The 57,671-nt window shown below is 39.8% G+C and carries 49 protein-coding genes (2 of these 49 running past the window's edge); 3 read left to right on the forward strand and 46 right to left on the reverse strand.

What is annotated here, in order from left to right:
* The 4 genes from BHF69_RS08725 to BHF69_RS08740 form a co-directional block, all read right to left on the reverse strand.
* Window positions 1-582 carry the start of a nucleotide sugar dehydrogenase gene (locus tag BHF69_RS08725; RefSeq protein ID WP_075670697.1) on the reverse strand. Its footprint begins 666 nt before the window's first position, so 582 of the gene's 1,248 nt are visible here — the first part of the coding sequence; the start codon lies at window positions 580-582; the stop codon falls past the left edge of the window.
* Window positions 579-1,652 (reverse strand): NAD-dependent epimerase/dehydratase family protein, encoded by a 1,074-nt coding sequence (locus BHF69_RS08730; protein WP_075670699.1) that lies wholly within the window; start codon window positions 1,650-1,652, stop codon window positions 579-581. The genes BHF69_RS08725 and BHF69_RS08730 overlap by 4 nt, the downstream gene beginning before the upstream one ends.
* Window positions 1,653-1,686: 34 nt before the next feature.
* On the reverse strand, window positions 1,687-2,379 hold the full coding sequence (locus BHF69_RS08735) for a LytR/AlgR family response regulator transcription factor (protein ID WP_075670701.1): 693 nt from the start codon (window positions 2,377-2,379) through the stop codon (window positions 1,687-1,689).
* Between the two features lie 202 nt (window positions 2,380-2,581).
* Window positions 2,582-2,965 carry a fibronectin type III domain-containing protein gene (locus tag BHF69_RS08740; protein ID WP_075670702.1) on the reverse strand — a complete coding sequence of 128 codons (384 nt, stop codon included), beginning with the start codon at window positions 2,963-2,965 and terminating at the stop codon, window positions 2,582-2,584.
* Between the two features lie 470 nt (window positions 2,966-3,435).
* Between BHF69_RS08740 and BHF69_RS08745 the strand changes: the two genes are divergently transcribed.
* Window positions 3,436-6,303 (forward strand): leucine-rich repeat domain-containing protein, encoded by a 2,868-nt coding sequence (locus BHF69_RS08745; protein ID WP_075670704.1) that lies wholly within the window; start codon window positions 3,436-3,438, stop codon window positions 6,301-6,303.
* A gap of 40 nt (window positions 6,304-6,343) precedes the next feature.
* Here BHF69_RS08745 and BHF69_RS08750 read toward each other — a convergent pair whose 3' ends face one another.
* The 13 genes from BHF69_RS08750 to BHF69_RS08810 all read right to left on the reverse strand — a co-directional run bounded on the left by BHF69_RS08750 (window position 6,344) and on the right by BHF69_RS08810 (window position 22,391).
* Entirely contained in the window at window positions 6,344-6,814 is a 471-nt protein-coding gene (locus tag BHF69_RS08750; protein ID WP_075670706.1) for an FHA domain-containing protein, read from the reverse strand.
* Between the two features lie 78 nt (window positions 6,815-6,892).
* Window positions 6,893-7,153 carry a hypothetical protein gene (locus BHF69_RS08755; protein ID WP_075670708.1) on the reverse strand — a complete coding sequence of 87 codons (261 nt, stop codon included), beginning with the start codon at window positions 7,151-7,153 and terminating at the stop codon, window positions 6,893-6,895.
* Between the two features lie 15 nt (window positions 7,154-7,168).
* Window positions 7,169-7,429, reverse strand: coding sequence for a hypothetical protein (locus tag BHF69_RS08760; protein WP_158022569.1), 261 nt, complete (start codon window positions 7,427-7,429; stop codon window positions 7,169-7,171).
* Between the two features lie 17 nt (window positions 7,430-7,446).
* Complete coding sequence (locus BHF69_RS08765; RefSeq protein ID WP_158022570.1) at window positions 7,447-7,725, reverse strand: hypothetical protein; 279 nt, start codon at window positions 7,723-7,725, stop codon at window positions 7,447-7,449.
* Window positions 7,726-7,744: 19 nt separating this feature from the next.
* The gene (locus tag BHF69_RS08770; protein WP_075670714.1) at window positions 7,745-8,113 is read right to left on the reverse strand and encodes a hypothetical protein; all 369 of its coding nucleotides are present in this window, start codon (window positions 8,111-8,113) and stop codon (window positions 7,745-7,747) included.
* A 55-nt stretch (window positions 8,114-8,168) separates the two neighbouring features.
* Window positions 8,169-8,417 (reverse strand): EsaB/YukD family protein, encoded by a 249-nt coding sequence (locus BHF69_RS08775; protein ID WP_075670716.1) that lies wholly within the window; start codon window positions 8,415-8,417, stop codon window positions 8,169-8,171.
* A gap of 2 nt (window positions 8,418-8,419) precedes the next feature.
* Window positions 8,420-9,079, reverse strand: a complete 660-nt coding sequence (locus tag BHF69_RS08780) for a hypothetical protein (RefSeq protein WP_075670718.1) — start codon at window positions 9,077-9,079, stop codon at window positions 8,420-8,422.
* Complete coding sequence (locus tag BHF69_RS08785; protein WP_075670720.1) at window positions 9,076-9,825, reverse strand: LytR/AlgR family response regulator transcription factor; 750 nt, start codon at window positions 9,823-9,825, stop codon at window positions 9,076-9,078. The genes BHF69_RS08780 and BHF69_RS08785 overlap by 4 nt, the downstream gene beginning before the upstream one ends.
* The gene (essC, locus tag BHF69_RS08790; protein ID WP_242946151.1) at window positions 9,803-14,458 is read right to left on the reverse strand and encodes a type VII secretion protein EssC; all 4,656 of its coding nucleotides are present in this window, start codon (window positions 14,456-14,458) and stop codon (window positions 9,803-9,805) included. Before essC (BHF69_RS08790) ends, BHF69_RS08785 begins: the two co-directional genes overlap by 23 nt.
* Window positions 14,459-14,481: 23 nt before the next feature.
* Window positions 14,482-15,816, reverse strand: coding sequence for a serine/threonine-protein kinase (locus BHF69_RS08795; protein ID WP_075670724.1), 1,335 nt, complete (start codon window positions 15,814-15,816; stop codon window positions 14,482-14,484).
* Window positions 15,817-15,841: 25 nt separating this feature from the next.
* Window positions 15,842-17,419 carry a leucine-rich repeat protein gene (locus BHF69_RS08800; protein WP_075670726.1) on the reverse strand — a complete coding sequence of 526 codons (1,578 nt, stop codon included), beginning with the start codon at window positions 17,417-17,419 and terminating at the stop codon, window positions 15,842-15,844.
* A 13-nt stretch (window positions 17,420-17,432) separates the two neighbouring features.
* On the reverse strand, window positions 17,433-20,393 hold the full coding sequence (locus BHF69_RS08805; protein ID WP_075670728.1) for a leucine-rich repeat protein: 2,961 nt from the start codon (window positions 20,391-20,393) through the stop codon (window positions 17,433-17,435).
* Between the two features lie 42 nt (window positions 20,394-20,435).
* On the reverse strand, window positions 20,436-22,391 hold the full coding sequence (locus BHF69_RS08810; protein WP_075670730.1) for a protein kinase domain-containing protein: 1,956 nt from the start codon (window positions 22,389-22,391) through the stop codon (window positions 20,436-20,438).
* Window positions 22,392-22,789: 398 nt separating this feature from the next.
* On the opposite strand from BHF69_RS08810, the gene BHF69_RS08815 reads away from it, so the two are divergent.
* A complete protein-coding gene (locus BHF69_RS08815; RefSeq protein WP_075670732.1) occupies window positions 22,790-24,058 on the forward strand; it encodes a pre-peptidase C-terminal domain-containing protein in 1,269 nt (422 codons plus the stop codon).
* An 80-nt stretch (window positions 24,059-24,138) separates the two neighbouring features.
* Here the strand turns inward: BHF69_RS08815 and BHF69_RS08820 are convergent, their stop codons facing one another.
* The 23 genes from BHF69_RS08820 to BHF69_RS08935 all read right to left on the reverse strand — a co-directional run bounded on the left by BHF69_RS08820 (window position 24,139) and on the right by BHF69_RS08935 (window position 47,710).
* Complete coding sequence (locus BHF69_RS08820) at window positions 24,139-26,259, reverse strand: PASTA domain-containing protein (protein ID WP_075670734.1); 2,121 nt, start codon at window positions 26,257-26,259, stop codon at window positions 24,139-24,141.
* Between the two features lie 100 nt (window positions 26,260-26,359).
* Window positions 26,360-27,133: a PP2C family protein-serine/threonine phosphatase gene (locus BHF69_RS08825; RefSeq protein WP_075670736.1), complete on the reverse strand. Its 774-nt coding sequence runs from the start codon at window positions 27,131-27,133 to the stop codon at window positions 26,360-26,362.
* A gap of 20 nt (window positions 27,134-27,153) precedes the next feature.
* Window positions 27,154-28,212, reverse strand: a complete 1,059-nt coding sequence (locus BHF69_RS08830; RefSeq protein WP_075670738.1) for an FHA domain-containing protein — start codon at window positions 28,210-28,212, stop codon at window positions 27,154-27,156.
* Between the two features lie 2 nt (window positions 28,213-28,214).
* Window positions 28,215-29,822 (reverse strand): FHA domain-containing protein, encoded by a 1,608-nt coding sequence (locus BHF69_RS08835; protein ID WP_075670740.1) that lies wholly within the window; start codon window positions 29,820-29,822, stop codon window positions 28,215-28,217.
* A 90-nt stretch (window positions 29,823-29,912) separates the two neighbouring features.
* Window positions 29,913-30,230: a WXG100 family type VII secretion target gene (locus BHF69_RS08840; protein ID WP_075670742.1), complete on the reverse strand. Its 318-nt coding sequence runs from the start codon at window positions 30,228-30,230 to the stop codon at window positions 29,913-29,915.
* A gap of 60 nt (window positions 30,231-30,290) precedes the next feature.
* Window positions 30,291-30,587 carry a WXG100 family type VII secretion target gene (locus BHF69_RS08845; RefSeq protein ID WP_075670744.1) on the reverse strand — a complete coding sequence of 99 codons (297 nt, stop codon included), beginning with the start codon at window positions 30,585-30,587 and terminating at the stop codon, window positions 30,291-30,293.
* Between the two features lie 135 nt (window positions 30,588-30,722).
* Entirely contained in the window at window positions 30,723-31,340 is a 618-nt protein-coding gene (locus BHF69_RS08850) for a hypothetical protein (protein ID WP_075670746.1), read from the reverse strand.
* The gene (locus BHF69_RS08855; protein WP_075670748.1) at window positions 31,337-31,627 is read right to left on the reverse strand and encodes a DUF4176 domain-containing protein; all 291 of its coding nucleotides are present in this window, start codon (window positions 31,625-31,627) and stop codon (window positions 31,337-31,339) included. Before BHF69_RS08855 ends, BHF69_RS08850 begins: the two co-directional genes overlap by 4 nt.
* 25 nt (window positions 31,628-31,652) lie before the next feature.
* On the reverse strand, window positions 31,653-32,684 hold the full coding sequence (locus BHF69_RS08860) for a hypothetical protein (RefSeq protein WP_075670750.1): 1,032 nt from the start codon (window positions 32,682-32,684) through the stop codon (window positions 31,653-31,655).
* 53 nt (window positions 32,685-32,737) lie between these two features.
* The gene (locus tag BHF69_RS08865) at window positions 32,738-33,058 is read right to left on the reverse strand and encodes a WXG100 family type VII secretion target (RefSeq protein WP_075670752.1); all 321 of its coding nucleotides are present in this window, start codon (window positions 33,056-33,058) and stop codon (window positions 32,738-32,740) included.
* 14 nt (window positions 33,059-33,072) lie between these two features.
* A complete protein-coding gene (locus BHF69_RS08870; RefSeq protein ID WP_075670754.1) occupies window positions 33,073-33,390 on the reverse strand; it encodes a WXG100 family type VII secretion target in 318 nt (105 codons plus the stop codon).
* A 14-nt stretch (window positions 33,391-33,404) separates the two neighbouring features.
* Window positions 33,405-33,710, reverse strand: coding sequence for a WXG100 family type VII secretion target (locus tag BHF69_RS08875; protein WP_075670756.1), 306 nt, complete (start codon window positions 33,708-33,710; stop codon window positions 33,405-33,407).
* Between the two features lie 26 nt (window positions 33,711-33,736).
* Window positions 33,737-34,105: a hypothetical protein gene (locus BHF69_RS08880; protein WP_075670758.1), complete on the reverse strand. Its 369-nt coding sequence runs from the start codon at window positions 34,103-34,105 to the stop codon at window positions 33,737-33,739.
* Between the two features lie 95 nt (window positions 34,106-34,200).
* Window positions 34,201-34,449, reverse strand: coding sequence for an EsaB/YukD family protein (locus tag BHF69_RS08885; protein WP_075670760.1), 249 nt, complete (start codon window positions 34,447-34,449; stop codon window positions 34,201-34,203).
* Window positions 34,450-34,480: 31 nt separating this feature from the next.
* Window positions 34,481-35,137: a hypothetical protein gene (locus tag BHF69_RS08890; protein ID WP_075670762.1), complete on the reverse strand. Its 657-nt coding sequence runs from the start codon at window positions 35,135-35,137 to the stop codon at window positions 34,481-34,483.
* 5 nt (window positions 35,138-35,142) lie between these two features.
* Window positions 35,143-35,868, reverse strand: coding sequence for a LytR/AlgR family response regulator transcription factor (locus BHF69_RS08895; protein ID WP_075670764.1), 726 nt, complete (start codon window positions 35,866-35,868; stop codon window positions 35,143-35,145).
* Window positions 35,855-40,870, reverse strand: coding sequence for a type VII secretion protein EssC (essC, locus tag BHF69_RS08900; protein ID WP_075670766.1), 5,016 nt, complete (start codon window positions 40,868-40,870; stop codon window positions 35,855-35,857). Before essC (BHF69_RS08900) ends, BHF69_RS08895 begins: the two co-directional genes overlap by 14 nt.
* Window positions 40,867-41,052, reverse strand: coding sequence for a hypothetical protein (locus tag BHF69_RS08905; RefSeq protein ID WP_075670768.1), 186 nt, complete (start codon window positions 41,050-41,052; stop codon window positions 40,867-40,869). The genes essC (BHF69_RS08900) and BHF69_RS08905 overlap by 4 nt, the downstream gene beginning before the upstream one ends.
* Window positions 41,053-41,074: 22 nt before the next feature.
* Entirely contained in the window at window positions 41,075-43,144 is a 2,070-nt protein-coding gene (locus BHF69_RS08910) for a PASTA domain-containing protein (protein WP_158022572.1), read from the reverse strand.
* A 196-nt stretch (window positions 43,145-43,340) separates the two neighbouring features.
* Window positions 43,341-44,477, reverse strand: coding sequence for an RICIN domain-containing protein (locus BHF69_RS08915; RefSeq protein WP_075670772.1), 1,137 nt, complete (start codon window positions 44,475-44,477; stop codon window positions 43,341-43,343).
* A gap of 532 nt (window positions 44,478-45,009) precedes the next feature.
* Complete coding sequence (locus BHF69_RS08925) at window positions 45,010-45,552, reverse strand: NADH peroxidase (RefSeq protein WP_075670776.1); 543 nt, start codon at window positions 45,550-45,552, stop codon at window positions 45,010-45,012.
* A gap of 83 nt (window positions 45,553-45,635) precedes the next feature.
* Window positions 45,636-46,040, reverse strand: coding sequence for a Fur family transcriptional regulator (locus BHF69_RS08930; protein WP_075670778.1), 405 nt, complete (start codon window positions 46,038-46,040; stop codon window positions 45,636-45,638).
* A gap of 77 nt (window positions 46,041-46,117) precedes the next feature.
* The gene (locus BHF69_RS08935) at window positions 46,118-47,710 is read right to left on the reverse strand and encodes a DEAD/DEAH box helicase (RefSeq protein ID WP_075670780.1); all 1,593 of its coding nucleotides are present in this window, start codon (window positions 47,708-47,710) and stop codon (window positions 46,118-46,120) included.
* A gap of 125 nt (window positions 47,711-47,835) precedes the next feature.
* Here BHF69_RS08935 and trhA point away from each other — a divergent pair, with 125 nt between their 5' ends.
* Complete coding sequence (trhA, locus tag BHF69_RS08940; protein WP_075670782.1) at window positions 47,836-48,483, forward strand: PAQR family membrane homeostasis protein TrhA; 648 nt, start codon at window positions 47,836-47,838, stop codon at window positions 48,481-48,483.
* On the opposite strand, the gene BHF69_RS08945 is transcribed toward trhA, so the two are convergent.
* From BHF69_RS08945 to BHF69_RS08970, 6 genes are all read right to left on the reverse strand, one after another.
* Window positions 48,427-48,723 (reverse strand): GIY-YIG nuclease family protein, encoded by a 297-nt coding sequence (locus tag BHF69_RS08945; RefSeq protein WP_075670784.1) that lies wholly within the window; start codon window positions 48,721-48,723, stop codon window positions 48,427-48,429. The two genes, trhA and BHF69_RS08945, sit on opposite strands and share 57 nt — an antisense overlap.
* Window positions 48,724-48,854: 131 nt before the next feature.
* Window positions 48,855-49,565, reverse strand: coding sequence for a M23 family metallopeptidase (locus BHF69_RS08950; protein WP_083651187.1), 711 nt, complete (start codon window positions 49,563-49,565; stop codon window positions 48,855-48,857).
* 41 nt (window positions 49,566-49,606) lie between these two features.
* On the reverse strand, window positions 49,607-50,539 hold the full coding sequence (locus BHF69_RS08955; RefSeq protein ID WP_075670788.1) for a SpoIID/LytB domain-containing protein: 933 nt from the start codon (window positions 50,537-50,539) through the stop codon (window positions 49,607-49,609).
* Window positions 50,540-50,638: 99 nt separating this feature from the next.
* Window positions 50,639-53,071, reverse strand: a complete 2,433-nt coding sequence (locus tag BHF69_RS08960; RefSeq protein ID WP_075670790.1) for a glycogen/starch/alpha-glucan phosphorylase — start codon at window positions 53,069-53,071, stop codon at window positions 50,639-50,641.
* A gap of 84 nt (window positions 53,072-53,155) precedes the next feature.
* Window positions 53,156-56,266, reverse strand: coding sequence for an isoleucine--tRNA ligase (ileS, locus tag BHF69_RS08965; protein WP_075671794.1), 3,111 nt, complete (start codon window positions 56,264-56,266; stop codon window positions 53,156-53,158).
* Between the two features lie 537 nt (window positions 56,267-56,803).
* Window positions 56,804-57,671, reverse strand: partial view of a transglutaminase domain-containing protein gene (locus BHF69_RS08970; RefSeq protein WP_075670792.1) — the 3' portion only. Its footprint extends 353 nt past the window's final position; only the last 868 of its 1,221 coding nucleotides appear in the window; its start codon lies beyond the right edge, outside the window; it ends in the stop codon at window positions 56,804-56,806.

Below are 57,671 nucleotides of genomic sequence, written 5' to 3' on the forward strand. Positions count from 1 at the left end.
GATATTTTCTTTTATTGCGCATTCCTGCAACAATCCGGCAAATTCTTCTGCTGCCTTTCGCAAGACAACATCTTCGAAATCTGTTCCAACAATGATACGGGATGGATATAAATTGTCATAAAGTGCAGAACCCTCTCGTAAAAACTCAGGACTAAAGAGGATTCTTTTATTCCCTGTTCGTCTTCTAATCTCTTTGGTAAAACCTACAGGTATGGTAGACTTAATAATAAGAAAGGCATCTGGATTGCATTTAGATGCTGTTTCAATAATTTCTTCTACAATCGATGTATCAAAATAATTCTTTCGACTGTCATAATTCGTTGGTGCTGCAATGACAATATACTCTGCTTTTTCATAGGCCTTCTGGGCATCTATCGTAGCTGTCAGATACAACTTTTTTTCTGCCAGATATGCTTCTAGTTCTTTATCTACAATTGGAGATTTTCTCTGATTGATCATCTCCACCTTTTCTGGAATAATATCCACTGCATAAACCTCATGCTTCTGTGACAATAAAACAGCTATGGAAAGTCCCACATATCCTGTTCCAACTACTGTAATCTTTCTTTTCTCTATACTCATAGACGTTTCTCCTCAACTTGATAAAATGACCGATACCATTCGGCAAATGCACGAAGTCCCTTTCGAATAGATGTGTTCGGCTTAAAGTCAAAATCTTCTATTAATTCACTGACATCCGCATAGGTTGTTTCCACATCTCCCGGCTGCATAGGCACCAGTTCTTTATGTGCCTCAAAATCATAATTTTCTGGAAGCACACCACTAAAAACCAGCTCCTGCTGTAAAATCTCTACAAATTCCAACAGATTCACTGGCTCATGATTCCCGATATTATAAACCTTATGTCTAATTTCTTTTTTATCCCGTTCAGGCGCCTTTCTCATTACACGAATGACCCCATTGACAATATCATCAATGTAAGTAAAATCCCTCTTACAATTTCCGTAATTAAAGATTTGTATCGTCTCTCCCTTTAAAAGCTTATTGGTAAATCCAAAATATGCCATATCCGGTCTTCCCGCCGGTCCATATACGGTAAAAAATCTTAATCCAGTAGCCGGAATTCCATATAGTTTTGAATATGCATATGCCATCAGCTCATTTGATTTTTTTGTTGCAGCATATAGAGATACAGGAGAATCTGTTTTATCCTCTACGGAATAAGGAATTTTATCATTTGCTCCGTATATGCTGGAGCTTGATGCATACACAAGATGCTCCACTCCTGCTCCTTCTGTATCATATGAATGTCTGCATGCTTCCAAAATATTAAAAAATCCTATGATATTGGATTCTATATATGCATCCGGATTCTGAATAGAGTAGCGGACCCCTGCCTGTGCAGCAAGATTTACAACAATTCTTGGTCTATATTTCTGAAAAACAGAATGAACCATCTCCTTATCCGCAATATTGCCTTTGATAAAGACAAAAGAAGAGTATTTCTTTAAGCCTTCCAGTCTGCTCTCTTTCAGGGTTATATCATAATAATCATTCATATTATCAATTCCAATTATCTGGATATCTTCCACCATTTCATATAAAATCCTTACCAGATTGGAACCAATAAATCCTGCTGCTCCTGTCACTAAAATAGTCTTTCCTTTTAATTCTATATTTTGCTTTTTCATTAAGATTTCCCCTCACGTTTTATTTTAAGTACATTTAAAACATCTCTTTGATCTCTTTATAATACTTCCTACTGATCGGTACGCTTTTCCCTCCCTTTAGCTCAAAACGATCCCGATAAAACTTCTCTACGCAGTTTCGATTTACAATATAGCTATTATGGCATCTTATAAAAATACGATGATTCAAGCGTTCATCCAATTCTCCAATTTTTAATACAGTAGTAGCTACATCGGCAGTTTCTCTCATCCATATATAGGTCTTTCTTTTATTTCGTTCCATATATTGGATATTTTCCTGATCCAGGACAATCCGTTTGCCCTTCGTAAAAATAACCAATTTCTTTTCCTTCCACTTTTCAATCAGGCAGGAAAACATATGCTTCATATTGTATTCTAATCTGCTCTGTTCCACCAGATAGCTATGCTCCACCTCATAGCATTTAGAAGAATCTTCCATATGGTCTGTCCAGAAAACAATCTGGAATCCATTATTTATGTTCTTTAACCTTTTGGCTAAAGGAATGGTGGACTCATGATTGAACGTCGTATTTAGAAAGAGAAAATCCAGATTCTTGGATCTATCCTGATAAAAATCAATCAACCCCTGCACTTTGTCAAACTCAAGAATATCTACATCCATCCTCTCTTCCAGAGCAAAGGATCTGATTGCATCGCTTGCCCATTTTCGATATTCTAAACTTTCTTCTAGCATTCCTATCATATACATTTTTCATTTATCCCCTGTCGTTTATACTTGTTTTTCATTATAGTTTTTTGTGATTTTCTCATCTACAAAGATTACATAATTAACCAGTTAACTGTAATATTTGACACCTTCTGACAATTAGTATTTCTAAATCTTTTTTATTATGAAAGAAAACTGGCATCCTATATATTTATTTTGAAACATACCGGATGCCAGCTTTACCCTATTTTATTTTACATTTTTTTACAGCTGAATATTTGCCATATGTCTTTTTTCCACTAGACGATGTTCGAACGCCTCGAACTTTTGCATAGTAAGTTTTATTGCTCTGCAATCCAGTCACCGTTGCCTTTGTTACACTCTTACCGAAGGTTCTGGTACGTGTATTTTTTTTAAAATTTTTATCACTGCTCATCAACAATTGATACCCTGTACAGCTATCGTCTTTTTTCCAAATCAATGTTACCTGCCCTTTCTTTTTACTACTCATTGAAATCGTCTGCTTGACTGGTATAGAAGCTGCTTCTGTTTGACAAGAAGTAGCCATTACGAAAAATAATCCACACAATAAAATCCCATAATAAAATCTTTTCTTAATAATAGACATAAATAAGACCTCCTATTCTCGCAATGCTTTGCGATGCATATGACTGCCCATCGACAGTGTTTCTTATTTACGTCCGGACGTATGATTAAAGGAATGTCTTCCTTATACGAATATTGTACAACTGATAGTTAGGAGGCTCTAGATATGAAAGCCTTTCATCCTGGGTGAAGAAAATAAAAATCTGGGTACCAAAAACAGTGTTTTGGGTAATTTTCTCTTCTTGTTGTTTATCGTTCCAAATGGTACAATATTGTTATGAAAAGGTTAAGAGGGGGAATGTGCAGATGGTACTAAAACATCTAAAGAGATTATTTTATTCACAATTAGATGGACCTGATGAGACAAAGATCGGTCCGCTTTTTAAGGAGAAGCATTCGAATCCAATATCATCCCATTCAGATTCGAGTCAAAGATTTAAACCAACTCGTCCTTATTTCTTAGCTAGGCATTTCGGGGAGAAATTGATACAAATGCCAAGCCGACAAGCAACCGCTTTGAACATCTACATTACCGATGGTATTCTCACCGATCTATTTGGTCGTTATAATAAAGAAAGCGGAGAATATAAAAATCAAGTTAGTAATACCAGGGATATCCTAGAATCATTTACCAATGATATTGTTCAAAATCCAGCTATCATTGACACCATTATTTTTAAAAATAAGAATTTTCTAAAAGACTGTCATATTGCAGACGAAATAGATGCTGCCTGTCAGACACTTCTTTCCTTTATACAGTTTTACTTTGAAGAAGAGTGGGCATGCGATATGAAAAAGACCTTTCAGGAGCAGATTGCCCTATGCTTGGATAGCGAAGATCATAACACCATATATGAGCAACTTGCCACTATCCTCACATGGATGCTTTTGATTGCCTTACTTCGAAATCTTTTTTCAAAAATAAAGAATCTATGTCCTTTTACAAAACAGCCAAATAGACATATCGACTCCTTTATCAGTCATGATAAGATTCGTCCTGTTACGCTTGGCCTCTCAAAGAATAAAAGCACTTATGTACCACGTACCTTTTATCTGAACCAAATAAAAGAACAATTCCAAGCAGAACATACAGAAAAGTCTCTTGTTGTTCTAAGTGGTATCGGTGGTAGTGGGAAAAGTGAACTGGCACGTAGCTATGCATGGAAAGAACGGTTTTCCTATCGTGATATCCTTTGGCTCACCTGTGAGGATAAGTCTGGCTCCCTGGAACTTAGAAGCCTTTTACAAAAAAACTATCCAAATTTGGATTCAAAAGAATTTTTAAAAAAACTTGGTCAATGGACTGCACAATACCTGATCATCATTGATAATTGCAATATAGACTGTTCTGACCTTTTTGAAGAATTGTGGTACCAAACCGGAATGGCCCATATCCTCATTACCTCCAGACTTTCCGTCTTTGAAGATCTATCGCCAGAATCCATTATCCTATTAGATAATCTGGAAAATACGGCAACTGACAGCACCTTTCTCTATGCTGTCTTTGAAAGAAACTATACACTGGAAAACAGAGCACATATAAGAAAGAACATTTCAGAACCGGAAAGAAATGATGTTATGCGCATCTGCCAGCTTATTGGTTACAATGTAATGCTTACGGTAATGCTGGCAGCCCAGCTTCGTGAATATGATACAGAAGGAATTTCTGAATTCTGCAGCCGTTTGGAACAGGGCTTGAATAAAGCTCTTCCTGATGGTGCTTCCATCAATTATAAAAGAGACCGTACACGTTTTAGAGATAATATTCCATCTATTTTAAATATTATTTTTCAGGATTTATTAACTCATACATTTACGAACTTTGAAAAGCAGGTATTATCATTCTTGATCCTTGCTCCCGCATACCAATTCCGCCCAGAATTCCTCTATCAGCTGTTAGGAGATAATTCTGCCCAAAAATATATCCAGATGACTTGTAACGATCTACAGGATCTGGGATGGATCCAGCATGGTGATGGATGGGTTGCCATCCATCCGCTGATCGCTGAGATGTTAGAAATGAATGAAGAAGAAATATTGATCAAAGAAGAAGAAAAGATTGCATTTTATGAACATTTGATAAAGAACAGGCTGGTCATGGAGCATGACTGGTCATCCTCATATGATGATTTTATTATTGCGGATATTTCTACATATATAACTCAAGAACTACAGCTGACTTTACTATCACGGTATCGGCACCAGGACAAAATAGAAATAGAGCAACTCTTCTCACAGTTATATCCATGGATTTTTTCGGCATTGATTGTAGAAGTGGATGATGACTATGGCCGCTTATTTATTATTTATGATCTGGATACTCGCAAGGAGATCATGTTGCTTGATCTGAAAGACCGAAAAAGAAATGGTCGCTATTTTCAGATGAAGTCTCAACACAATCCTACTTTTCATACTCCAAAAACACACCGTACCCTAAATCTACGATATGCCATATTACCTGATGACTACGAATTAGTTCTCCCAGATAGCATCTGTGGATGTAGCACTACAGAAATACCTGATCGTTTTCTACCTTACAGGAACTTGAAAATAACATTTGAAACCTTCCCAAAACATTTAAAACGAATTGGAAAATCTGCTTTTTTTTGTGGAAAAATCATCGGTCCTTTAAATCTTCCAGACTCTCTTACCTATATTGGTGATAATGCTTTTTCAAGCTGTAGTAGTCTTATCGGAGATTTATATCTACCTAATTCTGTTACTCATATTGGCTGCTATGCTTTTTATCACTGTAATGGGTTCACCGGTAATCTACACCTGCCTGATTCCATTACTCATATCGATAGCTGTGCTTTTTATGGTTGTAGTGGGTTCACCGGTAATCTACACCTGCCTGATTCCATTACTCATATCGATAGCTGTGCTTTTTATGGCTGTAGTGGGTTCACCGGTAATCTACACCTGCCTGATTCCATTACTCATATCGACAGCTGTGCTTTTTCTGGCTGTAGTGGTCTCATCGACAATCTACACCTGCCTGATTCCATTACTCATATTGGCAGCTGTGCTTTTTTTGGCTGCAGTGGTCTCACCGGTAATCTACACCTGCCTGATTCCATTACTCATATCGGCAGCTGTACTTTTTCTGGCTGTCGTGGGCTCACCGGTAATCTACACCTGCCTGACTCCATTACTCATATCGATGGCTATGCTTTTTCTGGCTGTAGTGGTTTCACTGGTAATCTACACCTACCTGATTCCATTACTCATATCGGCAGCTTTGCTTTTTCTGGCTGTAGCGGTCTCACGGGAAGTATTACTCTTCCAGAAAATGTCTATATTGGAATAGGCGCCTTCGATGGTACCAACATTACCATAAATAGAACGAAAACCTCATAACCAACAACAGAGCAGTCACCCTAAAGGTTCTGCTCTGTTGTTATCCTTCTTCATATTCTTGAAATTCGAATACCTCATCTGCCAACACGATCTTATCTCGGTCAGAGATCCGGAACTTCTCTCCCTCTCTGACTTCGTTGCCATTGACAAAGGTGCCATTTAACGAGTTCATATCGGAGAGATAATAGTCTCCATCCTTCCATATAATACAGCCATGTCGTCTGCTAACGGCAGGATTCTCCCTGATTACATAATCGTTTCCCATATCTTTGCCGATATACCACATTGTTTTCTCTATTTTTTCTGTCTTTCCTGTCTTTAATGAGATCAGCCTTGCTCCCTTTCGAGTCGCCGACGATTTCTGTCTCTGACTCAACTTCAAGTTCTTCGCATTCATTCCATTTTTTTCTTTCTTTTCGGACTCCTGTCCGAAGAACAAATATCCACATAAGATGACCAGAAGCATTAAAATCATAAACAACAATAACTCAATTGTCTGAATCCCTTCCACATTCTCTTTCCCTTCTACCTGTAATCTTTCTTCTTTTTAAGAGTAACACGTTTCGAAGGTATCCTAAGGCCATTCTATCTAAATGACCGATATAACGTCATTTTTGACACTATCCTTTCCCTCTTCCATAAGCTTTCCTAAGGCCTTAGAGGCTTCCAATAATTCTTCTGCGATTTCTCTTCCCTTATTGTGATAGGCTATTGCGGCTTCTCCCTTCCAAATCTGTCCAATCTGATCCATGCCTTCTAACACATCTCCATTGACAATCTTTTCTATCTCTCCTGCTGCCTCTGCCATCTGCTGCAGCTGTTTTTTCATATATATATGTTCCTGTTCCATGATTTCCTGCCACTCCTATACGAGCAAATTGTTGGGAAGCACTTTTTCCCCTTCTTGTGGCTGATGTTCTTGCCCTTCCTGAATACCAGTCTTTTCTAACAGCTTCCGACTGACCATTTGGTAATATGCAAAAATCTCTTCCATCTCCTGCTCAATCTCTTTTTCCCTGATCCGATAAAGCTCTCCGGCTTCTCCCTCCCAAGAAGCACCAGCTTCTTTGAGCCATCTTTGCAATTTTTCCAAATCCCGTCTGAGCTTCTTGATTTGATCCTGCATCTCGAAAGCCTGCTTTTTCAAATATCCGCGATCATATCCAGTATTCTCTCTTCGCATTTCTCATATTCCCTCTTTGCGTATCTTTCATATTGCCACAGATCGGCGATCTGATCCAGCATCTCCATGGTGCGTCTATCATATTCCTCTAACATCGAAGATTCCTCTTCCTGACAGACAGCCAATTCCTTAAGCTGTTGGTTAAGGAGTTTCCATCCATCCTTTACATTTTGTAACAATCGTTCTTTTTCCTCTGTATTTCTGCCCAATCGCTGGCTTTGTATCTCTAGCTGTTCCATGATTCCTTCTGCCTTTCTTTTATTGAAATGGAATCTCATATTCCAAAAGCTTTTCCCCCAGTTCCCTAAGATCACATCTGTCATAGCTCATCTGATAGGTCTCTTTCTGATCCTCGTAGCTTAGAATCGTTTCCTCACATCGTCCATAAGCATCCAGTATGCACTCCAACGCCATTCGGTATCTTGTAAACCGCTGCACAGCACAAGAAAGTCGTTCCATCTGTCTGTCAAATCCACTTCGAAATTCCCACATGTCCTCTTTGACAAGGTGCTTTAGATAGGACTGTCCCTCCAGAAGCTTTTCGTATTCTATTTGTATCTTTTCCTCACATCGCTCAAGCTCTTCTAACATATGCTTGATGGTCTCTGGCTCTATTCTGGTATACATTCCATCCATCCTCTCTTATCTGATTGCCTGTTTCCATAGAAACGGGAACTTCCTCCTATACGAGTAACAATCTACTTCCATCCTGAATTCTACAGTCTGCCAGTGTCCGTTTCTTTGGTAGAATTTCTTTGCCATCCATGGAACAAAGAAGCAGCGTATCCTTTTCCTCTCCGATCGAAGTATTTAACTTCTGTCCCAGAAGCTGACAGATTTCTTCCATTGCCTGTCCCACCAGAAGCTCCTCATCCAGCAGGATATCCACATATTCATTCATCGAAATCACATACACCTCTACTAAAATCATTTCTACCTCCTGTTACACCATTGATTCAGTCTTTTTTCACACCAGTCCTTTTGATAAGGAAGGATTTCCTCTGAGAAATCATGTTCCCAGGTCACCAAAACCTCCATTCCCATCTCCTTTATGATCAGTCGTTCCATCTGTCTTCCATCTTCCACTTGCAAAAATCGGAGGATCGCACGGTCATACACCTTTTTTACCCTGCTGCCTTCCTGCCCATCAGAAGCAGTTACTCCCTCTCGTTTTGGAAGATAGCCTTCCTCCCACAGATTGTTTAAGAATTCCTCTTTGGTAAGGAGCGTAAGTCTCAGTCTTCCTCTCTGCCGCTTACTTTCCTCCACTAATACTATTTCCCCATACGAAAGATAATAAGACTGTCGCTCTCCTTCCTGCTCCGCCATGACACAATATGCTGAGTCCTTTAAAGCCTGTAGGATGACATCCATCGGCTCTGCAATGGCCACCTGCTCTTCACACCAGTCCACATATCCTTTTTGATACAGTCCTGCCAGCACTCCATAGACTGCTTCCCTGGAAGTATCTCGAAGAAAAGATTCTCTTCGGTCAGACGATAACCCATACCATCGTCTCACTCCTTTGCCGGCTAACAGCAGGTAGAATTCCTCTTCCTTCATATAAAAGCTTTTCCATCCATATGAATTCATTGATCTCTTTCCTCCTCCGAAATGTTGCTGCAATTCATATACGCTTTCATGTCCGCCTTATATTTTCTGGATAGTGGGACTGTAATCTCATCCTCTAAGTAAATCAGATTTTCAGATAATCGTACCTTGGTCACATAATTTTTATTAATGACAAAGCTTCTATGGCATCGTAGAAACTGCTTCGGCAGCTTTTTTATCATCTGCTCCATAGTCTCATATTTGCTATATTCCTCATCCTTTAACCGAATATAGATCTTCCTTCCCTTTACCTCAATATAATAAATCTTATCATATGGGATCCGAATCTTGCCCTGGCGATTTTCAATGATCATCACCTTTTCCATCTCTTCCTTTGTCCGTTCCCGATAAAGTGACTGAAAGAACTGGTTGACTACCTGCCTGCTCTGGGCTTCACTAAAAGGGCGAAGCAGCAGAGAAGCTGCCCGGATTTCAGGAGTCAGATATGCCATAGGAGAGATGGAGGCATCCGCGATCAACAAAAGCTCTGAATATTGATATCGGATTCTCAGATTCTTCGTCATGGTAATTCCCTGTGGCATGGTAACCTCCTGAAATGCCACATCCAACAGTTCCTGCTTCTCTATATACTGTTTTGCTTCGTCTACACTGGCGGTCATCCTGATCTCCAGCTCATCGTTGGAGCAAAATGCTACCGAATCCTTGGAATGCTTTTTTAGCAGATCTCGCTCCTCCTGATTCTGATCACAGATTAGCATGGATAGCATCCTTTTCACCTCCTGTCACCAATGGTACTATGATTTTTTTCGTATTCTGCCATGTCTCCTGGTCAGAAATCTGTCCAATTCCCTTTGCTTCTCGTCTGGTCTGCTCCCGGAAGGAAAGATAATCAAAGGTAAGCACTGGGTTATCTGCCAGATTTCCGCCAAACTGAATTCCATTTTTATAAGAAGCAAAAAGCTCATACAGCGGATATCCCTGCACCTGGCTCTGCTGCTCTAAGGATAATTCACCGATAAAATAAATATGGTGCAGGCTTCCCTTTTCGATTACATTTTCTAAAAATCCTGTCATATCCCATTTTGCTTCGTATACATGGGAAATAAACCAGCTCATATCTGGAAGAAAGATAACATATGGTTCTTCTTTGCTCATATGGTTAAAAATTTCTTCTCTTCCATAGCCTTCCTGTATCAGCTGCTGCTTTTTCTGATTTCTCTTTACGATTTCTGGTATCAGTTCCTTGAAATAATCAAAGATCTCCTCTTCCTCCGTCAGATAAGTAAGCTCCGCATGACCCTTATATTCCTTCCATTCCTTCTTAGGACCATCGATGATGCAGATATGTCCATTCTTCTTCTGTGCTGCACGCAGACATGCCCGCATGTAATTGGTCTTTCCAGAGCCCCTGGTTCCCCAGATCATATAGCAGTAGGTATGAAGAAGGTCTATACTGTAGATGGAAGCATCGGAAGTATCATATCCTACTGGAAGAAATCTCTGACTCCTTGCCAGCTGTTTCCATTCCTCTGCCTGTCCTAGCTGTTCCCAGGTAGGGTTTTGGGGAATTTCCGGAATTTGGGGAGCTTTCTTTCCCTTCCAGCAGACTGCCATATGATGACAATATGCCTGAATCTTTTCCAGACGTTCGTAATCATGTTTGGCATCTACGCATAAGGCCGTCTGGAATTCCAGCACCTGCTGCCCAACCAGTGCCAGTCCCCTTCCCTTGATGCCACGCTCTGGCATTAAGTCAAATGGCTGATGGAGCAGGTTGGCATAGGCATACTTATCCGGAAGATTCAGACAGAGTACCTGTCCCATAGTTTCCTCCAGACGAAGTGGAAGATCATTCATATGGAACCCATAGCCAGATACTACCAGATAAATGCCATAATGCATTCCCTCCTTTGCCAGACGAAGCAATGTTTCTTCATAGATGCCTCCCGTCTTTTCCTTCCATGCTGCATATTCATCGATCAATAGGATAATGGCCGGCATAGCGGTTTTATGTACGCTCACATACTGTTCATAATTGCCGCCACCCATCTGTTTCTTTCTTTCTTCCAGCTTTCGCTTCAGCATGGAGAAGAGCCTGGACATCTTCTTCCTATCTTCTTCCGAAAGAATCCCTCCCACCTGTGGTGCTTCACCAAAGACATTCATCATCCTGCTGTTGACATCAATCCCATAGAGATGGATTTCTTCCGGCGTATAGTCAGATATCAATGCGTACAGGATTGTCTGGATCATGGTACTTTTTCCTGATACCCCACTTCCACAAATGGCCAGATTGCCCTTCGTGAGGAAATCCAGATAGAGAGGTAGCTGTCTCTGATGCTTCGGATCATCCGCTTTTCCGATTGGGATTTTTCCCAATCCAGCGGTATCCTTTGACTGCCATGTTCCATTTAAGAATCTGACAGACCGATTTTCCCAAAGAGACTCCAACAAAATGTGGTCAGAAAGCACCGGCATCCACAACGGTGGTTGCTTTTCATAGCCGCCATCTTTCGCTGCCTTTATGATCCATTCCTTTACAACCTCTAACTGCGTCATTTCTGCTTCTCTTTGATCTTCGGTTAAAATCAGTGATTTTCTCCTGCCGTTCTTCTGCTCCACCTTGCCGTCTAACCGTAACAGCTTTGACACCCCGGTCGTCTCCTGCTCATGATCGGCTGTATAAATGGTCCCTGTAAACGCAGACTGAAACTGTTCATAAACCTCATCATTTCCCACCTGCAGATAGCCACAGCCCGGCTGGGTAATGGATACCGCGTCCGTCCTGTGAAGGACATCCATGCTGTCCCTGCGGTCCTGTACCCTTAAGCAGATACGGAATCTGGAATTGCTCCAGATATGATCATCCACCAATCCTCCTGGCCTTTGGGTAGAAAGGATCAGATGCATCCCAAGGCTTCTTCCAACCTGAGCCACACTGATCAGCTCTTTTAAAAATTCCGGTGCTTCCTTTTTCAACTCTGCAAACTCATCGATGATGACCAGCAGATGGGGCATCGGTGTGGAAACCTGTCCTCTTTTATAAGATTTTCGATATTCATCAATATGACTGACCCCGGCCTGGTAAAATAAGTGCTGTCTTCTCCGGTTCTCACTTTTTAAAGCAATCATGGCCCTCTGAATCTGATTGCCCGATAAGTTGGAGATCTGTCCCATCATATGTGGCAGGTTGCAAAAGTCGCTGCTCATTCCTCCGCCCTTAAAATCAATCAGGAAAAAACCAATCTCTTCTGGGCTATATTGCAGTGCTAACGATAGGATCAGCGTTTTTAAAAGCTCTGTCTTACCAGAACCGGTGGTTCCTGCAATCAAGCCGTGGGGACCATGGTACTTTTCATGCAGATCCAGATAACAGATCCGCCCTCCGGCCTTTTGTCCTAACATTCCCCGAATGCTTTCATGGGCCCGGTTTTTGGCCCATAGATCTTGAATCTTTGCATTTTTCATGGAAGAAGATTCCACCATCTCTAAAAGGCTTACACTAGCTGGAAGCGTTCCGCCCATTTCTGTCTCAGGCACCCGAATCCGTAAGATGCTCTGCACAAACTTAAGCAATGCTCCTTCTTCCACCTGGTCAAAGGCAATTGGAATTCCTTCCTCCTTACGCTCTGCTACATCATACATACCGCAAAAGATCTCGTCATTCTCGATGACCAATTCACAGCGGTTTGGCAATTCTTCATAACGCTCTGCCAGAAAGATGGTCGTCAGACCAACTGCTTCCGGCTCATCGAACACATATTTTGCCAAAAGCTCTTCTTCTAGCATAGAGCTGTCAGTTACAAAAAGTACATAATAGGGCTTTTTCTTTTCTGCTTTTTGCTCAGCTTCTAAACTTCGCGTGCGAAAGATCTGGGTCAATTCATAAAAAACATCTTTCGCCTCTTCCTGTCCGGAAGCAAGGAACCGAATCTTCTTATCCTCAGACCATACATGGGGCAACCATTTGGCAAAATGTAATGCTTCCCATTCTTGCACTAATTCCCCATGGTAAAAAAATCCCATCTTCACATCTGTATAACAATGGTTGACTGCAATCTGTGCTGCGATGGTCCTTGCCACCGCAAGTGCTCCCATCCTTCCTTCTCCACCGATCATTCCGATCCGATGATATCTGCCAAGATCTAGGGTAATGGGCACCTGTTTCAGAGTCTGATACTGTTTCCTGATGCGTGCCGGTCCGCTTAAAGGGGAATCTTTTTGATCAGGAAAACCGTCCTCTTCCATCTCTATCGCTACCTGAAATGGCAGATCTCCCACTCCCAATCTATGAACCAGAAAGTCCTTCTGCATAGGATTTCGATTCCACAAGGTTCCTTCCTGCTCACCGCTACAAATACCATACATGGCAGAAGGATACCGTTCTTCTAAGATTTCCTGATTCTTTTTGTATTGTTCTCTGATTTCCGTTTCTTTGTCCATGAAATACTGTCGGTACATCCGTTTTCGCTTCTCATAACCATATAGGTACCACAGACTCATACAAAGCATGACACTCCCCATTAATCCCATTCCCACAGACCAGAATATAGATGAGAATTGCCCCGTCATAAAAATCATGCCAAATATCAAAGTCATCAGCATAAACATCATAGGAATCTCTGCCCCTTGCTCCTTCTGATCAGAAAAGCCATGGATGATGATTGGCTCCTCATACAATCTTCGATATCGTCTGGGTGCCCTGTGATAGATTCTCTTGCTCTGATTCTGCCTTTTCCGCTCTGTCAGGTAGGTCGTCATATCCTCATTCTCCGTATACTCACCAAGCTTATCCCGATGAAGTCCAAGAAGATTCTCATTTTTATCAATGGCTAAAATTCCATCCAGAAATACCATATGTAGGCCCATGATATTGATATAGTCTCCAAATGCTAATCTGGTCTGTGTGTCAATCCTTTTCGAATTCACATAAGTACCATTGGGACTGTCATTGATGATCCAAAAACATCCATCCCTCTGCTCCAATATGGCATGCTGATCGGATACCATATGCTTATAGTCATAGCAAATATCCGCCTTCTGCCCTTTTCCCACCACAAGCTTTTTCGCTTTTCGAATGTCATACTTCTCATAAGAACGAAATTCTTTTGATATCTCTTTTATGATCAGCGAAATTCTCTCATGATTTCCACATTCTAAGAAGAATACGTCCTGATCCTTCAACACCTCTCCCACATAATGACTACCATCCTCATTCGTGATCCAGTAATGAAGATCTGATCGGATCCTCCACTGTCCCTGTAATACCTCCAATCGTAAAACCAGATCCTCCAGTAGCCCAAACTCACTTTTTCCCAATAAGATGGTCTCATCTGCATTTTCCACCGAAGGCAACCGATATTCCTTAAACACTTTTTTACTATAAACCGCTATGATCATACCCACCTGATACTCCTTCATCCTTAATTTACGATTTCCCAGGATTCCCAGCTGTCAATTTCCTCTTCCATCGTATTTTCCTGATATTTTTCTTTCACTGTCTGGTAAAAAATCGCTCCACCGATGACTACTGTCAAAAGCAACACAATCCATACCATTTTCTTCTTGCGAAAAAACCGATTTCGGATTGTACCTTTTGGTTGGAAATCTCCTTCTGCTTCGGCCCTCTGCCTGTTTCCCAGCTGCTTTTGTGTCGGTTCCTGTCCATAAGATTCCTCTTCGTCTCTTGGAAAGAGATACACTGTCTCATTCTGTTTTTCCTCTTGCTCAAGCTCTCCAAGCGGCCGCTCCAGGCTTTGGTCTGCACTGTTTTCATCCACATCTGCCGGCAGCAATTCTTCCTCCAGTGCGACTGCCAGTTCTTCCTTTCTTCCATATAATAAGTATTCCAGGTCCTCTCTCATCCTGGCTGCACTTTGATATCGTTCCTCCGGATTGTATGCACAGGCTTTTTCTACGATTTCCTTTAGCTCCTTTGGACCATTGCATGGAGCAGGAATCCTTTGTCCTCCCATTCGAAGATCGATAGCCTGATTTCTGTCTGAATAATGAATATTCTCTGGATATGGCGGAAGAAATGGAGTCCGGTTATGATTTAAGAACCGATATAAAACGATTCCCAGAGAATAGATATCCCCTCGAAAGTCACAATTTCTTCCCAGATAGACCTCCGGTGCCATATAAGTATAGGTTCCTTTCTTACTAAGCAGGGAGACGGTCTTTTCCATCCGCCTTGCAATCCCAAAGTCCCCTAGCTTAAAGTGCCCCATATGGGAGACGAAGATATTCTCCGGTTTGATATCCCGGTGGATGATCTGGTGCTGCTGACACGTTTCCAATGCCCGGCACAGATCGATTCCCAGCTGAATCACACGTTCAACAGTCATAGGATGCTTCTTTCGGTCATCAAACAGCGGCACCAGTAATTCCATACGGATATAGATGTCCCATTCTATGGTTCCTTCGCGGGCTACTATGGCATGATCTTCGTAGCTTACAATGTGGGAATTTCCTTTTAATCTGGACATGAAAGAAACCTCTTCGGCGATATCCCTGGCAATGGCATGAAAATATTCTCTGACACTTTCCCGACTCATGCCATCATTTTCAACAGACTGGATTTCCTCCCGACTTTGTGGAATGGTAATCACCTTTAAGGCTGCCTCGTAACAACGGTCAAAGGCATCCCTTTTTGTAATCTTATATACCTTTCCATAAGACCCCTTTCCAATCAATCCCTGAATCTTCCATCCGTTCCATATGCGATTTAAATCTCTTTGTATCTGTTCTCCATTCATTCCAAACTCTCTTCTGCATGTATGATTATTTTACTTTTGTTGATCTGATGCTGCTAAACGCTCCATAATATCTGGTCTTTCCTACCGTTTTGTAAGAACGAATCTTTACATAATAGGTCTTCTTACTTGTACAGCCAGACACAGTCTGAGAAGTTACATTTCTTCCGTAAAAACGACTTTTGGTATACTTGCTGAAATCTTTTTTCGTAGATACATAAACCTGATATCCAGTTACTGTCGAATCTTTTTTCCACGTAAACTTTATCTTCTTTTTTGACGGCGATGCCAATGACTTTAAAATCATCTTCTTTGGTATCACTTTTATCGTAACTTTCTTCGATGCCTCCAGATACTCATCGGTTTCCCCTGCTTTGATCGTAATTGTTGCTGTTCCATACCCTTTTATGGTGACTTTCCCATTCGAAGAAACAGTCGCAATCTTTTTGTTACTACTTGTATAAGTTAATTTCCCGTTCCCAGTGGTTTTGGCTCCAAGGGAAAATGCCTTACTTCCATAAGTCTTCGTATACTTAGAAGTGGCATTGATGGTTTGCTTACTTCTGGCTTCATACGGTTTCCATACTAGTTCACCGCCATAATCCTTTCTTCTTGTGGCTGTGTCCTGATTATCCCTCTTGGAATAATACACTGTCCCATGAACACCCGAAAAAGCATCTGATTCTATTTTCGGAATCTTCCCTTTAAAATAAATCTTTTCCAGATTGGAACATTCATAAAAAGCATTTGCTCCAATGGATGTTACCTCTTTCGGAAATATAATAGAAGAAAGCTCACTCTCATAGGCTGCTTCTGATTCAACATCTGTAGTTCCCTTCCGCACAACCACCTCTCCTGTCTTTATTCTGGATATTCCAACCAAACTTGAGGATTGCTTTCGATAGACAACTCCATCTTCCATCGTAAAATACGGATGATCCTCACTCAAGGTAAAGGAACATACAATTTTAGCAAAATGGTCTACGTACGCCTTTCCCAGATCCACATTTTTAAGATACGGATGATATTGAAATCGAATCCCATCTATATAAATCACCTCATCTGATGGATAATAGACCGTTGCTTTCTTTGATATCGGATACAAATATAACTCATATCCATCTTTCCCTTCCCCTGTAATCGAATCTTCCATATGTATCTTTTTTAATAATGTACCTTTTTCCCCACGAAAAATCGGATTTTCCTCTTCTACTGTAACAGATTTCAGCATAAACAAGGAGTTGTCTTCAAAAGTGGTGCAGGTAGACGGCAGATGAAGCTCCTCAATTCCTGTATCTGTCAATGCATCCTGATAAATTGCTTTCAGTCCTTCTGGAAGTTTGATACTCGTAAGAGAATCGCAACGATAAAAAGCAGATTCTCCTATGGCCACCACCTTTCTTCCATTTACCTCCTGCGGAATCACAACCTCCGTTGGTTCTCCCTGATATCCACTGACAACAGCTTCTCCATCCTCTATATGATATACAATATTATCTTCTACATATTGCTGCTCTGTTTTGTTCTCTGCTCCCAATATGGAAGTACCATTCAAAACGATCCACAGCAATATAATCACGATCAGTGCTGCTCGATACTTTTTCATGCTCTCTTTTTCCTTATTTCACTTTTACTGACTTTATGCTGCTCCATGCCCCATAGTATTTGGTCTTTCCTACTGTTTTATAGGATCGTATTTTAATATAATAGGTTGTTTTACTTTTCCATCCGGATAACGTCTTTGTTCCTGTGCTCTTTCCATAAGACCGGCTTACCACATTCTTCTTAAAGTCCTTCCTCGTGGAAAGATAGATCTGATATCCGGTAACTGTACTATTTTTACTCCATGTAATCTTTATTTTCTTTTTTCCTGGAGAAGTGACTGATTTTATGGATGCCTTTTTCGGAATCACCTTAATCGTAATCTTCTTGGATGCCGCTAGATAATGTTCTGTCTGAGCTGCCTTTATGGTAATCGTCACGCTTCCATATCCCTTTATGGTAACATTTCCTTTGGACGATACGGTTGCAATCTTTTTATTCCCACTTGTATAGGTTAATTTCCCATCTCCGCTGGTCTTCGCCCCCAGAGAAAATGCTTTGCTTCCATAGGTTTTTGTATAAGAAGAAGCCTTGATGGTCTGTTTCTTTCTTATGGTATATGGTTTCCATGTCAGATTTCCTCCATAATTTTGTCGCAAAGCTTCTGTCGCTGTATTATCCTCTTTCGAATAATACACCGTAGCTGTCACCTCGCCAAATGCATCCTCCTCAATCTCTTCTGATATCTTTCCAGGAAAATAAACGGAAGTCAAATGTGCATCTCCACAAAATGCACGTTCTCCAATATATTCCACTGATTTAGGAATGGTAATACTTTCAAGCTTCAACGCTGCAAATGCCTGATAATCAATTCGTTTCAAACCATTGGGAAGAACCACCTCTGTTAAATTCACACACCCATCCAATGCATAATCTGGGATCTCCTCAATTCCCTCTTTTACTACAACCTTTTTAATCGCATCATAATAATGCCTCCAAGAATGATCCCCTGGCGTTCTTGCTTTCCAATATCCATTTCCACTAATTGTCAATACTCCCGTTTCCTTATCAAGAGACCAGTACACATCTTCTCCACATTCTCCCTGCAGTGGAAATTCTTCCTCCTCTACTTCCCAAATCTTAGTCGGATATCCCAGCCATGTCGGACTCGTCCACCCTTTCTTTTCCTTGCGATAATAGATGGCAAAGTCATCTGCACAATTATAAAATGCATAATCCATGACTTCTTCCGGCGCATCCCCCTCAAAATATGCTTTCGATAAATGATTACAATCATAAAATGCATGCACGCCAATGTGATTCATTCCTTCTGGAAAAATAATGGATTGAAGACTGTCACAATATGAAAATACAAAATCTTCTATAGTAGTGACTCCCTTTTCCAATGTTACGTCTATTAAACTTTCACATTGTGAAAATGTCCCATATCCAATTTCCTTAACGCTTCCCGGTATCCGTATTTCCGGCAGATTGGTACAAAGACAAAATGCTTCCTCTCCAATCGTTTTTACACTGCTCGGTATGTTGATGGTTACTAGTTTTCTACATACTTTAAATGCCCCATCTCCGATTGTAGTCAATTCTTCTGGTAAGATCACTTCTGTTATATTCTGGCAAGAAGCAAATGCCTGATCTTCAATCTTCTTTGCATTCTCATGGACGGTCACCGTTCCATTATATCCATCTGGACAAAATAATAATTCTGTCCGATCCTTATTATACAAAACCCCCTTATAAGATGCATAATTTATGTTTCCCTCTGAAACAGAGATTTTCAGCATACTGCTATTCTCATCAAAAGCATTCTGCCCGATCTCCTCTACCTGATCGGGGATATCAATCTCGATTAGGGCATCACATTCGTAAAAAGCCATCGTTCCAATCGTCTTCACCTTTTGGGGAATCATAACATTTACTAGATTACCACAGGTATAAAAAGCTCCTGCTCCAATATCAGTAACACTGCTCAAGATTTCATAAGAAGTGTCCATCTTCCCGGGTGGATATACAACGATGGACGAACCTGCCTTATTATATAGAACCCCATTCAGCGTCTGAAAATTGGAATTCTCATCGGAAAGAACGACTTCTGTCATATTCACACAGTATGCAAAAATCCCCATTCCAATCGTCTTTACATTGGCAGGTAGTACAAAGTCCTTCAATTCCTCACAACGCTGAAAAGCAAAATCACCTATTTTCTCCACTCCATCTGGCAATACGACTTTTGACAGTTTATGACATGCTGAAAATGTATGTTGAGGAATCACCGTAACTTTCTCTGGTATTTCCATTTCTGTCAGACTACCGCAGCTGGAAAATGTCCCTCCTTCTTCCCCACCGATTTCCGTCACCGTATCCGGAATTTTGATTTCTTGCAAAGAAGAACATCCGGCAAAGGAATATGCTCCAATCTTTGTTACGTGCTTGGGAATATCAATCTTCTTCAGATTATCACAACTTTTTAGAAATTCTGATGGAATTTCTGTGATCTGAGATGGGAAAGTAATATCTTCCAGATTATCACAACTATAAAAAACCTCTTTACCGAGTTCCGTAGCATGCTCAGGAAGTGTTACCCTCGTTAATGTACTGCAATTTACAAATGCACTGTCTCCAATACTTTGTAATTGATCCGGCAGATCAATGGTTTTTAAGCTTTGGCAATTCCAAAATGCTCTTTTCCCGATTTCTGTAACACTATCTGGTATATCCACTTTCTCCACGTTGAACATTTCTGTAAATATACTATCTCCAATGTTTGTGATTCCCTCTTGAATCTGAATCTCCTTTACCTCTTCCTTATACTGCTCCCATGGAACAGATATATCAAGGTAATCGTTCATTTGTCCTGTACCGGTAATCTGTAAAACCTTCGTCTCTGTATCATAGGAACAGTAAATCTCCTCACCTAGTTCTCCCTTGATGGTTTCCGCTTTTGTATCCGTTGCCCATAATAAAATGCCAGTGAGCAAAAATACCATACTGATGATTCCCCTTCTTACTTTTCTCTTCATTTTTTCTTCTCTCCCTTAATCTTTTTACGACTCGCTCTGATTCTAATTCACCCAGTTCCACTCTTCCATATTATCATCGGAATTGCTTTTGGAACTTCCCTGTTGTTCTGTACTTCTGGAATTTTTGCTACTGCCACTGTCTCCCGTATTATTATTAGAACTGCTTGGACTGGACACTGGCCTTTTACCCAAGCTGATGACCAAGCGAATCACACTGTTTTTATCAATTTTACTTCCGCCTTCTGCACTTTGACGGATCACAGTTCCTACCTCTGCTTCATTACTATAATCATGAGAAGTTTCATAGCGAAGCTTTGCATTTTTTATCTTTACGATGGCAGTATCTTTTGCATTCCCAATGACATTGGGAACTGTTACCGGTTCGATTCCCTTGCTGACAACCACCATAATCTTTGTGTCCTCTTCTACTGTTTTCCCTTTTTTCACACTTTGGGAAAGAATTTTTCCCTTTTTTACTGTGTCAGAATAGCTCTGGGAAGACACCTGCATCGTCAGTCCTTTTTCTTTTAACAATATCCGGGCATCTTCCTGCTTTTTTCCAATAATGGATGGAACGATAATCTTTTTCCCTTTGCTGATTACCAGGTGAATCACGGTTCCACGTTTGACTCTGTTACCGGCTAAGATATCCTGCGAGATCACCTTCCCTCGTTTCACACTATTGGAGAATTTTCTCTCCTCTTTCAATACAAGAGAATCATTCTCCGCCTTCTCCTTTGCCTGATCAGAAGTCAGGTTCACAAAAGACGGAACCTTTGTTTTAAATCCTGCCTGGTATATGGCAACACCGCCCACCACCATAACAAGAAAAAACACAAGCATCCACAATCTCTTTTTATTCTTAACAAAATGGAGGGGCTCCTCTGAAATCTTCTTTCTTTCCCTGTCATTCTGTACATTGGTACTGGTCTTCTCTGTTTTTTCCTGAAACAAATATACTGTATTCTCTTCCTTTTTCTCCGTTTTTTCTTGGGATTCTTTTTGCTGCCGAGCATCCATCTCCTTTTTCATCTCATCATATGGACGTACATCTGTGTTAAGAAAATCCTGTGATTCTTCTCCCAATATCTGCTCCAGAGCTTCTCTCATTTCTCTGGCACTTTGATATCGATCAGCCGGATCATAGGCACACGCCTTTAATATAATGTTTCCCAACCGCCCTGCTGCATGGTACGGAACTGGAATGTTTTCTCCTTTTATACGCACTGCAAGCGCTTGTTCTTTTTCATAATAATGGATTTTCTCTGGATAAGGAGGTAGAAATGGGGTACGATTCCAATTTAAGAATCGATATAATACAATCCCAAGAGAATAGATATCAGAAGTAAAACTATAGCTTTGTCCTTTGTATACCTCTGGTGCCATATAAGTATAGGTTCCTTTTTTCGAAAGCATGGACATGGTCTTTTCCATCTGCCTTGCTACCCCAAAGTCGCCTAATTTAAATTGTCCCAGATTGGAAACGAATATATTCTCTGGTTTAATGTCCCGATGAATAATGTTATATTGCTGGCATATCTCCAATGCTTTACATAGATCAATTCCTAATTGAAGCACCTTCGTAATCGTAAACTTCTCTTCTTCGATATACTCAAATAATGGAGTTAAAAGCTCCATGCGTATATAAATCTTCCATGCCATCTTTTTTTCCTGAGGAACAATCGCATGATCTTCATAGCTTACAATATTAGAATTCCCTTTTAGCTTAGACATTAATGCAAATTCTTCTGCAATATCCTTTGCGATTGCATAAAAGTATTCTCCTATGCTTTTCTCCTCTATACCATCATATCGAATGGATCTTAATTCTGCCTGACTCTGCGGTATGTCGATCACCTTCAATGCAGCTTCATAGGAATGTCCAAATCTATCCTTTCGTATCATCTTATAGACCTTTCCAAACGAGCCTTCTCCTATGAAATGGGTAATCTTCCATCCGGCCCATATTCGATTCAAATCTTTTTGTATTTGGTGCATATTATTACATTTCTCCCCTGGTTATCCTGTCTTTTCTAACTTACTAAAATTTTATCATTACCACTTGCTATCCGTCAATTCCTATCATTAAGTCAACTCTGACTTACTACCTTACTTTTCTTTTTCGTAAATAAACAAAATTCGCTCCAATATGTGCCATAAACTCCCTTATTGACACATATGAAAGCGAATCTTTATTCTTTATTATACTCCCTGTATAAACATATCATCTTTATCCCTTATAAAAATCCAAACTGTCATAATTGACCATTTAACTGTCATAATTAGCTTACTGATACTGACAATGACCTCTTAATTCAAACCATCTACCCATGGACTTTCATTTTGTTATTATGTTATAATATATCCATCAAAAAAGAAAGCGAGGGGTTCTCAATATGAAAAACATAAAAACAATCTTACGCAGATGCTTGAGCATCTTCTGTATTGCTATGTTATTATCCGGTTGTATTGTAACACAGGCAAAGCAGCCAGAAGATAATTCCCAGAAAACTGCTCCCATCTCATCCAACCAGAAAACAACCTTAAATAACTACATGGATCAATTAAAATCCAAGAAACAGCATTCCACAAAACGCGAATGGATCATTTCTGAGGGGGCAAGTTTTGATACTGTAAAAACATACAAGCAGCTTCAAAGCAGCTTAAATGCTGATAAAAATATTATTGGATTTACCGTATCCTCCAAGGGACAGGTCCATTCGATCGATTTTACAAGTGTCGTCACTGGAACTTTATATTTGCTCGTGGCATCTTCAGAAAATAATGTGGGCACCTGTCGAATGACCATCATCGACAATACGCTCTCCGAAACATCAAATTTGGAAGACCTTTATCCGGATTATGGTTCTACGTGGTCTTTGGCCATGGAAAAGAATCATTCTTATACGTTAAAATTTACGGATATCTCCAACTCTACGCCGGATGATGTTTATGCTTTTGTAGGCTGTATGATTCCATATCAGACAAATCGTGACCTTCTTTCCAGCTATTCCGATGGCAACTATTCCATCGCATGCGGAAAAAACGTTACCACTGTAAAGCCAACCTACTGGAAGAAAAAGATCAGCAGTAAAGGACGACTGACCATCTGGGCGAAGGACTGCTTTTTCAGCAATCCGCAAAATGTAAAGGTAACTTTGCTAAACAGCTCCAAAAAAGCCGTTTCCCCTACAATCACCTTAAATGATCAGAAGGCTTATTTTGGGGTTTTAGGTGACAGAACCTATTACGTAAAGGTAGAATCTCCTACGCCGTTCTATGGTATTTATTGCAAGACTTCTTCCTACAGCTACAGTCCTGGAACCAAAAAATCCTCTGCCAAGACCATTAGCAAAGGATCCACGAAAAAAAGTACTCTAGGTGCCTCCACTTCAACGAGCAGTCACTGGTATAAGTTCACATTGAAGAAGAAAAGCAAGCTTACGATCAACTATACTGGCTACAGTGCTTATGGAAGCTCCATTAATATTACCATCTACAGCAAATCCGGAAAGAAGCAGATTTCTGCTAAGGTAAGCGGCAAACGGAACGTAGCTGCTACCAAGACGATTTCCGCTTCTAATGTACCAAAAGGCACTTATTATATCAAGGTTAGTAAAAACAGTACAAAATCCAGTTCTGCTTACAGTTTGACATATAAATAATATCGGAATGCAACAGAGACCGGCACTCTAACTAAATCTTAGTTAGAGTGCCGGTCTCATTCATGAAAACTTTGGTTGTTTTAATCACTCCACCAGCTTCCGCCTCCATCGCTGGAGGAACCTCCACCTGAGCTTCCACCACCTCCAGAGCTACCTCCGGAAGAACTTCTCCCAGAAGAACTACTACCACCTGAGCTGCTTCCAGAAGAGCTGCTATTATTATAACTTGGCGTTGGTTCCGGCTCTGGTTCTTTACCAAGACTAACTACCAGACGAATAATCTTATTCTTATCCGTCTTTTTCCCTGCAGCCACGCTTTGGCTGATCACTCGTCCTTCTGAAACAGAGCTACTATAATCATAATGAATTTCATACCGAAGTTTTGCTTTTTTGATCTTCTTGATAGCTGTGCTCTTTTTATTACCTTCTACATCAGGCACCGTCACCTGTTCAATTCCTTTACTTACTACAACCTCAATGGTACTTCCCTCTCCAGCCTTATTGGAAGCATCTGGCTTCTGGGAAATGATCCATCCCTTTTTCACGGTATCAGAGTATTGTCTGTCACTGATCTTTAGTACAAAACCTTCTTTTTCCAATAACTCCTTTGCTTTTTCCAGAGATTTCTTTTCAATGGAAGGAATTTCCTTTAATTCACCGGCGCTTACTACAACCTGAATGGCATCTCCTTTTGTCACTGTACTTCCTGGAATAGGATTCTGAGAAATGATATATCCTCGTTTTACCTGATCAGAGTATTCTTCCCTCATCTCTTTCAAAACCAGCCCATATTCCTTACCAGCTAATACCTGTCTTGCTTCTTCTACCGACAGGTTTTTAAGATTTGGTGTCTCCCTCTTTCTACTCTGGAAAAACATCACACATCCAGCCACAAGTGCCAGTATGATCAATACAAGTATCAGAATTTTCTTCTTTTTTCCAGAATCTTTTTCATCTTCCCTATACTCTTCCTGCTCACTCTCGGTTTCTTCCATTTCTTCTGTCTGAGTTAAGATCTCTGTCGCTTCCTCTGGTTCCGGTTGTTCCTCTGGTTCTGATTTGGCAACGGAGGTCTCCTCGACCATTTTGGTTTCTTCTGGTTCCGGTTGTTCCTCCACTTCCGGCTGAGAAGGAATATCCGTCTTCAGATTGCCAAATAGCGGATCGGTAAGCTCATAATCCAACTCTTCCTGTTTTGTCTCTTCCTGTTTGGATTCTCCTTTGGAGGATACTGCATAGGATAAGGCTTCTATCGCTGGTCCTTCCTCCTTTGTATACAAGTATCGACATTCTTCTGCCAGACATTCTTCCAGCTCCTGCCTCATATCTGCCGGATCCTGATAACGATCCTTAGGATCATAGGCGCAGGCTTTTAAAATAATTTCTGATAATCGCTCTGAAGCATTGCATGGCTTTGGAAATGGCATTCCATTCATTCGCTTAACATTGGCCATTCGCTTATCCGATGGCCTTATTTTCTGTGGATACAGTGGAAGAAATGGGGCACGGTTGCCATTTAAGAATCGATACAGTACAATTCCCAGTGAATAGATATCCACTGTGGCATCATAATCCTTCCCCAGATAAACCTCTGGAGCCATATATGTATAAGTTCCTTTTTTGGATAATCCTGCAGTCGTCTTTTCAATCTGACGAGCAATTCCAAAGTCTCCCAGCTTATACCTTCCAAAATCAGAAATAAACATATTTTCTGGTTTAATGTCCCGATGAATAATATGATATTTCTGGCATGTTTCCAATGCTGCACAAATATCCATTCCCAGTCGGATGATATCGTGGTTGGTCATTTCATGTTCCTTTGCATAGGCATACAATGGTGTCAAAAGCTCCATTCGAATATAAATATTCCATCCGATCTTATCCTCATGTGGCACTACTGCATGATCCTCATAGCTGACAATGTTGGAATGCCCTTTTAATTTGGACATCAATGTAAATTCCTCCACAATGTCTCCGACCACTCCATAAAAATATTCTGCGGCTTCATGATCGTCCATTCCGTCATTTCTCACTTCTTCAATCTCTGCCAGATTCTGTGGAATAGACATGACCTTCATAGCAGCCTGGTAGGTATGTCCAAATTCTTCTTTGACAATCTTATAAACTTTCCCAAAGGCGCCTTCCCCCATGAGATGGTCGATCTTCCATCCTTTCCATACCTGATCTAATTCCTGTTGCATCTTCTCTCTCCCTATATTCCTTTACTATACATTTCATTATAAATAGCAATAATCCCTGACGCAAGCCATATATTGCAGAATTTTCTCCTATTACGTAATATTATTCCTCAACAAGGAACAGCTGTAATGTCACATTATCCTTTCCCCCATGATCCAGAGCAAGATTTAATAGACGATCCACTTTCTGCTTTTCCTCTATATTCAAACTAAGAACTTTTTCTATCTCCGCTAACTCTGCCATCTCCGTCAGACCGTCGGTGCAAAGGAGATATTGATCTCCTGCTTTGGCAGATACGATTTCTGATTGATATGGTTCTGGAAGTACTTCCTCCCCCTCTTCTTCCTGCATTCCCAGGAACTGATAGACCGCATGTCTGTCTGGATGGCGTGCCGCCTGCTCTTTGCTTAATACTCCACATTCCAGCAGCTCCTGCACCATATTATGGTCTTTGGTCATTTGCTTCAACCGTCCATTTCGATAGAGATACCCTCTGCTGTCTCCCACATTTTGAAAAAAAACCTGATCATTCTCCACAACCAATGCAGCATACGTAGTTCCCACATTTCGTTTTCCGGCAAACTGAAGAATTTTTCCATTGGCAGATGTCAGAAATGCTTCCATAATTGTTCCAGAATCCCTCTCCTGTAGCATTTGGGCCATCGTCTCTGCCGCCAGCCTGGAAGCAACTTCACCGTGCTCTTCTCCTCCCATGCCATCAAAAACTGCTGCAATCAGATTATTCGTTAATTCTGCATCATACTCCCAGAAGAATACCCTGTCATCTTTTCGATAATGTCCATTTAAATATGCATTATCCTCATTGTTACGTCGTATGTGTCCTCCATGACTGATTAGATATCCATGATATTTCATATCCACACCTCATCTGCTCTCTAATTATGAAACAATGCTTTTCTTTTATTAAAATATACATAATTGGCTGCAATCAATGCAATTATAGTAGCAATGCCGATTCCACAGCGAACATAATCCATTTCTGCATACATGGCTGTGCTCACATTGGTAAGGACATAGCTTACCAAATTTCCAATCAAAATACCCATATACCATTTTGGGGCGTCCTTTTTAAATTTCATCAGTTTCTGCCTTGTGATCAGATACACTGGAATGAAAGCAAGATTTACCACACCAATGATGATATCCATATATCGCAATCCAGGCACTTTTGCATAGACCCATGCTTTAAATAGCGCATCATGATACATTTCAAGATATTGTCCACTGATATAAAGTGCTCCCGTTGCTACCAAAGCGACTACTCCAAGAATCAGCTGCACATAGATAATAAAATAATACCATTTCATTGGATATTCCGTTTTTTTCCTCTGTCCGCTGACATCTACTGCTTTCTTTGGCTTTCTCTCCACAGTCTTACTCGTTGTTCCAATTGGTTTTCCACATTCTGGACAGAATTTATCCCCGACACCTACATGGATCTCTTTGCCACAGTACTGGCAATAATGAGCCTTGATTTCTTTTTTTTCCGGTTCTTTTTCTGGTATTTCTTTTTTCACTTTGAGCAAAAACTGAAATCTTTCATTGGCAAATACAATCCTGTCCCCATTGTGAAGCTCCACCTTTTGATCTATTTCAATTTCTACATCATTAATATATGTTCCATTAACAGAGCCCAGATCCATAACATAATACTGTTCTCTCTCCCAATAGATACATGCATGTTCACGGCTGACCGCACGATTTTCTTTGATGACATAGTCATTGATTTCTTCTTTTTTCCCTATACGCCATTCTGGTCGGTCAATGCATACTTCTTCTCCCGTTTCCTTCCTTCGCAGATATCCAATCTTCTTTCTGTTTTTGAACTGCTCCATATGAAGCTCCTTCTTCCTCATTTCCAGATAATCCTGATCCGTTTTTCTTATCATAACGGTTCCTTCTGGAATCTGCTCTCCATTGATGGTTCTACTCATTTTTATGCTTCCTCCCTGAATTCAAAAACTTCATTTGCCAGAACAATTTTATCTCCATGATGAAGCTGAATCTGGTTCTCTCCTTCCACTTCCACACCATTTACAAATGTTCCATTGACGGATCCCAGATCCATAATATAATACGTTTCCTTCTTCCATAAAATTTTTGCATGTTTACGGCTAACTGCACGGTTCTCGGATATCACACAATGATTCTTATCTTCTTTTCCCATCGTCCATTCCGGCTGATCGATGGACTGCCTTGTTCCATTTTTCACATTGACCAGAGCAGCCTTTGTATTTCTTCTTTTAAACTGTGTCATCAATTCTCGTTTTAGCCGCATTTTATATTCCTCTGGAGAACTTCCAAGAACTACCGTCCCCTCTGATACGATCATTGTCTTTTCAATTCCCATATCCTCTTTTAGTTCCTTCCACATCTCTTTTCTGTCTTCTTCATTCTCTGTGACTACCTGCTCTTGCGAAACCTCTGCGCTAAAATACTCTATATTTTTTCGTTTCCAGAACAAAAGATATACCAGCCATCCTGCCAAAGCTGCCAGAGTCACTGCAAGCACCCATACGATTTTTCTGCTCAAGGTCATCTTTTTCTCCAGCTTTGCTTTCGCCTCGTTTAATTGAACTGCAGATGTCTCCATGGCTCCCATATCCACATCTCTGGAATTATCAATGGTATATGCCCGCTGCAGCACTTCTGATAATTGCTGTCTGGATTTTGTCTTATACTCTCTGCTGTTGACCGCTGCTTCACATTCCTTTAAAAGCTTTCGATAGCTATTGATGGTCAGAATCCGGTCCTTACTTTCATAATTGATTTCATAATTGTCCAGAACCTCTCTGACCTCATCAATTGGAAGCGCATAGTACATTTCCCGATCTTCATTGGCAAGTGTACTATCGTTAATACCGACCACATATCCATTTTCATTTAAGATTGGACCTCCAGTATTTCCAGAGGTGACTCTTGCGGAATGCTGGATGTAGAAAAGTCCATCCTTATGGGCTCCTGTATCCTGTACACTTCCTTCATAGATCTTTACATCCGAAGCAGAAAATTCCGTCGCATCATCCTCCTCATCTGCATCGATTTTAAATCCCAGTGAATATACTTTATCTCCGGTTACAACACTTTCCTTGGCTCCCAGCGTCAATGGGTCTTTTTCGCTCAATCCTCCATCCACCTGAAGAATGCAATAATTTTGCTGCTTACTTTCTGCCTTTACGACCGCCTCTGCTTTTACATCTCTTTTAATAACAATCTGAATGGATTTTGTTGTGCTTCCATTGTTGTAGGAAATATTATGATCCTTGCAATAGTTCTGAATATCCGAATCACTGATCTGCATCGGTGTATAGTTCGTCACTACGTATGCCTGTCCATCCTGATTGCTGAGCACAAAGCCACAGGAATGTTGAATCTTATAAAATTTTCCACTATCCTTTGTAAATCCAGCATAGATTTCCACAATTCCATTCTTGGCCCTGTCGATTTTATCTTCTTTGGCTTCCACAGAAAAAAGTCCAAACATACCAATGCAAAATACCATAACCACTGCGGTAACGATACCTTTTATTCCTCGTCTTTTCATTCCAACTCTCCAGTCTTTTTCTAATGCACAAGAAGAGTACAGGAATATTCCCGTACTCTTTGATCTGTGTTCTTTCTCAATTACTTTTTATTAAACGATAACATCTCCGGATAATGAATTGCTGGCATTAATATTTTGGTTTTCTGCCGCTTCATATTCTCTTGCCATTTCATTCAAATCTGTTGCATGTTCATTGATCATCTTTACTAATTTTGCAATATCGTCATCCAACTGTTTGAATTTTCTCTTATATGCATTTGCTGCATCTCCACTCCAGACAGCTCCACTTAACCCTTCTACCGTAGAGGTCATATTGGATGTTAAGGTTTTGATCTGATTTGCAGTATTGCTAAATGATGTTGCAGTGCTTCTTAATTTACTTGTACTTACTTTAATGGTTCCTGTCATGTTCTTATCCTCCGATTCTGATCTGTCTTATTGATATCTGCATCATTTCTTTTGTGATTCTTAGTGTTTTGCTAAATGGTTAATGCTATTTTTCTCAGCTTTTTCATAAGATGCTGCAATTTCATTTAATTTTGCAACATACTGTTCAATGGCATTATAGAAGTTGTGCATCTGAGTGATATCTTTCATAAATTCTCTATGGAAAGCATCATTGGCTTCCCCATCCCACATTCCATTTAATGCATTTTCCTGTGTTTTTAAGTTCTCAATCTGTGTCTTAAATTTTGCATTCAAGCTCTTTAATTCGCTCGCTTTGTTTTTTAATGTTCCTGTTGTCACCTGAATTGTTCTTGCCATGTTCTTTTCCTCCTGCTATGTTCATTTATTTACATTTTGTTTTGTTCCTTTTGATGTATTTATCTTACCATCTTTTTCTCATTCGTGCTGTTTTTCTCCCTTAATAACCTCATTTTCACCTTAAACTGCACATTTTTATGATTTCAGAAAGGATGGATCATACTTTTCCTTTAGTTCCTTATGATGTGTCACCTCATAGGTAATTTCTTTGCTTTTTACTGCCCCCTTTGCCGTATCCCGGCTTGTCCATACATCAATATAGAGACAAAGCAGATGCAGTAGATCCATATCCTCTTCCCGCTTTCCGTAACAATCATAAGTGTCTTTGAAATCCGTTACCGTAAGCGTTTTTTCAATCAGAGCAACCTGCTCTTCTTCTTGATCAGATCTTTCATAAATACAATAATAATTGCCTTCCTTTCCAAATCCCACATGATAAATATTATATTCTCGACCCCGTAAGCTGCCTCTGATATAAACATATCCCGGTTTGAAAAGCTTTCCTTTCTTCTGTGTCAGAAAAAAACGTCCGCATGGTTCATCCCAGTCATCCAGAATCCAGTAATGTCTGCCACCCTGCTCTTTATCATATCTTAATCTATAGAAACACTCCCTGCCTTTATAATAATCAATGGATGCTCCCATTCTGTTTTCTGAAATCTTCGCGGTAGCAAGCTCCTTCGAACCCTCTGTGATCTGATAGGAAGCCTGAAACATCGTATGAAGTGTCTGACTCACTTGCGTTTTGATCACTGCTGCATCTGCTCCTTCATCTTTTCTTCCACTTTTCGTGTTACATATTCATCAAATTCCAACCCTTCCTGATCCTGGAAGCCAATAAAATAGACTCTTTCAATGCTGTCGTGCTGAAATAAGATCAGCTCATCGTGCTTTAGAATTCCTTCTGGATATAGACATCCACAGTAATCATAAATTCGATTTGTATCTGCAGATACCTGAAGTCTTCCACAAATCATAATCTTTTTCTTTCCTTCTTTTAATAGGACTACGGATCCTATTGGTAAAAATTTTTTAAACATAGTTTCTCCCTTCTATTCCTTTCGATCAATCAAACAGATCGCTCCAATCCAACGTCACATAAACACCGGCGCCTGCTCCCAGAGCACCGCTTCCGCCAATTTCCAATCCATCTTTGTAAATCCCACTTTTATATTTTACTCCAACTGATTCATAAGTGCCTTCCAGCTTAACATCGACTTTTACCCCAAAGATGTTATATCCACTGTGAATCTCTCCTTTGGCAACATAAGCCTCTGCTCCAAGCTCCACACCGCCGCCAAACGTTTTTCTTTTGTTCCCATTTTCATCCTGGACCTCTACAAATCCAAGTCCAACCTTCCCTTTGGCTTCTCCACCAATCAGATCTCCCTTGGCTTTTACGGTATGATTCAACTCATCTGTTCCTATCTGTTGTTCCATTTCCAACGATAAAAGGCTTCCCGAAACCGTCCCAACGATAAAAGCACCTGGATTTATTTTTCCATCTTTTACAATGCCCATTCCACCTTCCAGATCGCCGTCCAGATTTCCTATTCCGAGTTTTGATTTCTGACCTCCCAGCTTCCAATCTCCAATTCGGTATTCGTTCTCATCAAATAATTCGATCAAGGAAAAGCTTCCTGATTTTTTGCCAAACAGCCCTTTGGTATCTTCACTCCAATCCCATTTCAGGCCACCATCAGAATCTGTCTCCCAACTCATGATCCGGATTCCGCTCTTTTTTTCAATAAAATCCAACAGCTGTTTCCCATATACAATTTCATAGATGCAGCCTTTTGATTTTGCCTTTTTGGACATGTTTTCTTTACAGATTTCTTTTTCTGTACTTTCATAAAGATAGATCACTTTGGTCAATATGACAGACATTTGATTGATCGTCGATAATTCTTCCTGTAATTCGTTTTCCAAATACTTCAAATGTTTTTTCATCTCCTGATTGGATGATAATACATTCAAATCCAGTTTTCTTCTTACATCGCTAATATCGTATCCAACTTGTCGCAATGCCCCTGTGATTTTTTTCTCATCATTCACACTTGTCTTCAGTTTTCCACCATATATTTCAACCTCTCCCATATTTCCTCACCTTCTTTGTCTTCTATCACTTTGATACTTAGAGACTACACGTTTCAGCCGTTATATTCCCGCTTCTGTGCCAATGCCAGTGCCCGCATCTCAGCATCATAGGTTCTTTGGGCAATCTCTCGAATAGTCGTAGCTGTCTTTCTCAGATTTTTTGCGATGGCCAACAGATTTTCTGCTGATTTCTGTCCTTTGCTGCGATAAGCATCGGAGGATTCCCCTTTCCACTCCTTAGAAATCCGATTCATGCATCCCATTAAGTCTGTTTTTGAGATTTTTTCAATGTCCTTTGCAGATTCTTCCAGACTCTCCGCCTGCTTCAAAGCATTTTTGTAGTCCAGCTTTATCGTATAAGCACTCTTTGCCATAATTTCCCTCCTATTTATATGATCACATCTCCCGGCAACTCATTGGCAAGTGCTGTCAATTCACGCTCCGTCTTCCGGAAGATTCCTGCAATTTTTAATAAATCTTTTGGATGTTCCTTTAAGCTTTTTACCACCTCACTCACATCATCCTGTACTTCCTTTTCGTATTTCTGATGCATATCACTGGCTTCTCCCTGCCAGTATGATTTGGAATTTTTTATGATCTCCTGGATTTTTTTCCAGTCATTTTGAAAATTTTGAATCTGTCCTTCCAGCTCCTGCGCTTTTGACTGAAGCACATCTGGAGAAACCTTCAACTTAAAATCAGACATTGTTTTTCTCCCTTCTAAACCCGGATACTAGCCACCAGATCAGCGACCTTTCGTTCACAGGCTTCGTATTCCTTTTTTGCATTGGCTTCATATTTTTGTATTACCTGCAAGGTTGCGATGATCTCCTGTGCGATCTGCATATCATTTTCAAAAGCTTTCACAAAAGCTTTTTTACTCGATCCTTCCCACATGCTGTTCATGGCATTGACACTATTTTGCATGTTGGTCAGTTCCTTTTTCATCTTTTGAATGTATCCTTCCACCTTTTGGGTATCCTGATGCAATCGATTCGTATTGATTTTAATATGTTCTACTGCCATGTTCCTACTCCTCCTATCCATCCCTTCTATTTAAAGAAAATCTGATTTTGCTTTAACAGAATACCGATATTCGATACATCAATGGACCTAAACCAAATATTCTGCTTTTTATAGTCAAATTCTTCATTCATAATCTGATCTTCACATTGTCTATACAGACGGACAATCTGCTCTAGGGTCATTCGAAGTCCCTTTAGTCTGTTTCTTTCCTTATCCAAAGATTCATTCTGTCTGCGAAGCTTCCGAACCAGTTCCTTGATTCCAGGTGTTTCCATTCGATTTAATTGATAAATAGTCTGTTGAATGGATATGTATTCTCTCTTAAGATCAGCCTCTGCTTCTTTCAAATATTCTATTTCATACCGTAATTTCTGTAATGCGATCTCTGTATTCATAGGCTTTCTTCCTTTCTATTCACAGTATATACCTTCCTTGTGAGAAAGGACCTTTTTCTCCCTAAAATGCATTTTTTTCTCCCTGTTTGACACATCTATACCAATAATAACTTATGTCCATCCTTGATTTTACAGCCAGCCAGTGTCTTTTCTTCCGGCAGAATCTCCTTTTGATCCATAGAACACAGCATAAATGGCGTTCCCTTATCTGGAATTGGATTCTTTACCTTCTTAGAAAGCATCTCGCTAAGCTCTCCAATAATCTGTCCGATTCCTGCGTGTTCATCCAACATAAAATCATATGTTTCATCCATTGCTGCCACATATACTTCTACTAATATCATCCTTATCCTCCATCAATCCAACCAAAATTTTCTATTTCGTCCAGTCCATCCATCTGCTCAACTGCTTCTGAAGCCACTCTGTTTCATATGGAATCACACGGGTGGTTGTCCCACTTTCCTGACTGATAAAAGTCGTAATTCCAGCTTCCATAATCTTCATGGCATCCAATTGCTTTTCCCCATCCATCTTTATCAGCTGCAAAAACGCTTTCTCTGTCATCTCTTCCTTTTGCTTTACGATCTCCTGCTCTGATTCTGGCTCAAAAGAATCTTCGGGAAGGAATTCTGCTTCCCGAAGGCTTATGAAAAATTCTGCTTTTTCAAGCAAGGTAAGACGAAGCATTCCATTTTCTCTCTGGCTTTTTTCCATCATTACGATCCCGGAAGAATCAAAATAATAAATTCTCTTATCCTTTTCATTTTCTGCCCGCACACAGCACTCTGCCTCTATAAGGACCTGCATCATTGGGTCAATGGACTCGTTGATTTTTACCATATTCTGATCCCATTCTACGTATTCCTTTTGATATAGGTCTCCCAGAATCCGATATAAATCCTCCTTTTTAAACGGATTTCTCTGCTCTTCCTCTTCACGGGAATCGATTCCATACCAGTACCTCTTTCCTTTTCCAGCAAGAAGCACCAGCAATTCCTCCTCCGTCATATATATGCTTTCTACACCTGCCATAGTTTTTACTCCTTTGTTTGAAGACTTTTCATATATTCTTTCAATTCTGCCTTATAGCTTCTAGATAATGGTACCATAATGTTATGCTCCAGATAAATGGCATTTTCCGATAGCTTTACCCGGTCAATATAATGCTTATTGACTGCAAAGCTTCTATGACAGCGGATAAAATCGTCGGATAGCTCTTTTAACACATTTTCCAGTGTTCCATACTTACTGTATTCTTTATCCTTAAGGCGTACGAAAATTTTCTTTTCCCGCACCTCCAGGTAATAAATTTTTGAATATGGAATGGATATCTTCCCTTGTCTGTTTTCAATTACCATCTTCCGTTCTTCTTTTTGTCCTGCCTGATTCCGATAGTAGGCATGAAAAAACTGGTTTACCACCTGCCTGCTCTGCTCTGTCCCAAAAGGACGGAGCAGAAGAGAGGCCGCACGAATATCCGGTGTCATGTATTCCATGGGAGAAATACTGGCATCCGCGATCACCAAAAGCTCAGAAAGCTCATAGGCATTTCTGATATTCTTTGACAGATCAATTCCGTCTGTATCTGTAATATCCAAAAAAGCCGCATCCATCAATTCATGTTTTTTTAAAAAGCCTTCCACACCCTTTTTATCGGTTACCGTCTCAATATTCAACTGGTCATCGGAGCAAAAAGCTACCGCATCCTTGGAATGAGCGATCAGCATCTTCTGTTCTTTTATATCCTGATCAAAAATCAGCATTGATATCACGTTTTTTTCCTCCCTTTGCCAATGGAATCACCACTTTTCTTGTTTCCTCTTCTTCCACTGGATCTGGAATCTGACCGATTCCAGGCTTCTCGATTTTCGCCTGATCCATAAACTGCAGGTAATCAAAAGTGAGCACTGGGTTGTCTACGACCTTACCTCCAAAATGAATTCCTGTCTTATGTCCGGCAAAATGCTCATAAATACCATATCCGGCAGCTTCCTCTCTCTTTTCCATCGCTATTTCACTGAAGAAATAAATGTTATGAAGCACTCCTTTGGCAATGATATTTTCTAAGAAGCTTTTCATATCTTTTTGTGCATTATAAATAAATGGCACAAACCAGCTAAGATCATCAATAAAGATAAAATATGGCTTCTCCTCACTCATACGATCGAAGATCTCTTCTTCCTCATAGTCCGCTTTCAGCATCTGCTGCTTCATCTTGTTCCTTCGGATAAATTCCGGCATCAGTTCCTTAAAGAATGCAAATACTTCATCCTCCGTAGATGCATATACGACAGATGCTTCATCCTTATATGCCTGCAGACTCTTCTGCGGACTATCAATAATACAAATATTCGCATCTTTTTTCAGTGCAGACTGTACACATACCTTCAGGTAATTGGTTCTGCCAGAACGTGCCCTTCCCCATGCCAGATGACAATAGGTCTTTCTCAATGGAATACCATAAATGGCAGCACTGTCTGCATCATATCCTACAGGAAGATAATCCCTGCTTTCTACCATGCGATCAAATTCCTCTCTCTGGATAAGATCCTTCCACATTGGTTTTTTCGGAATTTCCGGAACCCTTCTTGCTGGTTTTTCTGTCCATGCATCCGCCATTTTCATGCATTGTCTTCGAATACTTTCCATTCGCTCATAATCATTCTCCGCTTCTAGGGCGAGAGCCGTCTGATATTCTAAAATCCTTCCTCCCACAGATGCCAGACCACGACCTTTGATGCCATTTTCCGGAAGTACATCAAATTGATTGCTGTGCAATAGATCGCTATATGCATATTTATCCTGCAGGCTTAGGCACAATACAGTATTCATATTCTCTCCAACCATCGTAGTAATATCGTTCATGCCAAAACCAGCACCGGATACTATCAGATAGATTCCATGATTGACACCTTCTTTGGACAGCTGAATCAGCTGTTGCTCATAAATCTCTGCAGTCTTACTCTTAAGTGCTGCATAGTTATCAATAAAAATCAGAATCGCTGGCACGGTAACACCATGAACCTTTACATACTGGCTGTAATTTCCGCCACGGAACATGGTCTTTCTCTCTTTTAAAATGCCATCCATCATATGGAAAAACTTTCCAATCTTATCCAAATCGTTTTCATACATGATGCCGCCCACCTGTGGTGCATTCTCAAAGGCAGACATCATCTTACTACTGAAATCCAGTCCGTAAATATGAATTTCTTTTGGCGTATACTTTTGGATAAGTGCATAGATCATCGTCTGCATCATCGTACTTTTACCGCTGACAATATTTCCGCACACTGCCATATGCCCACTGGCTGCAAAATCTACGATCAAAGGCATCTGATTCTGATTTTCCGGATCATCTACCTTACCCAGTACAAAATCCAAAGACCACTCTCTTTGAGACTTTTTCCATTCTCCATCTACAAAACAGCTTTCTCTAAATTCTTCAAACTCTTCCAGATAAATCTTATCCGGCAGCACTGGCATCCATAACTGACTCTGTTTTTGATAGCCATTTTCCAGAGCAATTTTTCCCAGATATTCCTTTACTGCCTCCAACTGAGTCTGTTCTTTTCCTTCTGGTAGCTTTAACTGTTCCTGTTTGGCCAGGTTAAGCATTGCCTCTGGTACATCCTCCTCTTCGGATACCCGTGCATATAAACTGATAAAATCCATTAATCTCTCTGTATTATAAGCACTTTTTGCATATTCCAGATGCTGTTCCTCTAATCGTTCATACATCCCTTCAATAACAGAATGCATTCTGCTTCGCTCTCTACTCTCTACCTCCAGATTCCAGCCAAGTTCCTCCAAAGTCTCCTTTAGCACATTGACGAGAGTCTCCAGCCATGCATACTGAGCTTTTTTCTTTCTGGATGCCTTAGCCATATTTCCAGTCATCTCTACCTTTCCATTTAGACCGATCATCTTGGCAATATCATTTTTCTCATCACCTGCATTCTTATCATAAATGGCTCCACTATATCCGGACTGGAATAGCTCATAAATTTCATCATTTCCTACCTGGAGATAACACCGCCCAGCCTGTGTGATATAGGCTGCATCCGGTCTATGAAGCATATCATTACTGTCCTGCTTATCCTGTACGCGCAGACAGAGACGGAACTTGGAGTTACTCCAGATATTATCATCCACCGTTCCACTTGGCTTTTGTGTTGCCAGGATCAGATGAACGCCCAGACTTCGTCCAACCTGAGCTACACTGATCAGTTCCTTCATAAAGTCTGGTTCTTCTCTTTTTAATTCAGCAAACTCATCAATGATAATAAAAAGATGTGGAATTGGAATCAATGCCTCTCCATTTTTATAGAGCTTGGTATATGCATTGATGTTATTCACTCCATTTTCATTAAACATTCTCTGTCTTCGTCTATTCTCACTTTTAATAGAAATCATAGCACGTTTTACCTGATTTCCAGACAGATTGGAAATCTGACCGATCATATGAGGCAGTCCGTCAAATAAATTGGCCATACCGCCTCCCTTATAGTCAATGACAAAGAATCCCACATCATCCGGACTGTAATTGACTGCCAGAGAAAGCATATAAGTCTGCAGCGTCTCACTTTTACCAGAACCTGTCGTACCAGCAACTAATCCATGTGGTCCATGATATTTCTCATGGACATCCAGATAACATGGGCTTCCTCCTGCCTTCTGTCCGATTATTCCCTTAATATTTTCATAAATCCTGTTTTTCGTCCAAAGCTCTTTTACTGGCAGTTCTTCTAATCGATTCACGCCAAACATCTCAAAGAACGTAAGGCTGGACGGAATCTCTCCCCCTTCTTCCATCTCCTGTACCTTCAAGGAGGAAAGCGTTTTTGCAAATGTCATTAACTGATCTTCCGCAATATGATCAAACTGAATAACGGTCTTCTCGTCATCTCTGGCAAATACATCATACATGCCTTCAAACACACCGTCATTTTGAATGATAAATTCACAACTATTTGGCAACTCTTCATACCGCTCTGCCAACAACACCGTCGTCAAACCATACTGCGTATTCTTTTCAAAAATATATTTAGACAGCAGCTCTCCTTCTAATAAAGACGGATTGGAAATAAACAATACATAATATGGCTTTGGAATCTCTTTGTCATTCCTATGGTTTTGTTCCTCACTTCTGGCACGAAATACCTTCGTCAGATCATATAATACATCACTGCCCTCTTCCGGTGCAGAGGCGATAAACCTGGTCTTCTTATCTTCAGACCATGTATGTGGCAGCCATTTCGCAAATTGAAATGCTTCCCGTTCTTCCACTTGATCTTTGTCATATAAATATCCCAATTTTACATCGGTATAGCAGTTATTGGCCGCAATCTGTGTACTCAGAATTCTTGCAATATCCAATGCTCCCTTCTTCTGCTCTCCACCGATCACACCAATCAAATTATGATCCAAAAGATTCAAGGTAACCGGAACCTTATAAAGATTCTTATAATTTTCTCTGATAAATTCTGGTTTTTTTGCCAGATCGTCTTCATATAATGTAAATCTCTTCTTTGGAATATCAATCGGAACCTGAAATGGAATATCTCCGATTCCCAGACGATGTGTAAGGAAATCCTCATGGGTACGGTTTCGATTCCATAAAATACCTGCAGAATCACTATAACTTAGGCAATCTGTTGCTGCTGGATACATCTCGCCAAGCATTCGTTCCGTCGTTTCGTATTTATTCTTGATCTCATCTGTCTTTTCCAACAGATAATTGCTATAGGCTTCAAAACGATGTGCCTCTTTCTCCCCATCTATCTTCTTCTGATAACGGATATTCACAAGTGCCCAGATCACACCCACAATTGCAGAAGAAAAAGACATGACCAGCCCTGAATACATGTACAGAGAAGCATTGCCTCCTTCGCTCTGAGAGGCATAAATCATCATCATACAACCCAACAGCATCGGAAGCGCCATGGTAAAAGATGGTCCGATAGTCATTAACAATGGTTGCTGGCTGGACTGAACCTTTTCTGGCGGCTCTTCAATCTCAACCGCTTCCTCCACCAGGCGTTCATAATTGCGGGGAGCTCTGTGATAAATCTGTTTTCCATCTCCATCCTCTTTTCTACCTGTCAAACACACCGTAAAATCCATAAATGGCTGATATTTGACCAGTTTTTCTTCATTCAGGCGAAGATTGGTCCCTTTTGTATCAATGGCCAGAATGTGATCCAAAAATACCATATGAAGCCCCATAATATTAATATAATCACCGAATTCCAACTTTGTTTCTGTATCGATTCGAACAGAATTTACATACGTTCCATTAGGGCTTTCATTCACAATCCAAAAGCTTCCATTCTTCTTTTGGATGACAGCATGGCGGGAAGATACATAATTTTTAAATATGTAATGGATGTCCACATATTCTCCTTTTCCAATGGTAAGAATATCCGTCTTACTAATATCATACTTTTCATATTCGTGAAAAACAGAAGCCACCTCTTTTATGATCAGAGAAACTCTCTCATGACGATCTGTAGTAATCATCAGTACATCCTGATCCTTTAGATATTCTCCCTGATAATTCATATGGTTCTGTGTTGTAATCAGATAATGGACATCCGGTTTGATTCTCCAGCATTCATCCAGAACCTCCATGCGCAGAAACAAATCCTCCTGAAGTTTGAAACAGCCTTTTTCCAATGTCAATGAATAGTCGGCATTATTTAATGAAGGCAGTACAAACTCCTTAAATGCTTTTTGAGAATATACAGATATTACAATACTCATACGTGTTTCCCCCGTTTTTCATTTGCGAGCTTATTTTTCAGTTTTTCTTCATCCGCAGCATGAAAATGCTGAGACTTTACCTGCTCTGCATGTCTTTTTTGCTTTGTCAGCTTTACAATAAAAAACAACATTACTGCTATAGCGATACTTTCTATGATTATCATAATCACATCTATATTCATCCTTTTCTCCTTTCGCATACTATTAATTGATCAGATCCCAGTCATCACTGCTATCATCTACAGAAGAGCCTCCACCTCCAGAAGAGCCTCCGCCTCCAGAGGAACTTCCACCTCCAGAGGAACTTCCACCCCCGGAGGAACTTCCACCCCCGGAGGAACCGCCGCTTCCAGAATTCTGATAACTTGGCTCTGGCTCTGGTTCTTCTCCAAGGCTGATAACCAGTTTGATCACCTTATTCTTATCAACTTTATTTCCTGCTTTTACACTTTGACTGATTACACGTCCTGCTCCTACCAAACTGCTGTAGTCATAGCTGATCTCATATTTTAATTTTGCCTTTTTGATTTTTGTAATTGCCGTTTCTTTTCGGTTTCCATTTACATTTGGAACCGTAACCTGTTCGATTCCTTTGCTGATCACAACGGTAATCGTAGTACCTTCTTCTACCGTGGTTCCAACCTTTGGATTTTGACTTACGATACATCCTTTTTTTACAGTATCGGAATATACTTCTTTTTCACTTTCCACTTTTAAAGAATAAGAACTCTTGGCAAGATTCAACGCTTTTTCCAGACTCATATTTTTAAATGATGGAACCTGAATCTTCCTCCCTTTACTGACGACAATCTCTATAACGGTTCCTTTCTTTACCTTTGTTCCACCCTTTATACTCTGCGAAATAATATCTCCACGTGCTACCTTGTCAGAAAATACTCTTTTTTCAATCTCAAGCTTCAAGGATGAGTCATCCGCAAGGACTTTTGCTTCTGTTATTGTTTTATTTAAAAAGACTGGTACCTCTGTTTTCAAAATTGCTTTTCCAGCAAAAATCGCTCCTATGATCACGAACACAATCAGTACGATCATAACGATCGATTTTCTTTTGATCCGTACTGGATGATTTGTTTTTTCCGGTTTCACCAACTTTTCGGGTACTATGTCCTTCCCCGATTCCTCTACGATTTTTTCGGTCTGGTCTAACACTTTTGTCTGCTTCAGCATCTCTGCAGCCTTGTTTTTCTCATCCTCTTTTTCTTCTTTTATATTTGTTGTAAAAAGAAATTCTGTACCTTCCTCTTTTTGCTTTGACGTTGGTGCACTGGAATCTATATAATCAGGCGTATCCGTTATTAAAATATCTCCTTCCGGATATGCCAATATCTGTTCTTTTTCTTCATAAAGCACGGATTCCAATGCTTTTCTCATATCCGCAGCACTTTCATATCGCTCCTTTGGATTATATGCACAGGCTTTTAATACAATCTCTGCCAATCGTCCTTTTGCATTACATGGCGGCGGCATTACAGACCCACTCATACGCATGATATTGGCACGTTCTTTATCTGCATATCGTATTGTCTCAGGATATGGTGGTAAAAATGGTGTTCGGTTATTATTTAAAAAACGATATAATACTGTTCCAAGTGAATAAATATCCACTGTCGAATTATAGCGTTCTCCCTTATATACTTCTGGAGCCATATAAGAATATGTTCCCTTTTTAGATAAGCCAGAGGATGTCTTTTCCATCTGTCTTGCAATTCCAAAGTCCCCCAGTTTAAACGTTCCCAATTGGGATACAAACATGTTCTCCGGCTTGATATCTCTGTGAATAATATTAAATTTCTGACAGATTTCCAGAGCCTTACACATATCAATTCCCATCTGGATCACTTCTCGAACCGAAAGCTCCTTGCCACGAATATAATCAAATAATGGAGTCAATAATTCCATTCGGATATAAATGTTCCATCCAATCTGATCCTTATGGGGCACTACTGCGTGATCTTCGTAGCTGACAATCGTAGAATTTCCCTTTAACTTTGACATCAACACAAATTCTTCCACAATTTCTTCTACAACCCCATGAAAGTATGCAGTCACACTGTCTTCATCCATTCCCTCATTTAAAACAGATTTTACTTCTGACTGATTTTGTGGAATTGTAATCACTTTTAATGCCGCTTCATAGGTATGTCCAAATTCTTCTCTGACAATCCGATATACTTTTCCAAAGGATCCTTCACCAATTAAATCTTCTATTGTCCAACCTTTCCATACATGAGACAATTCTTCCTGTATCTGCTGCATAATTTTTCCTCTCTCTACAATAAACCTCATACTAAGGAAGCCTTTTCCTATTCCACAAAAAGGCCTCCTCTAAAGTTACTTAGAGGAAGCCTTTTCAAATGATCATTCTGTTTCCTTAACCTTATCCAATCCTCTATAATCATCCTAATTTTACCATAGATAGGCGCTATATGACTAGATAAGCTCATTACTTTTTTTATTTTATCTTGACTTTTTTTACATTACTCCATGAGCCATAAGTATTGACTCCACTGACCTTTCGACAGCCACGCACTCTGACATAATACGTTTTCTTACTGGTCAAACCTTTTAGACTTGTCTTTGTCACTGTTTTCTTAAATGTTCGTTTGATCGTATTAGAAGCAAAATTACTCTTCTTAGAAATCTGAACTTCATAATTATCAATGTTGCTCAATTTTCCCCATTGGATGCTGATCTTCTTCTTAGATGGAGATGTTACCTTCTTAAGACTTGCTTTTGCAATTGGTTTTCCCTTTAAGACCATGACTGAAGGAATATCACTCCATTTTCCATAATATTTTCTCGTTCCAACCTTCCGATATGCTCTTACTCTTGCATAATATCTCTGACCACCTGTCAATCCTGAAAACGTCTTAATGGCAGACGTCACATAGTAACTCTTCTTTCCACTTGTAAAACTGTCATTCTTTGCGACCTGTACCTGATATCCATCAGCAATGCTTTTCTTCTTCCACTCAACTGTAGCATGTTGAGATTTATTACTATAAAATTTAGTAACATCTACTTTTCCAGGTAATTCCAACGGAATCATCACCCACTTTTGCGCATTGCTTCCGTCATTAGGCTCAATTTCGATATCTTCCAAATCTCCCACTTTTCCAGATGCGATATTAATACGAGAAGAAGGTGAAGATTTTGGTGCCAGACCAAAGTACCCATTATCATCCAAATGTAATTTCCATTTTTGTCTGTCACTTCCTTCCCAGCTGCTCTGACAAACACCGCAGTTAGAAGAATTGTTCTTGGCCTCCATTGCTTTATTACTTCCAACATTGATAATTTTATAATAACCATTACCTAAATAAGTAAATTGAAACTTCATAAAATCATTGTTTGGATTTCTCGTCCATAAAATGACATCAATATCATCCATGCTCAACTCCGCAAAAATATCCAGACAATATGCCTGATCGATTTTAGATGCAATTTGATAAATTCCATCCTTGATCGGTCTTTGTTTTGTCGCTTCGAAAGCAGAAACCTGCTTAGTCGTTCCACCAACTACCAGCATACCCACTGCCAAGCATACTACCATGATGAAACTGATTACCCTTGTAAATAAGTTTTTCATACTATTCCTCCGTGTACTTCTATTTTTCTATTAAATATCATATCATCTATAAAGAATTGTGGTCAACATAAATGCACATTTCTTTTTATCTAATTGTTTTCAAGTCGATACCCTGCCAAGACTTGTGGCGGAATTCTGGTCAGCACTCCATCTCGTTGCGGGCTGGCGCTTTTGCATGGCCATTTTGGCTTTGAACAAGCCATGCCATCTTGCGGTGCTACACGGTTTTTAAGGAAACTTTTGTGACCGCAAAAACCCTTGTAGCACCCATGCGAGGTTTGCCCATGGTGACGAGTGCAACGATGGCAGCCTGGTTGCAAACCACCGCCACTTTCGCTTCGCTCCATCTCGTTGAGGGCTAGCGCTTTTGCATGGCTATCTTGGCTTTGAACAAGCCATGCCACCTCGATTTCGCTTCGCTCCATCTCGTTGAGGGCTAGCGCCCTATAAGTCTAAAAATAAAAAATCTCCGGAAAGAATATAAATACTCTTTCCGGAGATTTTTTATTTTTATCCTTGCATGGCTTGTATCTTAGCCAAAGTATCTTTCTAATAAGCCTTTTAATGCTTTTCCGTGTCTAGCTTCGTCTCTTGCCATTTCATGAACGGTATCATGGATAGCGTCTAAGTTAGCAGCTTTTGCACGTTTTGCTAAGTCTGTTTTACCTTCTGTAGCACCAAATTCAGCTTCTACTCTCATTTCAAGGTTTTTCTTTGTAGAGTCTGTTACAACTTCACCTAATAATTCAGCGAATTTAGCTGCATGTTCTGCTTCTTCCCAAGCAGCTTTTTCCCAGTATAAACCGATTTCTGGGTATCCTTCTCTATGAGCTACACGAGCCATAGCAAGGTACATACCTACTTCTGAACATTCACCTTCGAAGTTTGCTCTTAAATCAGCAAGGATGTCTTCGCTAACACCTTTTGCAACTCCTACTACATGTTCTGCAGCCCATACCATATCTCCTGCCTGTTCTTTGAACTTTTCAGCTGGAACACCACATACTGGACATTTTTCTGGAGCTGCATCACCTTCATAAACATAACCACATACTGTACATACAAATTTTTTCATAATAGAATCTCCTTTTTTATAAATCATTACATTGTTTTCTCTGATTAATAATAGTAATTATTACTGATATTATAATATCATCCTTATTTCGCTGTGTCAAGTTTTTTTAAACACTTTTTGCAAATACCTTTAAAATAAACCACATGTTCTTCGATTCTGCCATCAAATACTGCACCTGCCAGTACATTGACATGATCCAATGGCTCCATCTCCAAATCCATCACTTCTCCACATTCCGTGCATATCACATGATAATGCGGATGAACATTCCCGTCAAACCGCTCCGATTTGTTATCACAGCTTATTTTTATTATATCACCACAAGCTGCTAAAAGATTTAAATTTCTGTAAACAGTTCCTAAACTTATATTAGGAATCACTTCCTTTACATTCATATAAACGGTATCAGCTGTAGGGTGCTCCTTGGTAGATCTTAAGTAATTGATAATCGCATCTCGTTGCTTACTCCTCTTTAGTCCTGTTTTCATATCAGGGCTCCCTTCTCAATTCACAATAACAATAACTGTTACTATTATTATAAGAGATTCTGCAAACGGTGTCAATCCTATCTTTTGGCATTTGCCGGTTCAATATTAATTGTTTTCCCTTTTATCTTACCCTTGGACATGGCATCCAATACATCAGCAGCTACTTCTGTTGGGACTTCCACAAATGTATACTTATCATACATATCGATGGCCCCTACCAGGCTGCCCGGAATTCCAGTTTCTCCGGCGATCGCTCCAAGAATATCCCCAGGGCGAATATTCTGTTTTTTCCCAATATTAATGAAGAGACGAACCATTCCGCTTTCTCCGGCTCCTGTATCCGCAAATCTCTCATACATTTTTTCTTCTGGTGTTTCTCCATCACCGAGAATATGTTTTAAGAATGCAGCTGCCAGATCCAGAGAAGTGTAGTCATTTTCATTTACCATATTTTCTATCATATCTACATATTTATCCAGATTTTCTCTTTCAATGATCTGTTCTGCCTGTTCAAATACCTTCTCCGCCTTTGTTTCCATAACATCATTCAAAGATGGGATCGGGCGGGCTTTGATCTTGGTCTTGGCATATCTTTGAATATCCCTTAATTTGTAGACTTCTTTTCCGACTACAAAGGTGAATGCTTTTCCAACTCTTCCTGCACGTCCGGTACGTCCGATACGGTGTACATAATATTCATCGTCCTGTGGTACATCATAGTTAAATACTACATCCACGTCATCTACATCAATTCCACGAGCTGCCACATCAGTAGCTACTAAAATATCCGTTTTCCCATTTCGGAAACTGTTCATGACACGATCTCTCTGAGACTGCTTCATATCCCCATGAAGCCCTTCTGCAAAATATCCACGTCCTTTTAGATCTTCTACTACCTCATCTACCATACGCTTTGTATTACAGAATACGACTGCCAGCTTTGGATCATGGATATCCAATAATCTGGAAAGTACTTCTTTTTTCTTTCTTGGACGTACTTCATAGTAATACTGCTCAATATTCGGTACAGTCAGTTCTTTTTTTACAACCTTAATGACCTTGGCATCTTTCTGATAATTTCTTGTAATGTCCATGATGGCCTTTGGCATGGTTGCAGAGAATAGCATGGTCTGTCTTTCTTCCGGCACTTTTTCTAAAATAGTTTCAATATCTTCCCGAAATCCCATATTCAGCATTTCGTCCGCCTCGTCCAAAGTAATCATGGTCAGATGATCCAGCTTCAAGGTTCTTCTTCTCATATGATCCATCACTCGTCCGGGTGTTCCGATCACTACGTTAACGCCTGTCTTTAAAGAGCGAATCTGCTTACTGATCTCCTGTCCGCCATAGATTGGAAGTACCTTCACTCCATGCATGTATTTCGCCAGCTTACGGATTTCCTCCGCTACCTGGATGGCCAGTTCTCTGGTCGGACACAGGATCAATGCCTGTACTTTTTTTAAAGAAGGATCCACTTTTTGTAAAATAGGAATCCCAAAAGCAGCTGTTTTCCCAGTTCCTGTCTGTGCCTGTCCAACTAAATCTTTACCAGAAAGGGCAATTGGAATGGCTTTCGCCTGAATTGGAGAAGCTTCCTCAAATCCCATCTGTTTGATTCCCCGTAAAATCTGGGGCTTTAATTCTAAATCGTCAAATCTTACTGTATTCATCATTTATCCTTTCTATTTTTCCCTTGACAATCCCAAAACATAGTAGTAGCATGAGTATAAAGAAGACATAGTATTAAAAACTACATATAATATTTTTATAGACTACTATATTAGGAGGTATCATTATGAAATTCAAATTAAAAGATCCCGGAAGTGCGATTACCCATATGATCGGAGCAATTCTTTCTCTGATCGTTGCAGGTCCACTGATTATTCCATGTATACTGAGCGGAGACTATATTAAGACCATTTCTCTGACTATCTTTGTTGTCAGTATGTTCCTACTATATTCTGCCAGCACACTGTATCATTCCATTAACAGTACAGAAAAAGTAAACCGTCGATTAAAAAAGCTGGATCACTGCATGATCTTCATCCTAATTGCGGGCTCTTACACCCCGGTATGTACCATAGCCTTAAAAGGATTTGTGGGATATGGACTGTTAGCTTTGGTATGGGGCATTGCCCTCCTAGGCATTTGCTTTAAATTATTCTGGGTTTACTGTCCAAAATGGGTTTCTTCCATAATATATATTGCTATGGGATGGACTTGTATCCTGGCAATTTCACCAATTATTCATTCCTTATCCAGATTCGCCTTTATCTGGCTGGTTTTAGGCGGTGTGATCTACACCATTGGTGGAATCATTTATGCACTAAAGCTTCCGATCTTCAATGGAAAGCATAAGAATTTCGGTTCCCACGAAATTTTCCACTTATTTGTTATGGCAGGAAGTGCCTGCCACTTCATCGTTATGTATTCTTTCCTTTAGATCAGAAATCAGCTTCAGCTTCTCCACTCTGGTCAGCTGCTTAATGGCATATTCTCTTTGCATGGCTTCCTGTCTGGTCTTATGCTCTTCTGCATAGACCAGCTTTACAGGAAGTCTGCTTTTTGTATATTTGGCACCTTTTCCCTGATTATGTGCTTTCATGCGCTTTTGAATATCATTGGTCCAGCCGGTATAAAGGCTTCCATCGCTGCACTCAACCATATAAGTATAATTCTTCATCCTTATCCATCCATAACATTTCATAATTAACAGAAAAGAAAAGCATTCACCGATACGGCAAATGCTCTCCCGTCTGATAAAAGCTGTTCTATTATAACATGTTTTTTTTGAAAACTCCACTGAAAAGAATATTATTTCAAATAGTTCACTGGATTTACCGGAGTTTCCTTATGATTCAGCTCCAAATATAAATGAGAACCTTCCAATGTATAATAATCCGTCGGAGCTGCTACGTATCCGATGATATCCCCAGCTTTTAACACGTCTCCCTTTTTCACCTTAATATTTTTCAGCTGTCCATAGATGGCAGTGTACTCATTTCCCATATCCAGAATGACCTGCTTGCCAAGTTCTTCGCTTTGGACAATCTGACGAACCTGACATTTTGTCAATGCACCTACCCCTTGTCCCTCTTTCGCCTCGATCAAAATACCAGGATTGCATTTATATTGATCAAGAGTTTCAAAATATACAGTAGTGTCCATACTGAATGGCAGGATGATATTGCCGCTTATCGGCCAGGTAAGCTTTGTTTTCCCATCGTAAGATAGGATAGCAGTTCCAGCTGTCTGCTGTGTACTGGCAGTAGTTGTTGGAGGCGCCTCTGTTGTGGCTTCTGTTGTAATATCCTCACTTGTATTCTCTGTTGTGCTCTCGGTCTTCTGAATGGCTTCATTTCCTACTTCATCCAGATTGATTTCCTGCTTGGCAAGTTCCCTCTTATCCTTCGTCTGGTAACTATAGATCACCATCAATGTGATCAAAGCTATCAAACCGATTCCTACCGCTATATAATAAGCTCTTTGGGAGAGATATGATGTTCCCTTTTTCCTTTCTTTCATGTTAATCACCTCAGTAATATTCTTGCCACAAGAAAAAGGGTCTATTCATAAATTTTTTTAATTTCTATATTTCGATAATAATGTGTCAGTATTTTTTTATATCCTGCGCCTTGCTTTGCCAGCTCATTGGCTCCATAAAGACTGAGTCCTAATCCATGCCCCTTCCCCAGGGTCACCATGCGCATTTTTCCCTCGTAGTCCTCTATATAGAAATTGGTAGAATTCAGATCAAAGATTTTTTTCCACTGTTCTCCAGTAAACGTGGTATTTCCTACTTTTAGTTTTTTTACATATCCAGAGCTCGTCTTGGACGTGACTACGATTTTTTCCTCTAACTGCTCTCTGGTCACCTCCGTCTCGGGCTTTTCCTTTTTTATCAGATTCAAAGCATCCTCATAATCCCATTCTTCCACCTTCATATAATCTGGAGATTCCACATCAGTGCTGCTGTCTGCTGCCTTTAGATATGGAATATCCTTTCCGTACAGCTCTTTCGCGCTGATCGTAGTTCCAATGCTCACTTCATGATACAATGGATAAATGTATTCCCCCTCGGATTGTATGACCATGCCACGTGTCTCCAATACCGCCTTTGTTAAAAGCTGCAATTTTTTTGTATATTCTCGTTCTCCTATCTGTTCCTTTAATTTTTCCTGGGTAATATAACCCTCTTCCAGCTTATTTCCATCCATCTGTTTTTTCCCTTTGAGCTGATAGAGAATACTGGTTCTGGCAATTACCGCCTGTGCCTTAATTGCTTCGTATTCTGAATCCAGATTCATCTCTGTAGGCAGTACCCCAATCAGATATTGATCCAGATCGTATTCTGATCCATTGACAATGGTATATCCACTTTCTACATCTTCGATATCTGGAAGCCTGTCCATTCTGGTTCCGTGAAAAATCAAATAAAAGATTATGGGCATTCCGATCATAATACCTGTTACCATAAATACATTGGATATGAACTTCATAACTATTTTCCCCTTTATGTATGCCTTATTTTATAATGTATGAAAAAAGCAGGCGGAATATTCCGCCTGCTTTCTGGAACTATAGGGATTTCGTTTTTATTATAATACAACTTTTTCCAGATGCCAGATTTCCTGAGCATACTGTTCAATTGTTCTATCTGCTGTGAATTTACCAGATTTTGCAATGTTTAAGATTGCAGATTTTGCCCATGCAGCTTCATCTTTGTAAGCTTCATTGATCTTGTTCTGTGCTTTTGTATAAGCATCAAAATCAAGTAATGTGAAGTACTGATCCTGATTTAATAAAGAATCATAGATTTCTCTGAATAATTCTGGGTTTTCAGGAGAGTAATATCCATTTACTAACTGTGTCAGAACTTTACGAATTTCCATATTAGAGTTATAGATATCACGTGGATTGTATCCGCCATTCTTTTCGTAGTTCATAACTTCATCTGCACTTAAACCAAAGATAAATGCGTTCTCTTCACCAACTTCTTCCACGATTTCTACGTTAGCACCGTCCATAGTACCTAATGTTAACGCACCGTTTAACATAAATTTCATGTTACCTGTACCAGAAGCTTCCTTAGAAGCAGTAGAAATCTGTTCAGATACATCTGCTGCTGCAAAGATGATTTCTGCGTTGGATACGCGATAATCTTCGATAAATACCACTTTGATCTTTCCATTGATGGTTGGATCATTGTTGATACGGTCTGCAACAGAGTTGATCAATTTGATCGTTAATTTTGCTCTGCTGTATCCTGCAGCTGCTTTTGCACCAAATACAAAAGTGCGAGGTACAATATCCATATCTGGATGTTCTTTTAACTGGTTATATAAATACATTACATGTAAAATATTTAATAACTGACGTTTATATTCATGAAGACGTTTTACCTGACAGTCGAAAATAGAACGAGGATCTACGTCTACATGATTGTGCTCTTTGATGTATTTTGCCAGACGGATCTTATTCTTATACTTAATGTTTAAGAATTCCTGCTGTGCTTTTTCATCATCTGCATAAATAGCAAGCTTTTCTAAATGAGGAAGATTTGTAATCCATTCATCACCAATCTTATCTGTAATCCAGTCTGCTAACAGTGGATTTGCATGTAATAAGAATCTTCTCTGAGTAATTCCGTTTGTCTTGTTGTTGAATTTCTCAGGCGTCATTTCATAGAAATCCTTTAACTCACGTTTCTTCAGAATTTCTGTATGAAGTCTTGCTACTCCATTTACAGAAAAGCTTCCTGCGATTGCAAGGTGTGCCATACGAACCTGTTCATCATATACGATCGCCATGCTTGCAACCTTTTCAGGCTGGTTTGGATATTGTTCCTGAATCTGTCTTACAAAACGACTGTTGATTTCTTCTACGATCTGGTAGATACGAGGAAGAAGTCTTGAGAATAATTCCACTGGCCATTTTTCCAAAGCTTCTGACATGATCGTATGGTTGGTATATGCACATGTGTGACATACAATATCCCATGCTTCATCCCATCCTAATTTTTCTTCATCAATTAAGATTCTCATTAATTCTGCAACCGTAACAGTTGGATGAGTATCATTTAACTGGAAAGTTACTTTCTTTGGAAGATCATGAATATCATCATTGCTTTCTTTGAATCTTGAAATTGCAGACTGAACAGATGCAGATACAAAGAAATACTGCTGTTTTAAACGAAGCTCTTTTCCTGAATAATGATTATCGTTTGGATATAATACTTCAGAAATATTTCTTGCAAGGTTCTGTTCTTCTACTGCTTTGTCATATTCTCCTCTGTCAAAAGAAGATAAATTGAATGTCTGAACTGCTTCTGCATCCCAGATACGAAGTGTATTTACTACTCCATTGCCATATCCTAAGATTGGCATATCATATGGAATTGCACGAACCTGCTGATAATTCTTCTGAACAAAGTTCTGTCTTCCCTGATCATCAATTTCTACATCTACATATCCGCCAAATTTAACAATTTTTGCATATTCATCACGACGGATTTCAAATGGATTGCCATTCTTTAACCAGTCATCTGGTTTTTCTACCTGGTAACCATTTTCAATTGCCTGTTTAAACATACCATAGTGGTAACGGATACCACATCCATAAGCTGGATATCCTAATGTTGCAAGTGAATCTAAGAAACAAGCGGCAAGACGTCCTAAACCACCATTTCCTAATGCTGCATCTCTTTCCTGATCTTCAATGACATTGATGTCTAATCCTAATTCGTCTAATGCTTCTGCCATTTCCTTATAATGTGTCAAGTTGATCATGTTATTTCCTAATGCACGACCCATTAAGAATTCCATGGAAAGATAATATACGGTCTTCTTATTCTGCTTTTTATATTCTTTCTGGGACTTGATCCAATCATCGATCATCAAATCTTTGACTGCATATGCAACTGCCTGATAAATCTGTTCATTGGTTGCTTCTTCCATATCTCTACGGAAAAGGCTCTTTACGTTCTCAACTACTTCTTTTTTGAATTCTTTTTTACTAAACTTCATATTCATCCCTCTCTTAGTACACTTTAGAGTTACATTGGCATATATCAGGCAGTACCACCTGGTAATGTCTGATATATGCTTTTTCTAAATTTAAAGCTTCTCCACACCTAAGATTACGTTTTCCCCATTGATGTTCCATTCTTTTGTGTATCCCTGCGCTTTTTCAAGCACGATTCGTTCACATAATACATCATTTTGAATCATTTGTCTATTTTTATCGATAATTTCGGCAATTTTCACACTGTTTTCCGCTGAAATCACGATTTTATCAGTAACTTCGAATCCTGCTTCCTTACGCATTGTCTGAATTTTGCTGATAATCTCACGCACAAATCCTTCTTCGATCAATTCTGCTGTCAGGTTGGTATCTAATACAACTGTCACATTCTTATCCTGTTCGGTCACATATCCTTCCATCTTGATCATCTGAATCAGTAAATCTTCTTCCAGAAGCTCGATGGTATCGCCATCTACCTCAAATACGATCTTACCATTGGCATCCAATTCTGCTTTTGCGGCATTCCCATCAATTTCAGAAAGATATTTGCGAATGCCATTTAATTTCTTACCGTATTTTGGTCCTACTGTACGTAACTGAGGCTTGAATTCATAAGTCGTAAATGCAGATACATCATCTTTAAATTCTACCTCTTTTACATTTAATTCATCTTCGATGATTTCCTTGTAGAACTGGGAAAGCTCAGAATCTGCTTTTACATACATCTTGCCAATTGGCTGTCTGTTCTTAATGTTAGAAGCATTACGGCATGCACGACCTAAGACAACAACCTTTAATACCATTTCCATATTTGCTTCTAATTCAGCATCTATCATAGATTCATCTACTGCAGGGAAATCGCATAAATGAATACTTTCTGGAGCCTGGCTGTCAATGCTTCTTACCAGGTTCTGATAAATTTCCTCTGTCATAAATGGAATCATCGGAGCTGCAGCCTTACATACGGTCACTAATGCTGTATAAAGTGTCATATATGCATTGATCTTATCCTGTGGCATTCCCTTCTGCCAGAAACGGTTACGGCTTCTTCTTACATACCAGTTACTCATATCATCTACAAATTCCTGAAGAGCTCTTGCACTTTCTGGAATTCTATAATTGGACAGATTCTCATCTACTGCTTTTACAACTGTATTTAACTTGGATAGTAACCACTTATCCATAACAGATAATTTATCATATTCCAAACTGTATTTAGAAGGATCGAATTCATCAATATTCGCATACAGTACGTAGAATGCATAAGTATTCCACAAAGTACCCATAAACTTACGCTGTCCTTCCATAACCGCTTTACCATGGAAACGGTTTGGCAGCCATGGAGCACTGTTGATATAGAAATACCAGCGGATCGCATCTGCACCATACTGTTCTAATGCTTCAAATGGATCTACCGCATTTCCTTTGGATTTACTCATCTTCTGTCCATTTTCATCCTGAACATGACCCAGAACGATAACGTTCTTATATGGAGCCTTATTAAAGATCAGAGTTGAGATTGCCAACAAGGAATAGAACCAACCTCTTGTCTGGTCAACTGCTTCGGAAATAAAATCTGCAGGGAACTGCTGTTCAAACAAGTCTTTATTTTCAAATGGATAATGATGCTGTGCAAATGGCATAGAACCAGAGTCAAACCAGCAGTCAATTACTTCTGGTACACGATGCATTTCCTTGCCACAATGTGGACATTTGATCGTAACTGCATCGATGTATGGTCTGTGAAGCTCAATATCATCTGGACAGTTATCAGACATGGATTTTAATTCTTCAATAGATCCAATGGCATGCTGATGTCCGCATTCACACTCCCATACGTTAAGTGGTGTTCCCCAATAGCGGTTACGGGAAATACCCCAATCCTGTACGTTCTCTAACCAGTCACCGAAACGTCCCTTTCCAATGCTTTCCGGAATCCAGTTGATCGTATTGTTATTTCTGATCAGATCTTCTTTTACATCTGTCATCTTAATGAACCAGGACTCACGAGCATAATAGATCAGTGGTGTATCACATCTCCAGCAATGAGGATAGCTGTGCTCAAACTTTGGAGCATCAAACAATAATCCTCTGTCCTCTAAATCCTGTAAGATAGGCATATCTGCCTTCTTGCAGAAAGTTCCTGCCCAAGGAGTTTCTGCTGTCATTTCACCCTTACCGTCTACCAGCTGAACAAATGGAAGATCATATGCTCTTCCTACCTTGCTATCGTCTTCACCAAATGCAGGAGCAATATGAACCACTCCAGTACCATCGGTTAATGTTACATAGCTGTCACAGGTTACATAGAATGCCTTTTTCTTTGGAGATACAAAATCAAATAATGGCTCATATTCTTTATATTCCAGATCCTTACCTGTATAGGATTCTAAGATCTGCGCATCTTCTCCCAATACTTTTTCTACCAGAGCTTCTGCCATGTAGTAAGTATATTCATCCTTCTTCACTTTTACATAAGTTTCTACCGGATTTACACACAGTGCCACGTTAGAAGGCAATGTCCAAGGAGTTGTGGTCCATGCCAGAATATAAGCGTCTTCTCCCTTCACTTTAAAACGTACCACTGCAGAACGTTCTTTTACATCCTTATATCCCTGCGCAACTTCATGGCTGGATAATGGAGTTCCACATCTTGGGCAGTAAGGAACGATCTTATAGCCTTTGTATAATAAACCTTTGTCCCAAATCTGCTTTAATGCCCACCATTCAGATTCAATGAAGTTATTGTCGTATGTGACATATGGGTGGTCCATATCTGCCCAGAAACCAACGGTTCCTGAGAAATCTTCCCACATTCCTTTGTACTTCCATACGCTCTCTTTACAATGATCGATGAATGGTTCCAGACCGTATTCTTCAATCTGTTCCTTTCCATCTAAGCCAAGCATCTTTTCTACTTCCAATTCTACTGGAAGACCGTGCGTATCCCATCCTGCCTTACGAGGAACCATATTCCCTTTCATTGTCTGGAAACGTGGGATCATATCCTTGATAACACGAGTCAATACGTGTCCGATATGTGGTTTTCCATTTGCAGTTGGAGGTCCATCATAGAATGTATAGCTAGGACTTCCTTCTCTTAATTCAATACTCTTTTCGAAAATATGATTTTCATTCCAAAACTTTTCTGTCTGCTTTTCTCTTTCTACAAAATTCAAGTCTGGGCTGACTTTCTTGTACAGCATATTTTTGCCTCCTCTTATATCTTGTTACAATTTATGAACTATTGGTTTTCATTTAAAAAATAAAAAAGAATCCTGTTCTGCAGGATTCTACGCCTGCGGCGGGTCGCTCTTGCGACATCTTCCTATCCGCCGCAGTGCGATCCTCACGGAGTGTTTTTATGGAATAGGAAAAGAAATTTCCTATTTCATAAAAAAAGCTTCCATCCTGCAAACAGGATGAAAGCTCTATAAACTATCATTATACCACCTATTTCACATACTATCATATGTTATCCATATAACGGTGGATACCGTCCAATCCTACTTACGTTCAGATTGGCAACTAGGGAGTGATATTCACCAATCTTGTACTGGTACCGGTCTTGCACCATCACCGGCTCGCTACATACGTTCCAAAAAAGGCTACTGTCTCCGTCAACGCTTTTCCTTTATGATTCACTTGGATATTCTATTATAACCTGATAAAAATGTCAAGTAACATCCACTTTTTCTGGCAAATTTTGTGCCAATGCAGTATAAATAATTTCCATTCATTTACTTATAATTCCAATAGATTACAATCTTATTTCTTTCTTCATCATCCAGATAGCTATATTTCACCTGTCGGACTCCATAACGATTTCCTAGAATTCTGGCTGCCTGCCGGATCAAATCGTCGAACAAAACCTCCCGTGCCTGTGTATAGAGCGAATTGCTGGCAAACTTAAAGGTAGTAGATTTCTCCTTTGTAAAAATCGTATCCTTCATAGCCTGTAAAAGCCCATCTTCATCCACCTGTGTATAATACATATGATTTACGACATAATAATTCCAGTCCATCTCCGTACAAGCTGGAAGAGAAACATCTCCCTCCGGCTTATGGGTCTTGAAAAGTTCTTCATCATTACAGCACATGTAATCGTAATTAATATTATCAATGTCTTCATTTTCTCCAGACTGAAACAGCGGATCACCCCAGGTAGGATCTACATAATAATAATCTCCTTCACACCGGACCAGATTCCATCCATGGCTAACCTGAGAATCCCGAATCGTTCCTGTTACATAGGTACAAAATACATCCAGCTTATTTAATAAGTACTGTGCTGCTTTTGCATAACCGGCACATACGGAACGCTTCTTTACAAATATACTATAGATGGTCTGATTGTATTCAGAGCCTTCTTCATAATCTACAGAATTTACAAGATATTCATATACATACAGAATTTTTTCGTAATCAGATGCAGAGGCATCGATTCCCATCAGACATGCATCTACCTCTGCATCAATTTCCCTCTGTTTCTCATTTCTCTCCTCCTGGTCGAAGATATATTCTGGCTTTATGATAACATAGGATGTCAGCCCCTGATAAGACACAGACCGATAGCTGCTGTCACACCAGAAAATCTCCGGATGATCC

Source organism: Anaerostipes sp. 992a, assembly GCF_001940245.1.
Taxonomy (GTDB): domain Bacteria; phylum Bacillota; class Clostridia; order Lachnospirales; family Lachnospiraceae; genus Fimousia.

What these genes read in the sequence shown, in the direction of transcription:
- BHF69_RS08730 (WP_075670699.1), bottom strand. Translation starts at nt 1,652, where the DNA reads ATGAAAAAGCAAAATATAGAATTAAAAGGAAAGACTATTTTAGTGACA.
- BHF69_RS08735 (WP_075670701.1), bottom strand. Translation starts at nt 2,379, where the DNA reads ATGTATATGATAGGAATGCTAGAAGAAAGTTTAGAATATCGAAAATGG.
- BHF69_RS08740 (WP_075670702.1), bottom strand. Translation starts at nt 2,965, where the DNA reads ATGTCTATTATTAAGAAAAGATTTTATTATGGGATTTTATTGTGTGGA.
- BHF69_RS08745 (WP_075670704.1), top strand. Translation starts at nt 3,436, where the DNA reads ATGCCAAGCCGACAAGCAACCGCTTTGAACATCTACATTACCGATGGT.
- BHF69_RS08755 (WP_075670708.1), bottom strand. Translation starts at nt 7,153, where the DNA reads ATGGAACAGGAACATATATATATGAAAAAACAGCTGCAGCAGATGGCA.
- BHF69_RS08760 (WP_158022569.1), bottom strand. Translation starts at nt 7,429, where the DNA reads ATGCAGGATCAAATCAAGAAGCTCAGACGGGATTTGGAAAAATTGCAA.
- BHF69_RS08765 (WP_158022570.1), bottom strand. Translation starts at nt 7,725, where the DNA reads ATGGAACAGCTAGAGATACAAAGCCAGCGATTGGGCAGAAATACAGAG.
- BHF69_RS08770 (WP_075670714.1), bottom strand. Translation starts at nt 8,113, where the DNA reads ATGTATACCAGAATAGAGCCAGAGACCATCAAGCATATGTTAGAAGAG.
- BHF69_RS08775 (WP_075670716.1), bottom strand. Translation starts at nt 8,417, where the DNA reads ATGATTTTAGTAGAGGTGTATGTGATTTCGATGAATGAATATGTGGAT.
- BHF69_RS08780 (WP_075670718.1), bottom strand. Translation starts at nt 9,079, where the DNA reads ATGAATTCATATGGATGGAAAAGCTTTTATATGAAGGAAGAGGAATTC.
- BHF69_RS08785 (WP_075670720.1), bottom strand. Translation starts at nt 9,825, where the DNA reads ATGCTATCCATGCTAATCTGTGATCAGAATCAGGAGGAGCGAGATCTG.
- essC (WP_242946151.1), bottom strand. Translation starts at nt 14,458, where the DNA reads ATGATCATAGCGGTTTATAGTAAAAAAGTGTTTAAGGAATATCGGTTG.
- BHF69_RS08795 (WP_075670724.1), bottom strand. Translation starts at nt 15,816, where the DNA reads ATGAATGGAGAACAGATACAAAGAGATTTAAATCGCATATGGAACGGA.
- BHF69_RS08800 (WP_075670726.1), bottom strand. Translation starts at nt 17,419, where the DNA reads ATGAAAAAGTATCGAGCAGCACTGATCGTGATTATATTGCTGTGGATC.
- BHF69_RS08805 (WP_075670728.1), bottom strand. Translation starts at nt 20,393, where the DNA reads ATGAAGAGAAAAGTAAGAAGGGGAATCATCAGTATGGTATTTTTGCTC.
- BHF69_RS08810 (WP_075670730.1), bottom strand. Translation starts at nt 22,391, where the DNA reads ATGCACCAAATACAAAAAGATTTGAATCGAATATGGGCCGGATGGAAG.
- BHF69_RS08815 (WP_075670732.1), top strand. Translation starts at nt 22,790, where the DNA reads ATGAAAAACATAAAAACAATCTTACGCAGATGCTTGAGCATCTTCTGT.
- BHF69_RS08820 (WP_075670734.1), bottom strand. Translation starts at nt 26,259, where the DNA reads ATGCAACAGGAATTAGATCAGGTATGGAAAGGATGGAAGATCGACCAT.
- BHF69_RS08825 (WP_075670736.1), bottom strand. Translation starts at nt 27,133, where the DNA reads ATGAAATATCATGGATATCTAATCAGTCATGGAGGACACATACGACGT.
- BHF69_RS08830 (WP_075670738.1), bottom strand. Translation starts at nt 28,212, where the DNA reads ATGAGTAGAACCATCAATGGAGAGCAGATTCCAGAAGGAACCGTTATG.
- BHF69_RS08835 (WP_075670740.1), bottom strand. Translation starts at nt 29,822, where the DNA reads ATGAAAAGACGAGGAATAAAAGGTATCGTTACCGCAGTGGTTATGGTA.
- BHF69_RS08840 (WP_075670742.1), bottom strand. Translation starts at nt 30,230, where the DNA reads ATGACAGGAACCATTAAAGTAAGTACAAGTAAATTAAGAAGCACTGCA.
- BHF69_RS08845 (WP_075670744.1), bottom strand. Translation starts at nt 30,587, where the DNA reads ATGGCAAGAACAATTCAGGTGACAACAGGAACATTAAAAAACAAAGCG.
- BHF69_RS08855 (WP_075670748.1), bottom strand. Translation starts at nt 31,627, where the DNA reads ATGTTTAAAAAATTTTTACCAATAGGATCCGTAGTCCTATTAAAAGAA.
- BHF69_RS08860 (WP_075670750.1), bottom strand. Translation starts at nt 32,684, where the DNA reads ATGGGAGAGGTTGAAATATATGGTGGAAAACTGAAGACAAGTGTGAAT.
- BHF69_RS08865 (WP_075670752.1), bottom strand. Translation starts at nt 33,058, where the DNA reads ATGGCAAAGAGTGCTTATACGATAAAGCTGGACTACAAAAATGCTTTG.
- BHF69_RS08870 (WP_075670754.1), bottom strand. Translation starts at nt 33,390, where the DNA reads ATGTCTGATTTTAAGTTGAAGGTTTCTCCAGATGTGCTTCAGTCAAAA.
- BHF69_RS08875 (WP_075670756.1), bottom strand. Translation starts at nt 33,710, where the DNA reads ATGGCAGTAGAACATATTAAAATCAATACGAATCGATTGCATCAGGAT.
- BHF69_RS08880 (WP_075670758.1), bottom strand. Translation starts at nt 34,105, where the DNA reads ATGAATACAGAGATCGCATTACAGAAATTACGGTATGAAATAGAATAT.
- BHF69_RS08885 (WP_075670760.1), bottom strand. Translation starts at nt 34,449, where the DNA reads ATGATATTAGTAGAAGTATATGTGGCAGCAATGGATGAAACATATGAT.
- BHF69_RS08890 (WP_075670762.1), bottom strand. Translation starts at nt 35,137, where the DNA reads ATGGCAGGTGTAGAAAGCATATATATGACGGAGGAGGAATTGCTGGTG.
- BHF69_RS08895 (WP_075670764.1), bottom strand. Translation starts at nt 35,868, where the DNA reads ATGCTGATTTTTGATCAGGATATAAAAGAACAGAAGATGCTGATCGCT.
- essC (WP_075670766.1), bottom strand. Translation starts at nt 40,870, where the DNA reads ATGAGTATTGTAATATCTGTATATTCTCAAAAAGCATTTAAGGAGTTT.
- BHF69_RS08905 (WP_075670768.1), bottom strand. Translation starts at nt 41,052, where the DNA reads ATGAATATAGATGTGATTATGATAATCATAGAAAGTATCGCTATAGCA.
- BHF69_RS08910 (WP_158022572.1), bottom strand. Translation starts at nt 43,144, where the DNA reads ATGCAGCAGATACAGGAAGAATTGTCTCATGTATGGAAAGGTTGGACA.
- BHF69_RS08915 (WP_075670772.1), bottom strand. Translation starts at nt 44,477, where the DNA reads ATGAAAAACTTATTTACAAGGGTAATCAGTTTCATCATGGTAGTATGC.
- BHF69_RS08925 (WP_075670776.1), bottom strand. Translation starts at nt 45,552, where the DNA reads ATGAAAAAATTTGTATGTACAGTATGTGGTTATGTTTATGAAGGTGAT.
- BHF69_RS08930 (WP_075670778.1), bottom strand. Translation starts at nt 46,040, where the DNA reads ATGAAAACAGGACTAAAGAGGAGTAAGCAACGAGATGCGATTATCAAT.
- BHF69_RS08935 (WP_075670780.1), bottom strand. Translation starts at nt 47,710, where the DNA reads ATGAATACAGTAAGATTTGACGATTTAGAATTAAAGCCCCAGATTTTA.
- trhA (WP_075670782.1), top strand. Translation starts at nt 47,836, where the DNA reads ATGAAATTCAAATTAAAAGATCCCGGAAGTGCGATTACCCATATGATC.
- BHF69_RS08945 (WP_075670784.1), bottom strand. Translation starts at nt 48,723, where the DNA reads ATGAAGAATTATACTTATATGGTTGAGTGCAGCGATGGAAGCCTTTAT.
- BHF69_RS08950 (WP_083651187.1), bottom strand. Translation starts at nt 49,565, where the DNA reads ATGAAAGAAAGGAAAAAGGGAACATCATATCTCTCCCAAAGAGCTTAT.
- BHF69_RS08955 (WP_075670788.1), bottom strand. Translation starts at nt 50,539, where the DNA reads ATGAAGTTCATATCCAATGTATTTATGGTAACAGGTATTATGATCGGA.
- BHF69_RS08960 (WP_075670790.1), bottom strand. Translation starts at nt 53,071, where the DNA reads ATGAATATGAAGTTTAGTAAAAAAGAATTCAAAAAAGAAGTAGTTGAG.